Genomic DNA, 56,880 nt, shown 5'->3' on the forward strand with positions numbered 1-56,880 from the left:
ACTCAACCCGTTCCTCGACGACCGCGGCAAGAGCGCCCGCATCCTGGTGGAACTGACCGCAAGCCTCTTCGGCCGCCGCATCCTTGACCGACCGACCCGGAGCGCCTGAGAATGATCGATCCGGACCTCCGCCGATCGAAGCGGCGGCCGGAAGGAGATAGCGGAGGGGAATGATGAAGACCACGGCAGCCCTGATCGAGACCGAACACCTGCTCGGCGCCCACAACTACAAGCCGCTCGACGTCGTCCTGACGCGGGGCGAAGGGGTCTATGTCTGGGACATCGAGGGCAACCGCTACCTCGACTGCCTATCCGCCTATTCAGCCGTCAACCAGGGCCATTGCCACCCGAAGATCTTCAGGGCGATGGTCGAGCAGGCGCAGAAGCTGACGCTCACCTCGCGCGCCTTCCGCAACGACCAACTAGCTCTCTTTTATGAGGAGGTCGCCGCCCTCACCGGCTCGCACAAGGTGCTGCCGATGAATTCCGGCGCCGAGGCGGTGGAGACGGCGCTCAAGGCGGTCCGAAAATGGGGCTACGAGGTCAAGGGCGTTGCCGACGATCGCGCCGAGATCATCGTCTGCTCCAACAATTTCCACGGCCGCACGATCGGCATCGTCGGCTTTTCAACCGATCCGGAATCGCATGACGGCTTCGGCCCTTTCGCACCCGGCTTCAAGATCGTCCCCTTTGGCGACATCGGCGCCTTCCGAGCGGCGATCAGCGAAAACACCGTCGCCTTTCTGGTCGAGCCGATCCAGGGCGAGGCCGGCGTCATCGTGCCGCCCACCGGCTATTTCCAGGCGGTGCGCGAACTCTGCACCAAGCACGGCATCACGCTCGTACTCGACGAGATCCAGACCGGCCTCGGCCGCACCGGCAAGCTGTTTGCGGAAGAGCACGAGGGCATCGAGGCGGATGTGACGCTGATCGGCAAGGCGCTCTCCGGCGGCTTCTACCCTGTCTCTGCCGTGCTCTCCAATTCGGAGGTTCTCGGCGTCCTGAAACCTGGCCAGCACGGATCCACTTTCGGCGGCAACCCGCTCGCCTGCGCGATCGCCAGGGCGGCACTGAGCGTGCTCACCGAAGAGGGCATGATCGAGAATTCGGCGCTGATGGGCGAGCGCCTCATGACCGGGCTGACGGACATTCGCTCCAACATCATCAGGCAAGTCCGCGGCCGCGGCCTGATGCTCGCCGTGGAACTCGTGCCCGAGGCCGGCGGCGCCCGTAAATATTGCGAGGCGCTGAAGGAGCGCGGCATTCTCGCCAAAGACACCCATGGCGACACGATCCGCATCGCCCCGCCTCTCGTCATCACTGCGGGCGAGGTCGACTGGGCGCTCGACCACTTTGCGGCGGTGCTCGCTTCCGTCTGAGTCGGCATCGGCGGGGAGGGCCGGCCTTGCAGGGCCTCGCAAAAAGCAACTCTTAACGAATCCCGGACTAGGATGTCCGCCAAAGCGCAAGGCGGGCTCCCCGCGCATGATGCGGCTTGCGCGTCGCCGGATGTCGTCGGCGGACCCCATCACCAAGTCGCGCCTTGCGGGCGCCGACGGCAAGGAGCTTTAAATGACAGGCACGTTGAAAACGGCTGGATTTGACGGCGAGACGCTGGAGATCATCGCGTTCCGCCTCCACGATCAGGAATTCTGCGTCAAGACGACGACGATCCGCGAAATCCGCGGCTGGGCGCCGTCGACGCCGATCCCGCATTCGCCGCCGGAAGTGATCGGCGTCATGAACCTGCGCGGCACGGTGATCCCGATCATTGACCTCGCCCACAAGCTCGGCATGAAATCGACCGTTGCCAACGAGCGCAGCGCCATCGTTGTCGCCGAAGTCCACAACATGGTGATCGGCCTTGTCGTCGACCGCGTCTCCGACATCCTGACGGTGCAGGGCAACCAGGTGCAGCCGGTGCCGGAAGTCACCGCTTCCTTCGACAAGAGCTTCGCGGAAGGCATCATCGCCAACGAGAGCGGCATGATCTGCTTCCTCAACCTCGCCCGCATGTTCAAGGAGCGTGAGGTGGAAGACCTCGCCGCCTGACGCGAGCCGAACTATGCCCGGACTGCCGAGTACAGCGAGTTCTGGAGGCGGCTTGCCCAAGGCGAGTTCATCGCCGGCGAATTCGTCCGCCATGGCAAGGGCGGCAAGGAGATATGGATCCAGGCCGCCTACAACCCGATCCGCGATCCGAACGGCAAGGTCTACAAGGTCGTCAAGTTCGCGACCGATGTCAGCGAACGCAGGGCGGCGATCAACACGCTCGGCGCCGGCCTGCGGTCGCTGGCGGAGGGCGACCTGACCCGGTCACTGGACACGCCATTCGTGCCGAGCATGGAGGCCGTGCCGCAGCGACTTCAACGATGCGGTCGTCCGCCTCTGTCGCGCCATGCAAACGGTCGGCGAAAACGCCGGTGCGATTGCCGGGGGCGCACGCGAGATCCGATCCGCCGCCGACGACCTGTCGAAGCGGACCGAGCAGCAGGCCGCATCTGTCGAGGAAACGGCCGCGGCACTCGACGAGTCACTACCACCGTCGCCGATTCGAGCCGCCGAGCCGAGGAAGGCGGCCTGCTCGTTGCAAAGGCGAAGGATGGAGCCGAACACTCGAAACTGGTCGTCCAGAACGCCATCGGCGCGATGGACCAGATCGCGCAATCGTCGCGAAATCAGCAACATCATCGGCGTCATCGAGGATATTGCCTTCCAGACCAACCTCCTGGCGCTCAATGCCGGCGTGGAGGCGGCGCGCGCCGGCGAGGCCGGCAAGGGCTTCGCGGTGGTGGCGACCGAAGTACGGGAACTGGCCCAGCGATCGACAAGCGCCGCGAAGGATATCAAGGCGCTGATCACCACCTCCGGCGAGCATGTCCGCAACGCGTCTCGCTGGTCGGACAGACGGGCACGGCAGGTCCAGGAGATCAACCTTAACGTCTCGGCGATCGTCGAAGCGGCGCGGGAACAGGCGACGGGCCTCAGGGAACTCAACCAGGCGGTCAACGCGATGGATCAGGCAACGCAGCAGAACGCAGCCATGGTGGAGGAAAGCACCGCCGCAAGCCACGCCATGTCGCGCGAGGCAGAGGCTCTCTACGACCTTCTTCGGCAATTCCGCATCGGCCAGGCTATGGCCGGTCGTCCGGCCGAAGTGCACGCCGAGACTTCCGCCTCACCGGCTCGGCTACGCGCGCCGAGGGCGGCAAGAGGCGTCCAAAAGGGAAACCTCGCGGTCGTTTCGGCTGCCGAAGGCTGGCAGAATTTCTGAGCGCACCCCCGAACTTCGCGCTCGAACAAGGGAAGGCGGCACCTGTGCCGCCTTCCCTTGCCGGTTAAATGCCTGATATTGCTGTTGGCCTACGCCGCTTCCGGCTTCCGGATCTTCGGTGCTGCTTCCAGCACCAGCGGGTTCAATCCCTCGCCGCCGTGCTCGATGTGCTCGAACAGCTTGCGACGCATCCGCGACTCCCAGTATTTGTTGATATGCGTCGCCACGCCCTGCGCCGCCTCATGCGCCGGTTGGCTCTGAAAGAAGGTGGCAATCTGGTTCGCCATGTAGATGAGCTTGGCGTTGGTACTTGCAGACATCGGCGACAGCTCCGCTTCTCTCAAAATGGTTCAGAGCGAGAGGCGCGCGGGGAGAACGGCGCCCGCTCCTCCTCGTCCCGCTCCAAGCGCTCGGGGTGGGTGAAAATTTCGAACTCGTCGCCGCGCACCAGCGCGATCAGCGTCATGCCGGCCTGCTCCGCCGTGCGGATGGCAAGCGCCGTCGGCGCCGAAATGGCAATGATCACCGGGCTTCCGGTGATCGCCGTCTTCTGCACCATCTCGACGGAGACCCGCGAGGTGACGACGACGGCGCCTTGGTCGCCCCTGAAGCCGGCCAGCGCGGCGGCCCCCGTCAGCTTGTCGAGCGCATTGTGGCGGCCGACATCCTCGCGAACCGCTATCAGCCCCCGGCCCGGCACGTAAAAGGCAGCACCATGAACGGCGCGCGTTTCTAGGTGCAGGGGCTGCTGACCGTTGAGCATCCCGACGGCGCGGACGACATCCTCATCGGAAAGCCGCAGCGACGAACCGGAAACATCCGGCGTCGTCCGAACCGCCTGCTCGATCGATTCGATACCGCAAAGGCCGCAGCCGACAGGCCCCGCCATATGGCGGCGGCGCAGGCGCAACGCCTCGTTCTGCTCGTCCCGGAGGCGAATCTGCAGGTCGATGCCCTTGTCCTCGGCGATGACCTCGACGTCGTCGATCTGGTCCGGGTCGGTGATGATGCCTTCGGTCAGGCTGAAGCCGACGGCGAAATCCTCGAGATCGGCGGGCGTTGCCATCATCACCGCATGCGTCGAGCCGCCATAGGTGAGCGCGATCGCCGTCTCCTCCGGCACGAGGCGCGATTGCGAGACGAGCACGCCCGCCCGCCGCGCCACTTCCGGAACCTTCGCCGTCGTCGTGAAGCGGCTCCTTTCGGCCGCGCCGACGGTGGCAGCTATGGGAGGCGGGCGTCGTTTTCCTGCCATCGCGCTTCCTACTCCGCTGCCTCCAGCTTGCCGGCAATCCGCCGCGATTGGCGGGCCTGCTCGTCATAGTCGAGCTGCCAGTCGGTCGGACCGTTCGAGGGCGAGACCTGCACCGCCGTCACCTTGTATTCCGGGCAGTTGGTCGCCCAGTCGGAGAAGTCGGTCGTGATGACGTTCGCCTGCGTCGTCGGGTGATGGAAGGTGGTGTAGACGACGCCCGGCGCGACGCGGTCGGTGATCAGCGCCCGGAGCGTCGTGTCGCCCGAGCGGCTGGCAAGCCGGACCCAGTCGCCGTCGCGGATGCCGCGCTGCTCCGCATCGTGCGGGTGGATCTCCAGCCGGTCCTCCGGGTGCCAGACGACATTGTCGGTACGCCGCGTCTGGGCGCCGACATTGTAGTGGCTGAGAATACGGCCGGTGGTGAGCAGCAGTGGGAAGCGCGGGCCGGTCTTCTCGTCGGTCGCCACATATTCGGTACGGATGAACTTGCCCTTGCCGCGCACGAAGCCGTCGACATGCATGATCGGCGAGCCGAGCGGCGCCTTTTCGTTGCAGGGCCACTGCACCGAGCCCATCTTGTCGAGATAGTCATAGGAGACGAGCGCGAATGTCGGCGTCGTTGCGGCGATCTCGTCCATGATCTCGGACGGATGACCATAGTTCCAGTCCAATCCCATCGCCTGGGCGAGCTTCTGCGTCACCTCCCAGTCGGCATAGCCGTTCTTCGGCCGCATCACCTTGCGCACGCGGTTGATACGGCGCTCGGCATTGGTGAAGGTGCCGTCCTTTTCGAGGAAGGTCGAGCCCGGCAGGAAGACATGCGCGTAGTTGGCCGTCTCGTTGAGGAAGAGGTCCTGCACCACGACGCATTCCATTGCCGCGAGGCCGGCGGCCACATGCTTGGTGTCCGGATCCGACTGCAGGATGTCCTCGCCCTGGATGTAGATGCCCTTGAAGGTGCCGTCGACCGCCGCGTCGAGCATGTTCGGGATGCGCAGACCCGGCTCGTTGTTGAGTGTCACGCCCCAGAGCTTCTCGAAGGTTTCGCGCGTGGCGTCGTCGGATATGTGCCGGTAACCTGGCAGTTCGTGCGGGAAGGAGCCCATGTCGCAGGAGCCCTGCACGTTGTTCTGGCCGCGCAGCGGGTTGACGCCGACACCCGGCCGGCCGATGTTGCCGGTCACCATGGCGAGGTTGGCGATCGCCATCACCGTGGTCGAGCCCTGGCTATGCTCGGTGACGCCGAGACCGTAATAGATGGCGCCATTGCCGCCGGTGGCGTAAAGGCGCGCTGCACCGCGCACCAGTTCAGCCGGGACGCCGGTATGGGCTTCGGTCGCTTCCGGGCTGTGATAGGGCTCGGCCACGAAGGCGGCCCAGTCCTCGAATTCCGACCAGTCGCAGCGCTCGCGAATGAAGGCTTCATTGGCAAGGCCCTCGGTGACGATGACATGGGCGAGTGCCGTCAGGATGGCGACGTTTGTGCCCGGCTTGATCGGCAAGTGGTACGAGGCTTCGACATGGGCCGAACGGACGAGGTCGATCCGGCGCGGGTCGATGACGATCAGCTTGGCGCCCTCGCGCAGCCGCTTCTTCAGCCGCGAGGCAAAGACCGGGTGACCGTCGGTCGGGTTGGCGCCGATGATGATCGCGACGTCGGTGTGCTCGACGCTGTCGAAATTCTGCGTGCCGGCGGAGGTGCCGAAGGTCTGGTTGAGGCCGTAGCCGGTCGGCGAATGGCAGACGCGGGCGCAGGTATCGACATTGTTGTTGCCGAAACCGGCGCGCACCAGCTTCTGCACCAGATAGGTCTCCTCGTTGGTGCAGCGCGACGAGGTGATGCCGCCGACCGAATCGCGGCCGTACTGGTACTGGATGCGGCGGAACTCGGAAGCCACATGGGCATAGGCCTCCTCCCAGGTCACCTCGCGCCAGGGATCGCTGATCTTGTCGCGGATCATCGGATTGAGGATGCGGTCCTTGTGGCTGGAATAGCCATAGGCGAAGCGGCCCTTGACGCAGGAATGGCCGCGGTTCGCCTGGCCGTCCTTCCACGGCACCATGCGCACCAGCTCCTCGCCGCGCATCTCCGCCTTGAAGGAGCAGCCGACGCCGCAGTAGGCGCAGGTGGTCACGACCGAATGCTCCGGCTGGCCGATCTCGATCACCGACTTTTCCGTCAGCGTCGCCGTCGGGCAGGCCTGCACGCAGGCGCCGCAGGAGACGCATTCCGAGGAGACGAAATCCTCGCTCATGCCGGCGGAAACGCGCGAATCGAAACCGCGGCCGCTGATCGTCAGCGCGAAGGTGCCCTGCACTTCCTCGCAGGCGCGCACGCACCGCGAGCAGACGATGCATTTCGCCGGATCGAAGGTGAAATAGGGGTTGGATTCGTCCTTCGGCGCCCATTGGCGATTGATCTCGCCGTTGTTGCGCGCCTTGACGTGGTTGGACCCGTCATAGCCATAGCGCACGTCGCGCAGGCCGACGGCGCCGGCCATGTCCTGCAGCTCGCAATCGCCATTGGCCGCACAGGTGAGGCAGTCGAGGGGGTGGTCGGAAATATAGAGTTCCATAACGCCGCGACGAACGTCCTTGAGGCGCTGCGTCTGGGTCGAGACGCTGATGCCCTGTGCGACTGGCGTCGTGCAGGAAGCCGGCATGCCGGCCCGGCCCTCGATCTCGACTAGACAGAGGCGGCAGGAGCCGAAGGCATCCATCATGTCCGAAGCGCAGAGCTTCGGCACCTCGATGCCCGCTTCCATCGCCGCCCGCATGATCGACGTGCCTTCTGGCACGGTGATCTCCTGCCCGTCGATCGACAGCGTCACCAGCTTTTCGGACTTGGAAGCAGGAGTGCCGTAATTGATTTCATGAACGAGAGACATTCTGGGCCTCCTGAGAAATTGCGTTCAGCGAGGGCTCGCCCCCCTCTGCTTTCCCGGGCATCTCCCCCATAAGGGGGGAGAATGGATGTGGCACGTTCTGCATCCACACCGGAGAATTCCACCCGCAGAATCGTTTTGGCGGGAGCGGGCGGCCAGCCGCGAGTCGATGTCCCCCCTTGTGGGGGAGATGCCCGGCAGGCCAGAGGGGGGTGTTCGCCGCGTTCATCATTCCGCAGCCTCCACCACCGGCGCGGGCTCGAAATCCTCCGGGAAATGTGTCATGGCGCTCATCACCGGATAGGGCGTGAAGCCGCCGAGGGCGCAGAGCGAGCCGAACTTCATCGTGTTGCAGAGATCGGCGAGCAGTTCGCGGTTCTTCTCCGGTTCGATGCCGGCAGCGATCTTGTCCGCCACCTCGACACCGCGGGTTGAGCCGATGCGGCAGGGCGTGCACTTACCGCAGCTCTCGACGGCGCAGAACTCCATGGCGAAGCGCGCCTGCTTCAGCATGTCGGCCGTGTCGTCGAAAACCACGATGCCGGCATGGCCGATCAGCCCATCTTTCGCCGCGAAGGCCTCGTAATCGAACGGCGTATCGAACAGCGCCCGCGGGAAATAGGCGCCGAGCGGACCGCCGACCTGCACCGCTTTAACCGGTCGGCCGCTTGCCGTGCCGCCTCCGATCGCGTCAACGATCTCACCGAGAGTCAGGCCGAACGCCGTCTCGTAGAGACCGGCATGCTTGACGTTGCCGGCGATCTGGATCGGGATCGTACCGCGCGAGCGGCCCATGCCGAAATCGCGGTAGTAGGCGGCGCCCTTCTCGAGAATCACCGGCACCGAAGCGAGCGAGATGACGTTGTTGATGACCGTCGGGCAATCGAACAGACCCTTGTGGGCCGGCAGCGGCGGCTTGGCGCGCACCAGCCCGCGCTTGCCCTCGAGACTGTTCAACAGCGACGTCTCCTCGCCGCAGACATAGGCGCCGGCGCCGGTCCTGACTTCCATGTCGAAGGCATGCGCCGAACCGAGAACGGAGGTGCCGAGCACGCCGGCGGCGCGCGCGACCTCGATCGCAGCGCTCATCGCCGCGATCGCATGCGGATATTCTGAGCGGGTGTAGACGTAACCCTTGGTGGCGCCTGTTGCGATGCCGGCGATTGCCATGCCCTCGATAAGCACGAAGGGGTCGCCCTCCATAATCATCCGGTCGGCGAAGGTACCGCTGTCGCCCTCGTCGGCATTGCAGACGATGTATTTTTGCGGCCCCGCCGTTTCGAGGACGGTCTTCCATTTGATGCCGGTCGGGAAGCCGGCACCACCGCGACCGCGCAGGCCGCTTTCGGTAACTTCGGCGACGATCGCCGCCGGCGCCAGCGAGACGGACTTCTGAAGACCGCACAGGCCCCCATGGGCGCGATAGTCGTCGAGCGACAGGGGATCGATGACTCCGCAGCGCGCGAAGGTCAGCCGCGTCTGGTTCTTGAGGAAGGGGATCTCTTCCGTCTTGCCGAGGCAGAGCGGATGCGCGTCGCCCGAGCTGAACCCGGCATCGAGGAGCGAGGCGACGTCGCGGGCCCTCACCGGACCGTAGCCAATGCGCCCCTCGGCGGTTTCGACCTCGACTAGCGGTTCAAGCCAGTGCATGCCGCGCGAGCCGTTGCGGATGATCGTTGCGTCGAGGCCGCGCGCCGCGACCGCCTCGGCCATTGCTGCCGCCACCTTTTCGGCGCCAAGGGCAATCGCTGCGGCATCGCGTGGAATGTAGATCTTCACGGTCATCGGCGTGCCTCCGCGACCAGCGCCTCGAGCTCCGCATCGTCAAGCCGCGCATACACCTCGCCATCGAGCATCGCCGACGGCGAGCAGGAACAGAGCCCGAGACAGTAGACCGGTTCGAGCGTCACGGCGCCGTCCGGCGTCGTCTCGTGGAAATCGATGCCGAGCAGCGCCTTGGCGCGCTCGGCAAGCCGATCGCCGCCCATCGACTGACAGGCCTCGGCACGACAGAGTTTCAACACATGCCGTCCGGCCGGGTGCTCGCGGAAATCGTGGTAGAAGGTGACGACGCCGTAGACTTCGGCACGCGACAGGTTGAGTTCGCGGGCGATCACCGGCAGGCATTCCTGCGGCACATAGCCGAACTCGTCCTGGATCTCGTGCAGGATCGGCAGAAGCGGGCCTTCCAGCCCCTTGAGTTCGCCGACGATCGCCAGCGTGCGCTCGGTCACGTCTGCGCGCGGCAGATGAATATTCACCCGAAGAGCCCTCCCGGCTCGCGGCGCATCGAGGTCTTGCTTGGACCGCCACGCCAGATTTCATAGGCTGTTGCAGAGATCGGAGCCTCTTCGCCTCTGCGACAGGCAATAAGCTTCGCGCTTAAGGGCAGAAGGGTCAATAATGCTGTTCCGTCGATCGATAGAAAAAATCTATTAAACGGCATTGCGCTCGCTGAGCATGCGTGCCTCGTGCAGCAAGGCCGAGACCAATGGCGTAAACGGCTCACGATAGGTCGCCACCAGGCCGACCGTGTGGCGCACGTCGGGCTCGACGATCGGAATCAACCGGATATCCTGAGGAAACCCGAAGGATTTCGCGACGTTATGAGGCATGATGCTCGCCCAGCGTCCTGTCCTTACGTGGGAAAAGAGGACGATCATCGAGTTCGATTCGAGCGTTGGGCTCGCCACCGCGCCGGCTTCGGCAAAATGCTGATTGATGATGCGCCGGTTCTGCATGTCGGCCGTCAATAGACAAAGCCGAATATTGCTAACTTCCTTCCAGGTCACGCTTTCGCGATCGGAAAGCGGGCTCTCGGCGGCGGTAACCAGATGATATTGCTCGATCTGAAGCGGCACGCTAGTGACGCGGCCGAGCGGTTCGTTCTCCAGATAGGTCAGTCCCGCGTCGATCTCGAGATTTTCGAGCAGCGCCAGGATCTGCAGCGACGTGGTCGAAAGTACCGAAAAGGTGACGTCGGGATGCTTCTCCTGAAAGGGAGCGGTGATGAGCGGCACCATGGAAAGCGTCGTCGGGATGGCGGCGAGGCGGATGTGGCCGGAAAGGCCCTTGCGCGCCGCGCGCATCTCCTCGCGCATGGTGCGCGTATCGCCGACGATCCGCCGCGCCCATTCCAGCACCCGCTGGCCCTCCGGCGTCAGCCCCTGAAAGCGCGAGCCGCGATTGACGAGAATGACGCCGAGCTGGTCCTCGAGCTGGCGGATCGCCGCCGACAGCGTCGGCTGCGTCACGCCGCACTCTTCCGCCGCGCGACCAAAATGCCGTTCGCGGGCAAGGACGAGGAAGAATTCCAGTTTGTCGATCATTTCTCGCCCTTAGAAATCGCTGCTGGCGACAGCCCCTCACCCTAGCCCTCTCCCCGCACGCGGGGAGAGGGGACCGGAATCGCCCGGCTTGTCCCTTCTGCCACGCGCCGAAGCCGCTTGCTCCTTCTCCCTGAGTGCGGGAAAGAGGGACCTCAACGGCGCGGCATATCCCTTCTCTCCGCATGCGGGAAGAAGGTGCCGGCAGGCGGATGAGGGGCGGAACCGCGCACGACTCGCGCAACTCCTAGCAGATCAACTGCCCACCATTCACCTCCAGCACCTGGCCGGTGATATAGCCGGAAAGCGCATGCGAGGCGAGGAAGAGATAGGCAGGGGCGCAATCCTCGGCGGTTCCGAGCCGTCCGAGCGGAATCGACCTGCGCGTCGCCTCCAGCTTGTCGGGCGTCGAATAGCGCTCGTGGAAATCGGTGGTGATCGTGCCGGGCGAGACGCAATTGACGCGGATGCCTTCCGGTGCCAGTTCGCGCGCCAACGCCTTGGAATAGGTGGCGATGAAGGCCTTTGTAGCGGAATAGATCGACGAACCGGCGCTGCCGCCGGAGCGCGCCGAGATCGACACCGTATTGACGATCGCCGGATGCGCGCCCTTGCGTAGGAGCGGCAGCATCGCCCGGGTCATCTCCACGACCGAGGTCTGATTGAGCTGGACGATCGTCCGGTATTCGTCGTCGGTCAAATCAGCAGCCGGAAAGCGGCCGACCATCGTGCCGGCATTGTTGACGAGAACGTCGAGGCTGTCGAAACGGCTCCTCACCTCGTCGGCAAGGGACTTGACGCCCCGGGGGACGAGAAAATCCGCCGCCGCGAGAAACGCCCTGCCCTCCCCCGCCGCCAGGTCGAGAAAATCGGGGCGGACATCGGAAAGCGTCCGGCCGACATGGACCAGCACGCGCGCACCGCAATCGAGGAACTCCCGCGCAACCTCGAGACCAATGCCCCGGCCGGCGCCGGTCACCACCACATTCATGCCCTTGAACAAGGCCGGATGATACATGGGCTTGCCTACCTCCCTCTCGGAAAACCACGCTGGCGCATCGCATGACGGATTGCAATGGTTGGCCGCTGCGATTGCTGCAGTCGAACTGCCAAACCGCAACCAGCGCTGATTCTGAAATTGCTCTGCTTTCGTTTTTGCATATTATGAAAGCAAACGAAAGCAGAGGGAGCGAAGCATGTATCTCAGCGGACGGCAAGCGGAGATCCTGGAACTGGCCAAGGCCGAGGGCCGGGTGCTCGTCGAGGAACTCGCGCAGCGTTTCTCGGTGACGCCGCAGACGATCCGCAAGGACCTGAACGACCTCTGCGATGCCCGGGTCCTGAACCGCATCCATGGCGGCGCGATCTTTCCGAGCGGCAAGGAGAACGTGAAATACGACGCGCGCCGCCAGATCGCCGCGTCGGAGAAACAGGCGATCGGCCGAGCCGCCGCCGCCCTCATCCCCGACAACGCCTCGCTCTTCATCAATATCGGCACCACCACCGAAGCGGTCGGAGAAGCGCTTCTCGACCACAAGGAACTGATGGTCATCACCAACAATATCAATGTCGCCAATCGGTTGCGGGTCTTCCCCTCGATCGAGGTGGTGATCGCCGGCGGCGTCGTGCGCGGTTCGGACGGCGGCATCGTCGGCGAGGCGGCGGTCGATTTCATCAGGCAGTTTAAGGTCGATTTCGCGGTCATCGGCGCCTCCGCGATCGACCACGACGGCGCGCTTCTCGATTTCGACTATCGCGAGGTGAAAGTCGCACAGGCGATCATCGCCAACGCCCGGCACGTCATCCTCGTGTCCGATTCCACGAAGTTCGAACGCACCGCGCCTGTGCGGATCGGCCATATCTCCCAGGTCCAGACCTTCATCACCGACCGGTGCATCATTGAAAACGTTCGCAAGATCTGTTCCGAGCAAGGGGTCAAGCTGGTCGAAACCGAGGCTTGAGCGCGCCGGCGGGCTGCGGCGAGATTCGGGAAACATTCGTTTGACATTCGAAATGTTTTCATTTTAACTGCCTTCACTTTCGCGATGACATAAATTTGTGCATTGCGAAAAGTGGAGGGGCAATCGCGGTGACAGAGCAGGCAATCTTCGACGTCTTTGTCATAGGCGGCGGCATCAACGGATGCGGCATTGCGCGTGATGCGGTCGGCCGGGGATATTCGGTCGCCCTTGCCGAAATGGACGACTTCGCCTCCGGCACCTCGTCCGGCTCCACCAAGCTCATTCATGGCGGCCTGCGCTATCTCGAGCATTACGAGTTCCGGCTGGTGCGCGAGGCGCTGATGGAGCGCGAGGTGCTCTGGGCAATGGCGCCGCATGTCATCTGGCCGATGCGCTTCGTTCTACCCTATCACAAGGGCGGCCTGCGGCCGGCCTGGCTGATCCGCCTCGGCCTCTTTCTTTACGACCATATCGGCGGCCGCAAGCTGCTGCCGGCGACGAGCACGCTGGACATGACCCGCGATCCGGCCGCCGCGCCGCTGAAGCGCCTCTTCGTCAAGGCCTTCGAATATTCCGACGGCTGGGTCGACGATGCCCGGCTGGTGGTGCTGAACGCCCGCGATGCCGCCGACCGCGGCGCAAGGATCATGGCCCGCACCCGCGTCGTCTCGGCCCGCCGCGGCGACGGCCGCTGGGTGGTCGAAACCGAGGACGCGCTTACCGGCAAGCGCGAAACGGTGCGCGCCCGTCTGCTCGTCAATGCCACCGGCCCCTGGGTCGACCGAGTGCTCGCCGATGCGATCGGCAAGAACGACGTCCACAATGTCCGCCTGGTCCAGGGCAGCCACATCGTCCTGAGAAAGAAGTTCGACGATCCGCGCGCCTATTTCTTCCAGAACCCGGACGGACGGATCATGTTCGCCATTCCCTACCAAGACGATTTCACCCTGATCGGCACCACCGACCGGGATTTCACCGGCAATCCGGCCGAGGTGCGCATCAGCGACGCCGAGATCGATTATCTCTGCAGATCGGCGAGTGAGTATTTCAGCGATCCGGTGACTAAGGACGACATTGTCTGGACCTATTCGGCGGTCCGCCCGCTCTATGACGACGGGGCAAGCAAGGCGCAGGAGGCGACGCGCGACTATGTGCTGCGTCTCGAAGGCCAGACCGGCCAGGCGCCGCTCCTCAATATCTTCGGCGGCAAGCTCACGACCTACCGGCGGCTGGCCGAAGCGGCACTCGATAAGATCGGTGAAGCGATCGGGGCCAAGGGCGGCAAGTGGACGGCCGGATCGCATCTGCCGGGCGGCGATTTTCCGGCTGCGGGTTACGATGCCGAGGTCTCCAAATTGAAAGCGCACTATCCCTTTCTGGCGGCTTCGCATGCCCGCCGACTGGTGCGCCTGTATGGCACGCGCGCGAAGCAGCTTCTCGACAATGCCGCAAGCGAGGCCGATCTCGGAAGGCGCTTCGGAGCCGATCTCTATGCGGCCGAGGTCGATTGGCTCATCGCACAGGAATGGGCATTGCGTGCGGAGGACGTGCTTTGGCGCCGGACAAAGCTGGGACTGAAGCTGTCGCGGGCGGAAGTAGCGGAGCTGGAGGAATACATGCGGGACGCGGCCAGCGCCGCCGCCTGATGTCCTGCAACTGAAATGCCGATGGCTGGGTGGAGAATTCGATGCTTGCAATGAAGAACATATCCAAGGTCGTGGGCGGGGAAACGCATATCCACCCGACCGACCTTGTGCTGGAGCGCGGGTCGCTCAACGTGCTGCTCGGCCCGACGCTGTCCGGCAAGACGTCGCTGATGCGGCTGATGGCTGGCCTCGACAAACCCGCCTCCGGTTCGATCCATTTCGACGGCGCCGACGTCACCGGCGTGCGGGTCCAGCAGCGCTCCGTCGCCATGGTTTACCAGCAGTTCATCAACTATCCGGCGATGACGGTCTACGACAACATTGCCTCGCCGATGCGGATCAAGGGTGTCGACAACGCCACAATCGACCGGGAGGTCCGCAAGGCCGCCGAGCTCCTGAAGCTCACCCCCTATCTCGACCGCACGCCGCTCAATCTCTCCGGCGGCCAGCAGCAGCGCACCGCGCTTGCCCGCGCCATCGTCAAGAATGCCGACCTGGTGCTGCTTGACGAGCCGCTCGCCAATCTCGACTACAAGCTGCGCGAGGAACTGCGCGAGGAACTGCCGAAGATCTTCGCGGCTTCCGGCGCGATCTTCGTCTATGCGACGACGGAACCTTCGGAAGCGCTGCTGCTCGGTGGCAATACCGCCGCCTTGAGCGAGGGCCGCATCACCCAGTTCGGCAGCACCATCGACGTCTACCGCCGCCCGGTGGACATCGTCACCGCCCGCACCTTCGCCGATCCGCCGCTCAACACGATCGCGCTGGTGAAAGCCGGTTCCCATTTCACGCTCGAAGGTAAGCCGGTGCTTTCCGTTCCCGCGCATCTCGCGGCTGTTGCCGACGGGCCGTGCACGGTCGCCTTCCAGCCGCACCACATCTCTCTCGACCACCCCGACGGCAGTGGCAATCCGCTCACCGTCAAGACGGCGATTTCCGAGATCGCCGGGTCGGAAAGCTTTATTCACGTCGGCTTCGCCGATGCGCGCTGGGTCATGCTGGCGCCCGGCATTCACGACATCGAACCGGACGCGACCCTCGAGGTCTTCGTCGACACCCGCCACCTGATGGCCTTCGGGCCGGACGGCCGGGCGACCGGCGGGACCGCGTAAAGGGAGGCGCTGGGAGGAGACCATGGCACGCATCAATCTCGAACATATCCGCCACGCCTATGGCGCCAAGCCCAAGTCGGAAGCCGACTACGCGCTGAAGGAAGTCCATCACGAATGGAACGACGGCGGCGCCTATGCGCTGCTCGGTCCTTCCGGCTGCGGCAAGACCACGCTGCTCAACATCATTTCGGGGCTGATCAACCCGTCGGAAGGCCGCATCCTGTTCGACGGCACCGACGTGACGCAGCTGACGACGCAGCATCGCAACATCGCCCAGGTGTTCCAGTTTCCGGTCATCTACGACACCATGACCGTCTACGACAATCTCGCCTTCCCCTTGCGCAACCGCCATGTGCCGGAGGCCGAGGTCGACCACCGCGTCAAGGAGATCATCGAAATGACCGGCCTCGGCGGCTGGGCGAACAAGACCGCGCGGGGGCTGACCGCCGACCAGAAGCAGAAGATCTCGCTCGGCCGCGGCCTGGTGCGCTCCGACGTCAGCGCCATCCTGTTCGACGAGCCGCTGACCGTCATCGATCCCGAGATGAAATGGGTACTGCGCTCGCAGATCAAGCGCCTGCACAAGCAGTTCGGCTTCACCATGGTCTATGTCACCCACGACCAGACCGAGGCGCTCACCTTCGCCGACAAGGTCGTCGTCATGTATGACGGCCAGATCGTCCAGATCGGCACGCCGGCCGAGCTCTTCGAGTGTCCGCGCCACACCTTCGTCGGCTATTTCATTGGCTCGCCGGGCATGAACGTCCTGCCGGCCGAGATCGCCGGCAACAGGGCAGCGGTCGGCGGCGAGAGCATCGCCCTTAATTTCAAGCCGCAGGTGGCGCCCGGCGCCAAGACCGAGCTCGGCATTCGGCCGGAATTCATCTCGCTGGGCCGCGAGGGCATGCCGGTGGCGATCACCAAGGTCGAGGATATCGGCCGCCACAAGATCGTCCGCGCCCGCTTCGCCGACCGGCCTATCTCGATCATCGTCGACGAGGACGGCGAGATCCCCGCCGAACCGCGCGTCACCTTCGACCCGAAGGCAATCAATATCTACGCCGATTCCTGGCGCATCGGCGAGGAGGCCTGACATGGAAAAGACCTCGAACAACAAGGCCTGGTTCATGGTCCTGCCGGTTCTGGTGCTCGTCGCCTTCTCGGCGGTGATCCCGCTGATGACCGTCGTCAACTATTCGGTACAGGACACCTTCGGCAACAACGAATTCTTCTGGGCCGGCACCGACTGGTTCATGGACGTGCTCGAATCCGATCGCTTCTGGGATGCGCTGACCCGCAACCTGGTCTTCTCGGCGATCATCCTGGCGATCGAGATCCCGCTCGGCATCGTGATCGCCCTCAACATGCCGAAGAAGGGGATCGGCGTGCCGATCTGCCTGGTGCTGATGGCGCTGCCGCTGTTGATCCCGTGGAACGTCGTCGGCACCATCTGGCAGGTCTTCGGCCGGGTCGACATCGGCCTGCTCGGCCGCACGCTCGCCACGCTCGGCATCAACTACAACTACGTGCAAAACCCGCTCGACGCCTGGGTGACGCTGATCATCATGGACGTCTGGCACTGGACGAGCCTCGTCGTGCTGCTCTGCTATGCCGGCCTCGTGTCGATCCCGGATGCCTATTACCAGGCCGCCAAGATCGACGGCGCCTCGCGCTGGTCCGTGTTCCGCTACATACAGCTGCCGAAGATGAAGCGGGTGCTCTTGATTGCCTTCCTGCTGCGCTTCATGGACAGCTTCATGATCTATACGGAACCCTTCGTCGTCACCGGCGGCGGTCCGGGCAACTCGACGACCTTCCTGTCGATCGATCTCGTCAAGATGGCGATCGGCCAGTTCGATCTCGGCCCCGCCGCAGCCCTCTCGATCATCTACTTCCTCATCATCCTGCTCTTGTCGTGGATCTTCTACACCGTGATGACCACCAGCGACGCGCAGGGCTGAGAAAGAAGGGAGGAGACATCATGATGACCAACAAGCAACCGCTTTCGCAGCGCCTCTCCTGGCTGGTGCCGACGATCTACATCGTCTTCCTGCTCCTGCCGATCTACTGGCTCGTCAACATGAGCTTCAAGGAGACGAGCGAGATCCTCAGCACCTTTTCGCTCTGGCCGCAGAACCCGACGCTCCGCAATTACGCGGTGATCTTCACCGACCCCTCGTGGTACAACGGCTACATCAACTCGATCACCTACGTGGTGATGAACACACTGATCTCGGTCAGCGTGGCGCTGCCGGCGGCCTATGCCTTCTCGCGCTACCGCTTCCTCGGCGACAAGCACCTATTCTTCTGGCTCCTGACCAACCGGATGGCGCCCCCGGCGGTGTTCGCGCTGCCGTTCTTCCAGCTCTATTCCGCCTTCGGCCTGATCGACACACATATCGCCGTGGCGATCGCCCACTGCCTGTTCAACGTGCCGCTCGCCGTCTGGATCCTCGAGGGCTTCATGTCCGGCGTGCCGAAGGAGATCGACGAGACCGCCTATATCGACGGCTATTCCTTCCCGCGCTTCTTCGTGAAGATCTTCGTGCCGTTGATCGCCTCGGGCATCGGCGTCGCCGCGTTCTTCTGCTTCATGTTCTCCTGGGTCGAACTTCTGATCGCCCGCACGCTGACGACCACCGACGCCAAGCCGATCGCCGCGACGATGACGCGGACGGTTTCGGCCTCCGGTCTCGACTGGGGCGTGCTTGCCGCCGCCGGCGTGCTGACGATCATCCCGGGCGCGCTCGTCATCTACTTCGTCCGCAATTACATCGCCAAGGGCTTCGCGCTCGGCCGCGTCTAGAGCTGAAACTATTCAAGGGAGATTTCGCCAATGGACTTTTCATGGATGGCATGGACGCTGCCGACAGCGCTGTTTTTCCTGGCGATCGCGCTGATGCTCGTCGGCATGGGCGTCTGGGAATATGTCTCGCCAGGCGGAAACCCACGCGTCGGGGTCCTGCGCTTCGAGACGACCCGCGGTGACCGGCTCTTCGTCTCGCTGCTCGGAAGCGCATTCATTCACCTCGGTTGGCTCGGGCTGGTCGGCGCAAATCTCTGGTGGGCGGTTGCCCTCTCGGTGATCTACGCCGTCGCCGTGTTCCGCTACGTCTGAGGCATCGGAATGAAGGGCGCCGGTTGCGCCCTTCGAAACTGCAAGGAAACGCAATCGCAAAACCCAAAGGGAGGAAATTTATGCGACGGCATCTTTTGACTACGACGGCGGCGATGCTGCTGGCACTTACCGGGACGGCCTTCGCCGGCATGGACGAGGCGAAGCAGTTCCTCGACAAGGAAATCGGCGATCTCTCCTCGCTCGACCGCGCGTCCCAGGAAGCGGAAATGCAATGGTTCGTCGATGCGGCGAAGCCCTTTGCCGGCATGGAGATCAAGGTCGTTTCCGAAACGATTACCACGCACGAGTATGAAGCGAAGACCCTGGCCAAGGCCTTCTCCGACATCACTGGAATCAAGGTCACCCACGACCTGATCGGCGAAGGCGACGTCGTCGAAAAGCTGCAGACGCAGATGCAGTCGGGCGAGAACGTCTACGACGCCTATATCAACGACTCCGACCTCATCGGCACCCATTGGCGCTACCAGCAGGCCCGCAACCTGACCGACTGGATGGCCAACGAGGGCAAGGACGTCACCAACCCGAACCTCGACATCGACGACTTCATCGGCAAGTCCTTCACCACCGCACCGGACGGCAAGCTCTACCAGCTTCCCGACCAGCAGTTCGCCAACCTCTATTGGTTCCGCTACGACTGGTTCAACGATCCTAAGATTCAGGAAGAGTTCAAGGCCAAGTACGGCTACGACCTCGGCGTTCCGGTCAACTGGTCGGCCTATGAGGACATTGCCGAGTTCTTCAACGGCCGAGAGATCGACGGTAAGAAGGTCTATGGCCACATGGACTACGGCAAGAAGGACCCGTCGCTCGGCTGGCGCTTCACCGACGCCTGGCTGTCGATGGCCGGCAACGGCGACAAGGGCATCCCGAACGGCCGCCCGGTCGACGAGTGGGGCATCAAGGTCGACGAGAACTCGCGTCCGGTCGGCTCCTGCGTCGCACGCGGCGGCGACACCAACGGCCCGGCTGCAGTCTATTCGATCGAGAAATACCTGACCTGGCTGAAGAACTACGCTCCGCCGGAAGCTCAAGGGATGACCTTCTCCGAATCCGGTCCGGTTCCGGCCCAGGGTGCGATCGCCCAGCAGATGTTCTGGTACACGGCCTTCACCGCCGACATGGTCAAGGACGGCCTGCCGGTCGTCAACGCCGACGGCACGCCGAAATGGCGCATGGCCCCGTCGCCGCACGGCGTTTACTGGAAGGACGGCATGAAGCTCGGCTATCAGGACGCCGGCTCCTGGACGCTTCTGAAGTCGACCCCGGACGACCGCGCCAAGGCCGCCTGGCTCTACGCACAGTTCGTCACCTCGAAGACCATCGACGTGAAAAAGAGCCATGTCGGCCTCACCTTCATCCGCCAGTCGACCCTCGACCATCCGAGCTTCACCGAGCGCGCTCCGAAGCTTGGCGGGCTGATCGAGTTCTACCGTTCGCCGGCCCGCCTGCAATGGTCGCCGACCGGCACGAACGTGCCTGATTATCCGAAGCTGGCCCAGCTGTGGTGGCAGGCGATCGGCGATGCGTCTTCCGGCGCCAAGACGGCGCAGGAAGCCATGGACTCGCTTTGCGCCGAGCAGGAGAAGGTGCTGCAGCGCCTCGAGCGCGCCGGCATCCAGGGCGATATCGGTCCGAAGCTCGCCGAAGAGCACGATCTCGAATACTGGAACGCCGAAGCGGTGAAGGCCGGCAACCTCGCTCCGCAGCTCAAGGTCGAGAACGAGAAGGAAAAGCCGATCACCGTTAATTACGACGAACTGGTCAAGAGCTGGCAGACCAACTAAGTCCAGCGAACGAAAGCGCCGCCCGGATGTCCGGGCGGCGCCATACGAACGGAGATGCGGCGCCGGGGCTGACAACAGCTCCGGCTTTCGCTTTCCTTGCGGCTGGGAGCCGCACCATTGTTCGGGGCATAGGACCTGACCGAACGCATTACCGCAGTACAACCGCAAACTGTTTCCCCTTTTTCGATAAAGTCAGACTCCGCAGCCGATGCCATAGTTTGCCACCCATCTCGTGGAGGAGGTGTGGGGAATGCACGCAAAGGTATTGGAGGAGATTACCTTGGCAAACAGCGCAGAGGAAACTGCGGCGCAGACGCGCCCGGAGGATGAAAAGCTCGGCATCGGCGCCAACCTGGCCTATGGCCTGCAGCACGTGCTTACAATGTATGGCGGCATCGTTGCCGTGCCGCTGATCCTCGGTCAGGCCGCCGGCCTCAGTCCCGCCGAGATCGGCCTGCTCGTCACGGCTTCCCTTTTTGCCGGGGGCCTCGCCACGATCCTGCAGACTCTCGGCCTGCCTTTCTTCGGAAGCCGGTTGCCCCTGGTCCAGGGGGTATCTTTTTCCGGCGTCGCGACGATGATCGCCATTTCCGGCAATGGCGGCATGCAGTCGGTGCTGGGGGCGGTCATGGCCGCATCGCTGATCGGTCTTCTGATCACGCCGATCTTCTCGCGGGTCACCCGATTCTTCCCGCCGCTCGTCACAGGCATCGTGATCACCACGATCGGCTTGACGCTGATGCCGGTCGCGGCACGCTGGGCAATGGGCGGCAACAGCGCCGCACCCGACTTCGGCAGCCCGGCCAATATCCAGCTTGCGGCGGTAACACTCGTCATCGTGCTCTTGCTCAGCAAGCTCGGAAGCGCCGCGATCTCGCGGCTCTCGATCCTGCTGGCGCTGATCATCGGCACCGGCATCGCCTACTTCGCCGGCATGGCCGATTTCTCCAAAGTGGCCGAAGGACCCTTCTTCGCCCTTCCAACCGTCTTCTACTTCGGCTATCCGACCTTCGAGATTGCCGCGATCGTGTCGATGTTCATCGTCATCATGGTGACGCTGGTCGAGACCTCGGCGGACATCCTTGCCGTCGGCGAAATCATCGAGACGAAAGTGGATTCGCGCCGGCTTGGCGATGGCTTGAGGGCCGACATGCTGTCGAGCCTCGTGGCGCCGGTCTTCGGCTCCTTCACCCAGAGCGCCTTTGCTCAGAATGTCGGGCTGGTGGCGGTCACCGGCGTCAAGAGCCGCTACGTGGTGGCGACGGGCGGCCTATTTCTCGTGATGCTCGGGCTGCTGCCGGTCATGGGCCGCATCGTGGCGGCGGTTCCGAGCGCCGTGCTCGGTGGCGCCGGCATCGTGCTCTTCGGCACGGTTGCGGCGAGCGGCATCCGCACCCTCTCGAAGGTCGACTACAACAACAATATGAACCTCGTTATCGTCGCCACCTCGATCGGCTTCGGCATGATCCCGATCGCCTCCCCCAGCTTCTACGAGCACTTCCCGGCCTGGTTTGCGACGATCTTCCATTCCGGCATCAGTTCTGCCGCCTTGATGGCAATCAGCCTCAATCTGATCTTCAACCACCTGACCACCGGCAACTCCGACCAGCAATCGGTGTTCGTCGCGGGGACGGAGCGGACGCTTCGATACCAGGATATCGCGCGGCTGCACGATGGCGACTATTTTCTCAATGGCAAGCTCTACGACGCGAAAGGCACCGAGGTGCCGGTGATCGCGTCGGAAGCGCACTAGACGCGCGACGCTGTAATCCCGAACCGCCACATCGAATTGTGGCCTCGCCCGAGGGACGCGAACACAACAAAGGAACGGTCATGCAACCAGAACACGAAATGCTCGGACTGCTCGAAACCCTCCTGACCACCATGGAACACGGCATCATCCCGGCGACGGAAGCCGGGGTCGCTGCCGGCAACAAGATATTCGGCGCCGCACTGCTGAGGAAATCCGATCTCTCGATCGTCCTCGTCGAGACCAACAACGAAATCGAGAATCCGCTCTGGCACGGCGAAGTGCATACCTTGAAACGGTTCTACGAACTGGCGGGCACCGAGCGCCCGGGTTCGCGCGACCTCATCTTCCTGTCGACGCACGAACCCTGCTCCATGTGCCTGTCGGCGATCACCTGGGCGGGCTTCGACAATTTCTACTATTTCTTCAGCCACGAGGATTCGCGCGACTCCTTCTCGATCCCGCACGACCTGAAGATCCTCAAGGAAGTCTTCACACTGGAGCCGGGCGGTTACAATCGGACGAACGCCTTCTGGAAGGGCCAATCGATTACCGATCTGATCGCCGAGCTTCCGGAGATCGATCGCGCTCGTCTTCAGCGGCGCGCCGAGGCGATCAGCCGGAAATATGCCGAACTCTCCTCCGCCTACCAAGCTGGCAAGGAGAACAATGCCATTCCGCTGAACTAAGCCCGCCTTCGCGGCTTGGTCTCCGTCGAAGACTGAGCCTTCCCCCTCAATCCTTGCGCTTCCGGCAGTAGAGCTCCAGCCGGTGGCGCACCAGGTCGTAGCCGAGCTCGGCAGCGATTTCCGCCTGCAGTTGCTCGATCTTGTCGGAGCGGAACTCGATCACCGCTCCGGTCTCGATGTCAATCAGATGGTCGTGATGCGGCGCGTCGGCCGTCTCGAAGCGGGCCGTAGCATTCTCGAAAGCGTGCCGCTGCACAACCCCCTGCTGCTCCAGCGCCGACAGGGTGCGGTAGACGGTCGAGAGCGACACGGTCGCGTCGATTTCCTTGGCGCGCCGATGCAGTTCGCTCGCATCCGGATGGTCTTCGGCTTCGGCCAGGATCTTCAGAATCGCCGCCCGTTGGCGGGTGACGCGCACCCCTCCTTCACGAAGAATTCCCTCCAGTTCAGCGATCCGATGCTTGGCTTGTCTCATCCGGCGACACTAGCCAAGGGCAATGGCTTTGAAAATAGCTAGTTGCAAATGGTTCTCATTTGCATTGACTTATGCAGGCCATTCGCCTACCCATAGCGCAGGTTCAAGATTGAGGAGTGATGGATGATCGATCGGACGCGGCGCATGATTCTGACGGCAGCAGCGGCAATGGCTGCCTTTTCCCTCCTGCCCGGCGCGGCAGCGGCGGCGGACAAGTTCAAGGCGGTGACCACCTTCACGGTCATTGCCGACATGGCGCAAAACGTTGCGGGCGACGCGGCGATCGTCGAATCGATCACCAAGCCCGGCGCCGAGATCCACAATTATCAGCCGACACCGCGCGACATCCTGAAGGCGCATGACGCACAATTGATCCTCTGGAACGGCCTCAATCTGGAGCTCTGGTTCGAAAAGTTCTTCCAGAACTTCGACGACATCCCGGGCGTCGTTGTCTCGGAGGGCGTCGAGCCAATGGGCATTGCCGAAGGCCCCTATACGGGCAAGCCGAATCCGCATGCCTGGATGTCGCCTTCGGCGGCGCTGATCTATGTCGACAACATACGCGACGCCCTCGTGAAGTTCGACCCGGCCAATGCCGAGATCTACAAGGCCAATGCCGACGCCTATAAGAAGAGGATCGAGGCCACCATCGCCCCGATCAAGGCAGAGCTCGACAAGATCCCGGCGGAAAAGCGCTGGCTGGTTTCGAGCGAAGGCGCCTTCAGCTACCTCGCCCGCGATTTCGGCCTGAAGGAGCTCTACCTATGGCCGATCAATGCCGACCAGCAGGGCACGCCGCAGCAGGTGCGCAAGGTGATCGACGCAGTCAGGGCCAACCGCATTCCGGTGGTCTTCTCCGAAAGCACCATTTCGCCCGATCCGGCCCAGCAGGTGGCGCGCGAGACGGGTGCCAAATACGGCGGCGTGCTCTATGTGGATTCCTTGAGCGAGGCCGACGGACCGGTCCCGACCTATATCGATCTCCTGCGTGTTACGTCCGAAACGATCGCGAAAGGTCTTTCGCAATGAACCTTCAGGTAAAGGCCCGACCTACTCCGCGGACGGGTCCTCAGGATGAGGGCGGCGGCATTCGCGTCCGCAATGCCACCGTCACCTACCGCAACGGCCACCGCGCCCTGCAGGACGCCTCCTTCGAAATTCCGACCGGCACGATCGCCGCGCTGGTCGGGGTCAACGGCAGCGGCAAGTCGACGCTGTTCAAGGCCATCATGGGCTTCGTCCGGCTCGCCAAGGGCGACATCTCGATCCTCGGGCTCGGCGTCCCGCAGGCGCTGAAGAAGAATCTCGTCGCCTATGTGCCGCAGGCCGAGGAGGTCGACTGGAATTTCCCGGTGCTCGTCGAGGACGTGGTGATGATGGGCCGCTACGGCCACATGAACATGCTGCGCATGCCGAAGCGGGCCGACCATGAAGCGGTCGAGGCGGCACTCGCCAGGGTCGGCATGAGCGATTTCCGCAAGCGCCAGATCGGCGAGCTTTCCGGCGGCCAGAAAAAGCGCGTCTTCCTTGCCCGTGCGCTTGCCCAGGACGGTCGCGTCATCCTGCTGGACGAGCCCTTCACCGGCGTCGACGTCAAGACCGAGGACGCAATCATCCGTCTGCTCGTGGCGCTTCGCGACGAGGGGCGGGTGATGCTGGTCTCCACCCACAACCTTGGCAGCGTGCCGGAATTCTGCGACCGCACCATCCTTCTGAAAAACACGATTCTCGCCTACGGGCCCACCGAGACCACCTTCACCCGCGACAATCTCGAACTCGCCTTCGGCGGCGTGCTGCGCCATTTCGTGCTCGGCGGCGACAGCCTGCACGACGATGCCGATCCCCGCCAGCTTTCCGTCATCACCGACGATGAACGGCCGCTCGTCATGTATGGCGCGAAGGGCCAGATGGTGACCCAACCGGCCAAGCCCGAAACCGAGGCGGACAAGGAATGATCGCAACGCTTCTGGAGCCGTTCACGTATAGCTACATGCTGAACGCCATGTGGGTCAGCGCGCTCGTCGGCGCCGTCTGCGCCTTCCTCTCCGCCTATCTGATGCTGAAGGGCTGGTCGCTGATCGGCGACGCGCTCTCCCACGCGATCGTGCCGGGCGTCGCCGGCGCCTATATGCTCGGCCTCCCCTTCTCCCTCGGCGCCTTCTTTTCCGGCACGCTTGCCGCCGCCGCCATGCTGTTCCTCAACCAGCGCACCCGGCTGAAGGAGGATACGATCATCGGGCTGATCTTCACCTCCTTCTTCGGCCTCGGCCTCTTCATGGTGTCGCTGTCGCCGACGTCCGTGAACATCCAGACGATCGTGCTCGGCAACATCCTCGCCATCACCCCAGCCGACACGTTGCAGCTCGCCATCATCGGCATCGCCTCGCTCCTGATCCTCTCGGCGAAATGGAAGGACCTGATGGTGACCTTCTTCGACGAAAGCCACGCCCGTTCGATCGGCATCAACACAACGCTCATCAAGGTGCTGTTCTTCACGCTGCTCTCGGCTTGCACCGTGGCGGCGCTGCAGACCGTCGGCGCCTTTCTCGTCATCGCCATGGTCGTCACCCCCGGGGCCACCGCCTATCTGATCACCGACCGCTTTCCGCGGCTGATCCTGATCAGCATCGCCATCGGCGCCGCAACAAGCTTCGTCGGCGCCTATGCCAGCTACTTCCTCGACGGCGCGACCGGCGGCATCATCATCGTGCTTCAGACGCTGATCTTCCTCTCCGCCTTCGTTCTTGCCCCCAAGCACGGCCTCATCGCCGCCCGCCGCCGCGCCTCCGAAGCGTTGGAGGTCACCCAATGATGTCGCTCGACATGCTCCTTGTCGTCTTCGAATTCGGGTTCATGCGCAACGCGCTGATGATCTCGGTGCTGGTGGCGATCCCAACGGCGATGCTCTCCTGTTTCCTGGTGCTGAAAGGCTGGTCGCTGATGGGCGACGCCATCTCGCACGCGGTCTTCCCTGGCGTCGTGATCTCCTACATCGTCGGCCTGCCGCTTGCCGTCGGCGCCTTTGCCGCCGGCATGTGCTGCGCGTTGCTCACCGGCTACCTCAAGGACAACAGCCGCATCAAGCAGGACACGGTGATGGGCGTCGTCTTTTCCGGCATGTTCGGCCTTGGCCTCGTGCTCTATGTGAACATCCAGAGCGACGTGCATCTCGACCACATCCTGTTCGGCGACATGCTCGGCATCGGCTGGGGCGACATCCTCGAGACGGGCCTGATCGCACTCCTCGCCGCCGGCATTCTCTCGCTGAAATGGCGCGACCTGCTGCTGCACGCCTTCGATCCGGCCCAGGCGCGTGCCGTCGGCCTGCCGGTCGGCTGGCTGCATTACGGACTGCTCGCCATCCTGTCACTGACGATCGTCGGCGCCTTGAAGGCCGTCGGATTGATCCTTGCCATCGCCATGCTGATCGCCCCCGGCGCAATCGCTTATCTGGTAACGCGGACGTTTCGCGGCATGCTGATCGCTGCGGTCGCCGTCGCCGTCGTCGCCTCCTTCTCGGGCGTCTACCTTTCCTTCTTCATCGACAGCGCCCCGGCCCCGACCATCGTCCTCCTGATGACGGCGATCTTCCTCGTTGCCTTCGCATTTTCCACCTGGCGGACGGCTCGGATGGAAGCGAAGCGGACGAGCGTCGAATAATTCACCAAAGCCCCCTCCCCACCTATGGCCCCACAAGCGGAAGGGTTCTTGGGCTGGTCCTGACTTCGTTCTTCCGAACAGGATGCCCCTTGGACGGCGGCGCCATCATCCCCTATTGTGCGCCGTCTTTCAGGGGTAGAGCGGGCGCGCGGACATCGCCCTCTCCGAGGCGGAGCGACGGTGGCATGGAGAAGAAGCAGAAAGGCCGTTCCGGCGTCGCTTTCTTCCTGTCCGCCGTGGCGCTGGTCTTCACGGCGATCCTGGCGACTGTGCTGCTCGCCAACGAGCAACGCAATCTGAAACAGGTGCTGACGGCGATGGGGTTTCAGGACGTGCTCCGTGAAGCCGCGCCGACGCCGGCGCCCGAAGCGGCCCGCCCGCGTCCCAAGGAAACCGAGCCGTTGCGGGCGCTGCTGCCGGTCCGGACGTTCGCGGACCTCCGCACGCCCGAACAGCAATTCATCCGGCAGATCCGCAGCGACCCGCGCGCTTTGTGCGAGCGCCTGCGCGAGGCCGGTTTTCGCGAACTTGCATGGAAGTCGGCCGAGAGCGGCCGCTGGGAATGTTCCTCGCTCGTGTCCTTTGTCCGCCCCGGCGCGGCGACAAGCTCTTCCATCTTCATCTTCGTCAAAGGCAGCGACGAGGATGAAATCACCTCGTTTCGGGTGAAGCTCAACATCGAGCATTCCGAAGACACCCAGGCGGTTACCAGTGCCGCGGCGACGGCCGCTTCGGTCTTCCTGAAGCAGGTGCACTGGGCCGATAGCGAAAGCGTCACGTTGAAGATACAGGCGCTCAGCGAATTCGATCTCAAGCGCTTCGGCAGCCGCATCCAGTTCAAACGCGAATCCGGCGACACGCCACGCTACAACTTCCTCGCCAACCAGGCGGCGCCCAGGCGGGCGAAAAGCGCCGCCGAGCTTTACTTCGATCGCGAGAAATGGCTGGCGCCATGGGATGGCTCGATTGTTTCCACCATCCGCGGCCCGGAAACTTGGAACAGGACTCCCGCACCACGCCAGCCGAGAACCGAAACCTTGCCTGACGGCGGCGACCCGACCGACAGCACCACGGTCCGCTGACGAAGCGTCAGCGATCGATGCGGGTCGACAGAATGATCGACGACAGCGTCTTTTCGACGCCCTCGATCTCGCCGATCCGATCGATCAGCAGGTCCAGCTCGCTGATCGATGCCGCGGCGACGATGGCGATCAAGTCGAAGCTGCCGCTGACCGAATGCAGGGTGCGGATCTCGCGGATCGCGCTCAACTCCGGCGTCACGCGGCTCAGCGCCCGCGGCGCGATCGTGATCAGCACATGTGCCTTCACCAGTCCCTTTTCGTAGCTTTCCGCCAGCCGCACGCCATACCCGGCGATCACCCCCTCGCGCTCCAGCCGCTCTATGCGCGCCTGCACGGTGGTGCGCGAAAGGCCGAGCCGCCGGGCGATCGTCGCCGTCGGCATGCGCGCATTGTCGCTGAGGATGGCAAGAAGTTCGCGGTCCTTGTCGGTGACCTGCATATCGTCGATCTCTTTCGGCGATATGCCGATTGTCGCCCTCCGATTTACTCGTTTCGATACTTCAAATCAACACTCCTCCGCAGGAAAATAGCCGCTGAAGAGGCTCATACCCTGGGGGAAAAGAATGAAAGACATCGTTATCATCGGCGCCGGCAAGATCGGCTCGACGATTGCCTGGATGCTCGCCCATACCGGCGATTACCGCGTCTGCATCGCCGACCGCAGCGCCGAGCAATTGCAGCAGGTCGAGAGCCACGACGCGATTTCGACCGTCGCCATCGACATCGCCGACAGGAAGGCCCTCGTCGGCTTGCTGACCGGCAAGTTCGCGGTCTTGAGCGCCGCTCCCTTCCACCTGACGGTCGCGATCGCCGAGGCTGCAGCGGAAGCGGAGATCCACTATCTCGACCTCACCGAAGACGTCGAATCGACCCGACAGGTCAAGGCGATCGCGACGGAGGCGAAGACCGCCTTCATCCCGCAATGCGGTCTGGCCCCCGGCTTCATCTCGATCGTCGCCAATGATCTGACCCGGCATTTCGACACGCTCGAAAGCGTGCGCATGCGCGTCGGCGCCCTGCCGCAATATCCGTCGAATGCGCTCAACTACAATCTCACCTGGAGCACCGACGGCGTCATCAACGAATATATCGAACCCTGCGAGGCGATCGTCGAAGGGTCGCTGATCGAGGTTCCGGCAATGGAGGAGCGCGAGGAGTTTTCGCTCGACGGCGTCACCTACGAAGCCTTCAACACCTCCGGCGGCCTCGGCACGCTGTGCGAGACGCTGAAGGGCAAGGTTCGGACGCTCAACTACAAGACGATCCGCTACCCAGGCCACGCGGCGATCTTCAAGGCGCTGCTGAACGATCTCGGCCTGCGCCACCGCCGCGAGGTGCTGAAGGATATCCTCGAGAACGCCCTGCCGACCACAACCCAGGACGTCGTCGTCATCTTCGTCACCGTCTCCGGCTTCCGCCAGGGCCGTCTCATCCAGGAGACCTATGCCAACAAGGTCTATAGCGGCGTCGTTGCCGGACGCATGCACAGCGGCATCCAGATCACCACGGCCGGCAGCATCTGCGCTGTTCTCGACTTGCTAGCCGAAGAAAAGATCCCGACCAGGGGCTTCGTCCGCCAGGAGGACATTTCCCTCGACACCTTCCTCGCCAACCGCTTCGGCCACTACTACGCCCAGAGGCACGAAACGGAACGCGCGGCGGGCTAGATTGCCACGCCTCTTACGAGGCGGATGGAGCGAGAATGCCCGGGCCAAGTCCGGGCATTCTGTGTCTACAGCGGAACTTGGAGTGTCGCATCTCCCCCTCATCCGGCCTGCCGGCCACCTTCTTCCCGCAAGCGGGGCGAAGGGGTATGCCGCGCCCGCTCAAGTCCCCTCTCGCCGCGAGCGGGGTTAAACCCGAGGAGAGGGGCAATTCGGGCTCCAGACGTCCAGCGCGAGCAAACAGTCACAAAAAACCCCGCTCGAGGCGGGGTCCAATGCACTTATTGGTCGTTTCCCTTATCGGGATGTCCCTTTCAGGCGGGGATGACGATCTCCCCGAGCCTCGTCAGTTCGGCGATGAACTGCTCGACGCGGGTCTTCTTCTCGTCGATCGCGCCTTCCAACTCAGCGCGCGCCTCGTCGATGCGGTTTTCGAGGACCGTGCGGTCGAGTTCGTCGACATGCACCGCCGATTCGGCAAGCAGCGTGCAGCCGGTCGGCAGGATGTCGGCGAAGCCACCGAAGACGGCGAAACGCTCTGTCTTGCCGTCGGCCGTCTTGACCGTAACGACGCCCGGCTTGACGGTCGTCATGGTCGGAGCGTGGTTGGCCATCACGGTCATCTCACCCTCGGTTGCCGGGATGACGACTTCGGTCACCTGCGCGGAAAGCAGCAGGCGCTCCGGGGAAACAAGCTCGAAATTGAAACTGTCGGCCATGACCATTCACTTCTGGTAAGCGCGCCGCGGAACGGCGGCTGTGCACGTCTCAGCCGCGTCCATGCGGCCGGAATGAAAACCGCGGCGCGAGAGGCCCGCGCCACGGTTTACGATGCCTGTCAGGCGGCTTCGGCAGCCAGCTTCTTGGCCTTCTCGATGGCTTCCTCAATGGAGCCCACCATGTAGAAGGCGGCTTCCGGCAGGTGGTCGTACTCGCCGTTGACGAGACCCTTGAAGCCCTTGATCGTGTCTTCGAGAGCGACCAGCTTGCCCGGCGAACCGGTGAAGACTTCGGCGACGAAGAACGGCTGCGACAGGAAGCGCTCGATCTTGCGGGCGCGGGCAACGGCGAGCTTGTCCTCTTCGGAAAGCTCGTCCATGCCGAGGATGGCGATGATGTCCTGGAGCGCCTTGTAGCGCTGCAGGGTCGACTGGACCTTGCGCGACACTTCGTAGTGTTCTTCGCCGACGATCATCGGGTCGAGCATGCGCGACGTGGAGTCGAGCGGGTCCACGGCCGGGTAGATGCCCTTTTCGGCGATCGAGCGCGACAGAACGGTCGTCGCGTCGAGGTGGGCGAACGAGGTCGCCGGCGCCGGATCGGTCAAGTCGTCGGCCGGAACATAGATCGCCTGCACCGAGGTGATCGAGCCCTTGGTCGTCGTGGTGATGCGCTCCTGCATCGCGCCCATGTCGGTGGCGAGCGTCGGCTGATAGCCCACGGCCGACGGAATACGGCCGAGCAGAGCCGACACTTCCGAGCCTGCCTGGGTGAAGCGGAAGATGTTGTCGACGAAGAACAGAACGTCCTGGCCTTCGTCGCGGAAGTGCTCGGCGATCGTCAGACCGGTGAGCGCGACGCGGGCGCGGGCGCCCGGCGGCTCGTTCATCTGGCCGTAAACCAGCGCAGCCTTCGAGCCTTCGCCACCGCCGTGCTTGTTCACGCCGGATTCGATCATTTCGTGGTAGAGGTCGTTGCCTTCGCGGGTGCGTTCGCCGACGCCTGCAAACACCGAATAGCCGCCGTGTGCCTTGGCGACGTTGTTGATCAGTTCCATGATCAGAACGGTCTTGCCGACGCCTGCACCGCCGAAGAGGCCGATCTTGCCGCCCTTGGCGTAGGGTGCGAGCAGGTCGACGACCTTGATGCCGGTGACCAGGATCTGCGCTTCCGTAGACTGTTCGACATAGGCCGGCGCGTCCTGGTGGATGGCGCGGCGGGCCGAGGTCTCGACCGGGCCGGCTTCGTCGACCGGCTCGCCGATGACGTTCATGATGCGGCCGAGCGTTTCCTTGCCGACCGGAACCGAGATCGGGCCGCCGGTGTCGGTGACCGACTGGCCGCGAACCAGACCTTCGGTCGAGTCCATGGCGATCGTGCGGACGGAGTTTTCGCCGAGATGCTGGGCGACTTCGAGAACCAGGCGGTTGCCCTTGTTGTCGGTTTCCAGCGCGTTCAGGATCTGCGGGAGCTGGCCCTCTTCGAAGGCGACGTCGACGACGGCGCCGATGACCTGCGTCACGCGGCCGACAGCACCCGTAGCCACAACAGCGGCTGTCTTGGCGGTAGCTGCCTTCTTCGGAGCAGCGGGCTTCTTCGCCGCTGCGGTTTCTTTCGGGGTAGCTGCCTTAGCCATAATTCTTACCCTCTTCTCGTAACCTTAGAGCGCTTCCGCGCCCGAGATGATTTCAATGAGTTCCTTGGTGATCTGCGCCTGCCGCTGACGGTTGTAGTTGAGCGTCAGCTTGTTGATCATCTCACCGGCATTGCGCGTCGCATTGTCCATGGCACTCATCTTGGCGCCCATTTCGCCGGCGACGTTCTCGAGCAGGGCCCGGAAGATCTGGACGGAAATGTTGCGCGGAATGAGATCGGTGAGGATGGCGCCAGCGTCCGGTTCGTATTCGTAGATCGCCGATGCACTGTCTGCCTCGGCAGCAACCGGGCCGGCCGAGGCCGGAACGAGCTGCTGGGCGGTCGGAACCTGCGAAATGACGGACTTGAACTCGGAATAGAACAAGGTGCAGACGTCGAACTCGCCCTTTTCGAAGAGTTCGATGACCTTGTGGCCGATCCGGTCGGCATTCTCGAAACCGATCTTCTTGACCTCGCGCAAGTCGACGCGATCGATGATCAGCGACGCGAATTCGCGCCGCAGGATATCGAAACCCTTCTTGCCGACGCAGATGATCTTGACCGTCTTGCCCTGGGCGAGCAGCTTGCGCACGTGATCGCGGGCAAAGCGGGCGATCTGCGAGTTGAAGCCGCCGCAAAGGCCGCGCTCGGCCGTGCAGACGACCAAGAGGTGCGTGTCGTCGCGGCCGGTGCCCGTCATCAACGCCGGCGCGCTGTCGTCCCCGCCGACCGCCTGGGCGATGTTGGCGAGAACGGCAGCCATGCGCTGCGAATAGGGCCGAGCGGCCTCGGCCGCCTCCTGGGCACGCCGAAGCTTCGCCGCGGCGACCATCTTCATCGCCTTGGTGATCTTCTGCGTCGCCTTGACGGAGGCGATCCGGTTCTTCAGATCCTTAAGTGAAGGCATCCGTTGTCCGTCCTAGTTGAAGTCCGCTCAGGCGAAAGACTTGGAGAAGCTGTCGATGGCAGCCTTCAGCTTGGCCTTGGTGTCGTCCGAGATCGCCTTTTCCGTGCGGATGGTATCCAGAACGGCCTTGCCTTCCGAACGCAGGTAGGAAAGCAGCCCGTGCTCGAACTTGCCGACCTGGTTGACCGGCAGCTTGTCGAGGTAGCCGTTGACGCCGGCGAAGATCACCGCGACCTGCTCTTCCGTCTTCAGCGGCGAGAACTGCGGCTGCTTCAGGAGTTCGGTCAGGCGGGCGCCGCGGTTGAGCAGACGCTGCGTAGCGGCATCGAGGTCCGAGCCGAACTGCGCAAAGGCGGCCATTTCGCGGTACTGGGCGAGCTCGCCCTTGATCGAGCCTGCGACCTGCTTCATCGCCTTGATCTGGGCCGAGGAGCCGACGCGCGAAACCGACAGACCGACGTTTACGGCCGGACGGATGCCCTGGTAGAACAGGTCCGTTTCAAGGAAGATCTGGCCGTCGGTGATTGAGATCACGTTGGTCGGGATGAACGCGGACACGTCGTTGCCCTGCGTTTCGATGACCGGAAGAGCGGTCAGCGAGCCAGCGCCCTTTTCGTCGGAGAGCTTTGCGGCGCGCTCCAGCAGGCGGGAATGCAGGTAGAAGACGTCGCCCGGATAGGCTTCGCGGCCCGGCGGGCGGCGCAAGAGCAGCGACATCTGGCGGTAGGCGACGGCCTGCTTGGAAAGGTCGTCATAGCCGATCAGCGCATGCTTGCCGTTGTCGCGGAAGTATTCGCCCATTGCGCAGCCGGCGAACGGTGCGAGGTACTGCATCGGCGCCGGGTCGGAAGCCGTGGCGGCAACGATGATCGAGTACTGCAGGGCGCCGCGCTCTTCGAGCACCTTCACGAACTGCGCAACCGTCGAGCGCTTCTGGCCGATGGCGACGTAGACGCAATAGAGCTTGTCACCTTCAGGACCATTGTCGTGAATGGCCTTCTGGTTGAGGATCGTGTCGAGGATGATCGCGGTCTTGCCGGTCTGGCGGTCGCCGATAACCAGCTCGCGCTGGCCGCGGCCGACCGGGATGAGCGCGTCGATGGCCTTGAGGCCGGTCGACATCGGCTCGTGCACCGACTTGCGCGGAATGATGCCGGGCGCCTTGACGTCGACGCGGGCGCGCTGCTTGGCGTTGATCGGGCCCTTGCCGTCGATCGGGTTGCCGAGCGCGTCGACGACGCGGCCGAGCAGTTCCGGACCGACCGGAACGTCGACGATGGCGCCGGTCCGCTTGACGGTGTCGCCTTCCTTGATGTCACGGTCGGAGCCGAAGATAACCACACCGACATTGTCGGCTTCGAGGTTCAGCGCCATGCCACGAATTCCACCCGGGAATTCGACCATCTCGCCTGCCTGGACATTGTCGAGGCCGTAGACGCGGGCAATACCGTCACCGACGGAGAGCACCTGGCCGACTTCGGAGACTTCTGCTTCCTGGCCGAAATTTTTGATCTGATCTTTGAGAATTGCGGAAATTTCCGCGGCGCGGATATCCATCAGCCGACCTCTTTCAGTGCAAGCTTAAGGGTAGAGAGTTTGGTGCGAAGGGAGGTGTCAATCTGGCGGGAACCGACCTTGACGATCAGACCTCCAAGAATAGACGGGTCGACGGTGACGTTGACCGCCACGTCTTTGCCGGTGACGCCCTTGAGCGTCGCCTTCAATTCGTTTTGCTGCGCCTCGGTGAGCGCATGTGCCGACGTGACGTCGGCAGTGATTTCGCCGCGGTGGCGTGCGGCAATCAGGCGGAACGCCCTGATGCTGCCCGGCAGCGCGAACAGGCGGCGGTTGCGCGCCACGACCTTGAGGAAGTTGCCGACCAGACCGGAGAAGCCGAACTGTGCGACGAGCGCCGAAACGGCCTTGAACTGGTCCTCGGCGGAAAAGACCGGGCTTACGATCAGCCGCTTCAGATCGTCGCTGCCATCGATCAGCGCCTGGACGCGATCGAGTTCGGCACCGACCGCCTCGACGGAACCAGCCTCCAGGGCGAGCTCGAAAAGCGAGGACGCATATCTTTCTGCAACACCGGAAATAAGCTGGGATGTGTCGGCCACGGGCACAAGCTTCTCTCAAATTCATCCAAGAGCGTCAGCAGCGGCGAACCGCCGGCGTAACATCTTGAATTTGCTGCAATAATTCGCAGGATATCGAGGCCTTTTCGACCCACTTCCCCCGCAATTCGCGGTTCGTCTAGCATAGGACGTTTGGACTCGCAACACGCCAACGGCACGAATGCGGCATAACACCGCCCCCTTCGACGGAATTTTGCCGTAAATTGCTGGAGCCCGGATTTGCGCCTGTCCCGAGTTCGTCAGATGAACCCGAAAACATAGGCGAGCGGCAGGATGGCGAGCGCCGCCTGGACGACAAGTGCGGCCCAGTTGAAAAGCGTCGCGCCGTTGTCGCTCATCATCGACAATATGCGGCCGAACGCTGCGAGCGCAAAGGCCGAGCCAACGGCGAGATAGACCATCGGCTGGGCGAGCAGGATGGCGCCGAGGCCGAGACCGACATGCATGCCGCCCATGGTGGAGCGCACCTCCGCCAATCCGCCGCGCCGGCCCTCGGCGATGCCGATGCCGGCGGCACGAAAGGCGAGACGCGGAGCAAAGAGCATGACGAGGCCGATCAGCATCGCCGCCCCCGCCGCGCAAAAGGCCAGGAATTCCCCGGTTTCCGTCGGAATATAGAACTCCATCTCCATCCCCGCGGCAGATCATCACAGCCTCCGCCGAGAAGCGATTCTCGGCAGTGCCACTTTGGTCTAGCGCATGTTCGCGGCGATGGGAATCGGCTGCATGGCAGGTCTGGCTGCAATCACAGAAAACTCTGCGGATCGACGTCGAGCTGGACGCTGATCGAGCCGCGCTCCTTCGGTCCGCCGGCAATCATCGCCTTCAGGAAGGATTGCATGTCGCTGTTGCGCCTTCCGTGGACGAGCAGCCGGAACCGATGGCGGCCGCGGATGAGAGCGAGCGGCGCCTCCGCCGGCCCGAGGATGGAGATGCCATCGACGCGCGGCGCGGCGTTGCGCAGGCCCCGCGCATGCCCCTCGGCATCGCTGCGCGTTTCCGCCGAGACGATGATCGAGGCGAGCCGGCCGAAGGGCGGCAGCGCCGCGCGCTCGCGCTCATGGATCTCGCGGTCGTAGAAGGCGTCCGAATCGCCCGAGACGATCGCCTGCATCACCGGGTGCTGCGGCTGATAGGTCTGCAGGAGCCCGAGGCTCTTCAGGCCGGTACGCCCGGCGCGGCCCGTCACCTGCGACAGCAATTGAAAGGTCCGCTCGGCCGCGCGCGGATCGCCATTGGCAAGGCCGAGATCGGCATCGACGATGCCGACCAGCGTCATCATCGGGAAATTGTGCCCCTTCGCGACGAGCTGCGTGCCGATGACGATATCCGCCTCGCCGCGGGCAATCGCCTCGAGCTCCAGCCTCAGCCGCTTCACGCCCATCAGGTCGGAGGAGAGCACGATGGTGCGGGCATCGGGGAAATGCCGCTCGACCTCCTCGGCGATGCGCTCCACCCCCGGGCCGCAGGCGACCAGGTGGTCGAGCGTGCCGCATTCCGGGCAAGCCTCGGGCGTCCGCTCCGAATAGCCGCAATGGTGGCACTGGATCTGGCCGCGGAAGCGGTGCTCGACCAGCCAACTCGAGCAGTCCGGGCACTGGAAGCGGTGGCCGCAGACACGGCAGAGGGTCAGCGGCGCATAGCCGCGGCGGTTCAGGAACAGGAGCGCCTGCTCGCCGCGGCCGATCGCCTTGCCGATCTGGTTGACGAGTACAGGCGAGAGGAAGCCGCCGCGTTCGGGCGGATGACGACGCATGTCGACGACCCCAAGATGCGGCAGCGCCGCATCGCCGAAACGGGTCGGCAGGTGGATCGGCCGGTAGCGTCCGACCTCGCCATTGACCCGGCTCTCGACGGAGGGGGTCGCGGAAACCAGCACCACCGGAAAGCCGCTGATCCGCCCGCGCACCACCGCCATGTCGCGGGCATTGTAGAACACCCGGTCCTCCTGCTTGTAGGCCGGGTCGTGCTCCTCGTCGACGATGATCAGACCGAGATCCTCGAAGGGCAGGAACAGCGCCGAGCGGGCGCCTGCGACGACGCGCACCTGGCCGGTCGTGACCTGCCGCCACACCTTCTCCCGCATGCGGGGGGCGAGGTCGGAATGCCATTCCGCCGGCTTGGCGCCGAAACGCTCCTGGAAACGCTCCAGGAAGCTTGCGGTGAGCGCGATTTCCGGCAGCAGGATCAGCACCTGCTTGCCGGCCCTCAGCGTCGCGGCGACCGCCTCGAAATAGACCTCGGTCTTGCCGGAGCCGGTGACGCCGTCGATCAGCGACACCGAGAACTTTCTTTCCTCGACGGCCGTGAGCAGATCGGCAGCGGCTTGCCTCTGCGGTCCCTCGAGCCGCGGCGCGGCGAAATCCGGATCGGGCGCGGCGACCACCGGCGGCGGCGGCATGAACACCGTTTCGAAGACGCCCTGCGCAGCAAGACCGTCGATCACACCGGAAGAGACGCCGGCCGCGTGGGCAAGTCCCGAGCGGGTCCAGGAGAAGCCGTCGGTCGCCGTCGCAAGGACGCGCTCGCGAGCGGCGGTCATCCGTTCGGGCCGCCGCTCGGTCAGGCGCAAGGCCTCGACCATCGGCTCGGGATCGAAGGCGGTCGGCACCCGCAGCGCCATGCGGGCGACAAGCCCGGGAGGCGTGACCGTATAGGTCGCCACCCAGTCGAGAAAGCTGCGCATGTCGCGCGTCAGAGGCGGGCAGTCGAAGACCTTCTCGATCTCCTTGAGCTTCTTCGGATCGACCGAACCATCGTCCGTACCGTCCCAGACGACACCGACGACCAGCCGCGGTCCGAGCGGCACCTGCACGATCGAGCCCGGCTCGACCGCCATGCCCTCCGGCACCGCGTAGGAATAGGCCCTCGGCGCCGGCATCGGCACCAGGACGGGCACCACGCGGCGGTCGAAAAGAGCGCGGAATAAATCGGTTGAATCAAGCGTCATTTTGCCGTGACCTTGCCACCGCTTTCAGTTAAAGAAAACTGCACAGCGAACCGCCTCCCTGCAGGAGCAGGGTTTGTCACGGTTCCACCCGAGTTTCAACGCGCGCGATTTCCGCCGTGGTTTTCCCCGTAAGCGGAAAGGCGCCCGAACGGCTGAATGCCAAAGGAACGGTCCCATGAAATTTTTCGTTGATACCGCCGACGTAAAGGAAATCCGGGAACTGAACGATCTCGGCCTGCTGGACGGCGTGACCACCAACCCGTCGCTGATCCTGAAATCCGGGCGCGACATCGTCGAGGTCACCAAGGAAATCTGCTCGATCGTCGAGGGCCCGGTTTCGGCCGAAGTGACGGCCACCGAATATAGCGACATGATGAAGGAAGCGGGCGCTCTCGCGAAGATCGCCGACAATATCTGCATCAAGCTGCCGCTGACGCTCGACGGCCTGAAGGCCTGCAAGGCACTGACTTCGGACGGTCATCACACCAACGTCACCCTCTGCTTCTCGGCCAACCAGGCGCTGCTCGCCGCCAAGGCCGGCGCCACCTTCGTCTCGCCGTTCATCGGCCGCCTCGACGACATCGCGTTCGACGGCATGGACCTGATTCGCGAGATCCGCCACATCTTCGACAATTACGGCTACGAGACGGAAATCCTCGCCGCCTCGATCCGCACGGTCAACCACGTCAAGGAAGCCGCCCTGATCGGCGCCGACGTCGTCACCGCCCCGCCGGCGACGCTGAAGGCGCTGGTCAAGCATCCGCTGACAGACAAGGGCCTGGAAATGTTCCTCGCCGACTGGGCCAAGACCGGCCAGAGGATCGCCTGATCCTTCGATCCCGATAGGACGAATACGAGGCCTCGCAGCGATGCGGGGCCTCCGTGCTTTCGGCCTCCCAGGATTGCCCCTCATTCCTCTTCGTCATCATCCATCAGGCCGGTGAGCCGCATGCCGTCGATCCAGGTGGCGCTGTCCTTGCGGATCACGCGGCGCGGCCGAGCGCCACAGCGCTCCTGAACCGCCTCGGCCAGCCTTTCGGAATGGGTGACGATCCAGATCTGGCTGTCGCGCGCAGCGCTGGCGATCATCTCGGCGAGCGCCGGCAGCATGTCCGGATGGAGGCTCGTCTCCGGCTCGTTGAGCGCGATCAGCGGCGGCCGGCGATAGGATAACAGCGCCGCCGCCAGCGCCAGGAAGCGTATCTGCCCATCAGAGAGCTCGCGCGCCGAGAAGGGGCGATGCGGGAACTCCGGAAAGACAAGCGAGAACTCGGCGAACTGGCCCGGATCGGGGACGTCGAGGAAGGCTCCGCCGAACGCATCGGCGACGGCGCGGTCGAGGTCGACCGTCTCCTGTCGAATATGCCGGAGCGTGGCGAAAACGCCAGCCATGTTGGCACCGTCCTCGTCAAGCATCGGCGCGGTCACGGCCAGGCACGGCGATCGCAACGGCGAATCGCGATCGGTGCGAAAGCCGTGAAAGAAGCGCCATTGATCGACCGCCCGTCGGAACGTGCCGATCTCCGGGTAATGGCCGGCGTCGCCGAGAAGGGCGATCGCCGTCTCCGACTGCAACGCCTGTTCCGGATAGTCCTCCATCCGCCCGCGCTCGCCGCGCACGAAGATGCCGGGACCGGAGCGCTTCATCATCATCGCCGGGCGGCTGCCGGTCTCGACGCTGAGCTCTTCCTCCTTGACCTGCGGCTCGAAGGCAAAACCGGCCGCCGCGCTCGGCGGCCTCAGCCCTGCCTCGACCCTGTAGCGAAAGGTAATCGCCCGCTCCTCATCCAGAAGCTCCGTATCGAAGCGGATCCGCACCGGCCTGCCGGCCCGGCGCGGCCCGCTCCAGAGCGCCGAGGACATGCCGCCCTCCTTGGCGATCTCGTAGGCGAGCTTGCCGCGAACCGCCGATTGGACGAGCTGGAGTGCGCGGTAGAGATTGGACTTGCCGACGCCGTTCTCGCCGATGAACAGGTTGACACCGGTCAGATCCATGCGGATCGACCGAAGCGAGCGATAGTTCTCGGCAAACATCGAGCGCAGCAGCATGGGCGTTTATTTAACCCGCCTCGCGCCTCAGCAAAACCGCCAAACTTCGGCCCTATCGCCACGCGCTGCGGTTGAACATCGCGTCCCTGTCCCTGGCGAGGTCAAAAACCGTGTGGCGTTCGAGCGCGCGGGTGACCTCTGCCGGATCGCCGTCGAGCGCCTCCGGAGGGATAAGATTGCCGACACGAAAATCGAAAATGTCGCCCTTCTTGTTCAGGAGCTCATGGAAGACCGTCATGTCCCGCAGTTCCGTCGACCATTTGGCGAACCAGTAGAACAGGCCGGAATTGCGCGCGCTCATATGCACCGGCAGGATCGGCAGGTCGTATTTCCGGGCGAAGCCAACGGCGGAACTTTTCCAGGGGCGTTCGTTGAGGCGCCCCTCGGCCCAGTAAGCGATGCGGCCGGAGGGAAAGAGCACCGTCGCCTTCCCCTCTTCGATGGCCCGGTTGGTGACCTGCAGCGTCTCGCGCGCCTTGAGCTTGGACTTGTACTCTTCGCGCCACTCCACCGGAATGACCATCTCGACGAAACGCGGGTTGACGCGAATGGCGTCGCGATTGGCGAAGAACATCATGTCCGGGCGACGGCTCTTCAGGAGATCGAAAACGGCGATGCCGTCGGCGATGCCCGTCGGATGGTTGCTGACGAGGAGGAACCCGCCTTTTGCTGGAATCCGCTCGGCCTTGTCGACGCGGATGTCGAGCGCGAGCAAGGAACTGAGGTGCTCAAAAGCCTGAAAGCCCGGCATGTTGGCGACGGCATTGGCGAACTCGATCGCCTTGCGGTAGTTGAGCAATGTGTAGAGAAAGGGCCGCATCACTGGCCACAACGGATGGCGAACGATCTTCTGGCCGCGCTCGGCGATCAGCGTGTCGACGATGTGGCCGGGGCGCCCCTGCGAGACCAGCGCAACTGCCTCTGCAAAATGCGCCAGCGCGCTCGCCGAATCACGTCTCGCCATGGTCCCATCCGCTGTTGCTGCCCAAACATCGCAATTCAATATGATCCAAGAATGACAAATTCCAAGAGAACGTTAGCAAAAACATAAGGGCCCGGGGGCATGCTCTGCACCGGGAATTAGCAGAGTTTGATCGCAGGACCGAAATGAACGAACTTCTCGTGATCGGCCATCCGGAGGTGATGGCGGAGCGTCGGCGCTGGCTCGCAAGCCTTGCCGAAGAACGCCGCCTGTCCGACAAGACCATCGAAGCCTATGAGCGCGACACACGGCAGTTCCTGACCTTCCTGACCGGACATCTCGCCGGGCCGCCGCGGCTCGCAGACATCCGGACGCTCAGGCCGGCCGATCTGCGCGGCTTTCTCGCGCAGCGCCGCAAGGCCGGAGCCGGAGCGCGCACGCTGGGCCGCGGCCTCGCCGGGCTGCGGTCATTCCTGCGCTACCTCGAGAAAAACGGTCTTGCCAACGCCGCCGGCGCCGGCGCCGTGCGCTCGCCGAAACAGCCGAAGTCGCTGCCGAAGCCTTTGACCGATCGGGATGCCGTGAAAGTCGTGACGGCGGAGGCGCAGCTCGCCGAGGAACCGTGGATCGCCGCCCGCAACGCTGCGGTTCTGACGCTCCTCTACGGCTGCGGCCTGCGCATCTCGGAAGCGCTGGACCTGACGCCGGACGATTTTTCCGGCGCTCTATCGCTGCGCATCACCGGCAAGGGCGGCAAGACCCGGATCGTCCCACTGATCGACGCGGCGATGGAGGCGGTCGCGACCTATCGGAAACTCTGCCCCTATCACATCGGCCCCGAAGAGCCGCTCTTTCGCGGCGCCCGGGGGGCCAGGCTGCAGCCGGCGATCATCCAGCGCGAGATGCAGAAGCTGCGCTCGGCCCTCGGCCTGCCCGATTCGGCGACGCCGCATGCGCTGCGCCATTCCTTCGCGACTCATCTGCTCGCCGGCGGCGGCGACCTGCGCACCATCCAGGAACTGCTCGGCCATGCCAGCCTGTCGACCACGCAGGTCTATACCGGCGTCGATTCCGCACGGCTGCTGGAAATCTACGATCGCGCCCATCCGCGCGCCTAGCGCTTCGGCCCGAAAATCGGACCCGATTCTCGGAGAAGTACGATGCGCTCAAAGACTTACAGTGTCCTTTGTGCGTCCTGGAGGACGCACGGCACTATAGCCAAAAATTGCGATCGCTTTCTCCTCAGCCTAGGATTCGACGCGCTCGCCGATTAACCATGCGCGTTAAGGAACCCGTGACCGAGGCGGCGTAGGGTTTGAAGCACATCCCCGGGGGACCCGATACTCATGACGACGCTCACAGAACCGGTTCGCACTTTGGCCGCCAAGGCGAGCGATGCCCTGCTGTGGCTGATCGCGCTTCTGCATGTGCTGATGGCCGCAAGCCTCCTCGTCGCCCTGCTCTCCATCTCGGAAGCCGAAGCCGCGGAACATGCCGACTGCGGCGGCAGCAACATCCTTGCCGGTCTCGAACAATCCGATCCGGCCCGCCTCGCCGCGATACGCCGCGAGGCCGATGCGGTGCCGAACGGCAAGGGCCTGCTGTGGAAGATCGAAGGACAAGGACTGGCGCCGTCCTTCCTGCTCGGCACCATGCACGTCACCGATCCGCGTGTGCTCGCCATGCCCGCCGGCGGCGCCGAAGCCTATGCCGCGGCGCAAACCGTCGTCGTCGAATCCGACGAGATCATCGACGAGAAAAAGGCGAGCGCCGCCATCCTGATGCATCCCGACCTCACCATGTTTGCCGGCAACAGGACGATCAACGATTTCCTGGAGCCGAAGGACCGGGCACTTCTCGAAAACGGCCTCAAGGCGCGCGGCATTCCCCTGCCCCTCGTCGCCAAGATGAAGCCCTGGATGATCGCCAGCTTCGTCGCCCTGCCGGCCTGCGAATTCACCCGCAAGGCCGCCGGCGCGTCCTTCCTCGACAAGAAGCTCGCCGAGGATGCCGTGAGCCAGGGCAAGAGCCTGAAGGGACTGGAAAGCCTGGTTGAGCAGCTCGCCGCGATGGACTCGCTTCCCGTCGAGTGGCATCTGCGGGCGCTGATCGAAACGCTCGCGCTCGGCAAGACGATCGACGACGTATTGACGACGATGACCGACCTCTACCTTGCCGGCGACACCGGCATGATCCTGCCGATGATGCGCTCGGTGGCCGAAAAACTCTCGCCCGGCGATCTCGGCTATGCCGACTTCGAGCAGCGGATCATCATCGACCGCAACAGGGTCATGGCGGTGCGCGCCAAGCCTATCCTGAAAGGCGGCAACGTCTTCATGGCCGTCGGCGCGCTGCATCTGCCCGGCAAGGAAGGGCTGGTCGAGCTCCTGCGCCGGCAGGGCTTCACCGTCACGCCGGTCAATTGAGGATCGATTGCGCCGGTTCGTTCAGCTGCGCGAGCAATGCCGGAACGATCGCCTTGTGAAAGGGCGTGACGGCGGCGAGATAAAAGTAACCGAACAGGTTCTTGCGGCGCACCAGCGTCGTGATGCCGATCACTTGGCTGTCGGCCGGACCGTCGCGCACCTCCACGGCGATGCGGAAATCCAGATGCCGGTCATCGAGGCCGAGGACGATTTCGCGATCGCTGCCGGTGGGGATCGGGAAGGCGCCGATCAGGCTGGCATCTGCGAAAGGGGCGCCGGCCTTGAGACCAAGCGGCGCAACGATGCGGTTGCGCAGCGCCAGAAGTTTGCGAACCCAGCGCGGCGCACTGCCGAGCGCCCGCCTTGCCGCTTCGTGTGCGGTGATGCGTTCCCCGAGATGGAGAAGCTCATAGCAGTCCGCCCAGTCGGCGCCGGGCAGGCAGACATTGGGCAAGCGGGCGGCAACGCTGCGTGGTTTCATGAACACGTCCTTTCCGGCTAACCGGTGAGGGATTCATGATTGCTTCGGACGGCGTCCGAAGGGAGGGGGCCGCTTGTCGCAGCCCCGGGCCAATTGTCACAGAGGTGCCGATCACATGTGGATCGGCTTGAAGAAGGTCGAAAGCGCCGCTTCCTTCACCGCCTCCGACATGGTCGGATGGGCATGGCAGATGCGGCCGAGGTCCTCGGACGAGCCGCCGAATTCCATCAGCACGGCGATTTCGTGGATCATCTCGCCGGCGCCGAAGCCGATGATATGGCCGCCGAGGACGCGGTCCGTCTCCTTGTCCGCGAGGATCTTCACGAAACCGTCCGTCTGAAGCATGGCGCGGGCGCGGCCATTGGCGGTGAAGGGGAACTTGCCGACCTTGTAGGCGACGCCGGCGGCCTTCAGTTCCTCCTCGGTCTTGCCGACGGAGGCGACCTCCGGCTGGGTGTAGACGACGCCCGGAATGACGTCGTAGTTCACGTGACCCGCCTGACCGGCGATGATCTCCGCCACGGCGACGCCTTCGTCCTCCGCCTTGTGGGCGAGCATCGGCCCGCGCACCACGTCGCCGATGGCGTAGACGCCGGCGATGCTCGTCTGGAAGTGATTGTCGATTTCCACCCGGCCGCGCGAGTCGAGGACGACGCCCGCCTTGGCGAGACCCATGTTCTCGGTGCAGGGCTTGCGGCCGGTCGCGACCAGCACCACCTCCGCGTCGAGCGTCGTCGCCTCGCCGCCCTTGACCGGTTCGAAGGTCACCTTCGCGCCGTTTTCCGACTTCACCACGCCGGTCACCTTGGCGCCGAGCTTGATGTCGAGACCCTGCTTCGCCAGCATCCGCTGGAGCTGCTTGGCGACCTCGCCGTCCATGCCGCCGAGGATCGTATCGAGGAACTCGACAACGGTCACCTTGGCGCCGAGGCGCGCCCAGACCGAACCGAGCTCGAGACCGATGACGCCGCCGCCGACGACGATCATGCTCGTCGGCACCTTCTCCAGTTCGAGAGCGCCGGTCGAGGAGATGATCACCTTCTCGTCGAAAGCGACATCGACGCCGGGAATGCCGGCAACGTCCGAACCGGTGGCGATGACGATGTTCTTGGCTTCGAGGACCTGCTCCTCGCCCTTGTCGTTGGTGACGGACACCTTGCCCTGGCCGAGTACCTTCCCGGTGCCCTGGAAGCCGTCGATCTTGTTCTTCTTGAAGAGGAAGGAGACGCCGTCGACATTCGCCTTAACGGTCGCGTCCTTGTGGGCGAGCATCTTCTGCAGATTGAGCTTCGGGCTTGCGACCTCGACGCCGAGCGCATCGAGGCCATGCGCGGCGTGGTGGAACATCTCGGAAGCATGCAGCAGCGCCTTGGAAGGAATGCAGCCGACATTGAGGCAGGTGCCGCCATAGGTGCTGCGCTTCTCGACCACGGCCACCTTCATGCCCAGTTGCGCCGCCTTGATGGCGCAGACATAGCCGCCGGGACCGCTACCGATAACGATGAGATCATAAGCCATTTGATAATCCTTCTGGGAGGGTCGTCGTTGAAAGGACGGTCATCGCCCGCCGCTGACATTGAGAATGGCTCCGGTCACATAAGTCGCCTTATCCGACAGGAGATAGAGAATCGCGTCGGCCACCTCGCCGGCCGTGCCGGAACGCTGCATCGGGATCGACGGCGCCATGTCGCGGGCGCGATCGGGCAGGCCGCCGGACGCATGGATATCCGTATCGATGATGCCGGGGCGGACCGCGTTCACGCGAACACCCTCGGACGCCACTTCGCGCGCGAGGCCGATAGTGAAGCTGTCGACCGCGCCTTTCGCGGCGGCATAGTCGACATATTGACCCGGCGCGCCCAGCACGGCCGCGGCGGAGGAAAGGTTGACGATCGCGCCGCCCTTGCCGCTATGACGCGTCGACATCCGGAGCACGGCCTCCGCCGCGCAGCGAATGGTGCCGGTCACATTGACACGGAACATCCGCTCCAGCCGTTCGGGCGAGACCTCGTCGATCCGCTGCGGCGGGCCGATGATGCCGGCATTGTTGACGAGCCCGTCGAGCCGGCCGAAGGCCGCGTCGACCGCCGCAAAGATCGCCTTTATGCCGTCCTCGGAACCGACATCGCCGTGGACGGCGACCGCCGAGCCGCCGGCAGCGGCAATTTTTGCCACGACATTCTCGGCGGCCAGCCGGTTTGAGGCATAGTTGACGGCCACCCGCCAGCCTTCAGACGCCGCGGCGAGGCAGACGGCGGCGCCGATGCCGCGGCTGCCGCCGGTGACGAGAAGGACGCGGCCGCCACTCACGCGGCGCATCCCTTGAAGTCGAAGATATCGGAACTGTCCGACGAGGCCTTGCCTTCGCCCCAGGCGCTCGATTGGCGCAGCGACGGGCCGAAATTCGGAAGCAGTATCTGCCGCGCCGCCGGCGCGTCTTCGGCTTGAAGCAATCCGATCGAGCCGGCGCTGTCGACGGCATAGATCGGACCCTGCCAGACGGTGCAGGCCGCAAGGTCGGCGCCGGTCACGTCCCCGGTAGGGCAATTGTTCATGACGATGCCGTTCGGGCGTTCCGGTTCGCCCGAGGGCAAGACGACGCCGTCGAGCGTCAGCCCGGTGCCCTCGACGCGGATCTTGAAGTGATTGCTGGTGACCGCTGCTTCCGATCCGACCGGCTCGAAACGCAGTTCATAGCCACCGGCCGGGTCGGCGTAGATCGCCCGGGCCTGCTTGCAATCCGCGGCAAGCACAGGAAGGGCGGCCAGCGCCAGCGCGACGAAAGCGAAGATGGCTGGCCCGCCGGGCATCTCAGGCAGCCTTTTCGGTCGCGAGCTTCAGGCCGAGCGCAATGAAGACCATGCCGCTTGCCCGGTCGATCCACTTGCTTACCCGTGTGAAGGCGGCGCGCATCCTTGGCGTTGTCATGAACAGGCTGACGCCGACGAACCAGAGGATGAGAGCGCTCGCCATGACAAGGCCGTAGCCGAATTTCACGACCATCGGCGTATCCGCGCCGACGACCGTCGAGAAGATAGACAGGAAGAAGAAAACAGCCTTGGGGTTGAGCGCATTGGCGGCAAAGCCGAGGCCGAAGGCCTTCAGCGCCGACTGGCCCCTGCGCGCTCCGGCATCCTCGCCCGGCTCCGCGTCGATCTCGGTCTGCCCGGCCCGAAGCGCCTTGACGCCGATATAGATCAGGTAAGCGACGCCGCACCATTTGACGATATTGAAGAGATAGATCGATTGCGAAATGATCAGCCCCAGGCCGAGTACGGTGTAGCTGATATGAAACATCAGCGACGCGCCGATCCCGAAGGAGGTGATGATCGCTGCCCGGCGTCCGTTGACCAGTGACTGGCGGATCACCATGGCAAGATCGGCGCCGGGCGATACGATGGCAAAGACAAAGATCGCCATCAGCGAAGCAAGTTCGATCAGGTAAGCGCTCATGATTGTCACCGGTCGTTGGAGTTCAGGATGGAGCCGGGCGAGCCTGAATGCGCGCATAGCGTGCTTTGCTGGAGCCTAGCCCCCTGCCTCATCGCTGTCGAGCGGCCGCGTCGATGGCTGCGCGCGGCGAGAAGGAAACGGGGGCTCGCGCCCCCGCTTTCATTAGAGGTCGAGCACCAGGCGCTCCGGATCCTCAAGGCTTTCCTTGACGCGCACCAGGAAGGTCACGGCTTCCTTGCCGTCGACGATGCGGTGGTCGTAGGAGAGCGCCAGATACATCATCGGGCGGATGACGACCTGGCCGCCGATCGCCACCGGCCGGTCCTGGATCTTGTGCATGCCCAGGATTCCCGACTGCGGCGCGTTGAGGATCGGCGAGGACATCAGCGAACCGTAGACGCCGCCATTGGAGATGGTGAAGGTACCACCCTGCATGTCGGCCATCGACAGCGTTCCGTCGCGTGCCGCCTTGCCGAGACGGCCGATGTCCTTCTCGATCTCGGCGATCGACATCTGGTCGGCATCGCGCACGATCGGGACCACCAGGCCCTTGTCGGTGCCGACGGCAACGCCGATATGGCAGTAGTTCTTGTAGATGATGTCGGTGCCGTCGATCTCCGCGTTGACAGCCGGCAGCTCCTTGAGCGCATGGGTGACGGCCTTGGTGAAGAAGCCCATGAAGCCGAGCTTCACGCCGTGCTTCTTCTCGAAGATGTCCTTGTACTTGTTGCGCAGGCTCATGACGGCGCTCATGTCCACCTCGTTATAGGTGGTGAGCATAGCTGCCGTGTTCTGCGCGTCCTTCAAACGTCGGGCGATCGTCTGGCGCAGGCGGGTCATCTTGACGCGCTCTTCGCGGACGGCGTCTTCGGCGGGCGCCGGCGCACGCGCCTGGACCTTGGGCGGTTCGGCGGCGGGTGCCGAAATTCCTTTTGCGACGGCAGCGAGCACATCACCTTTCAGCACCTGGCCGCGCTTTCCCGAACCGTCGATCTGGTCGGCGGAAAGGTTGTTCTCCGCGATGAGCTTGGCGGCCGACGGAGCAGCCGGCATCGAGGACTGGGCCTGCGGCGCCGCAGCGGCAGACTGTGCAGCCGGAGCAGCAGCGGCGGCTGCAGGTTCCGGCTTCTTCTCGGCGGCGGCGGGGGCGGCAGCGGCGGCACCGGCGCCTTCGGCGATCTGGCCGAGCAACGCGCCGAGGCCGACGGTCTCACCCGCCTGGGCGACGATCTCGCTGAGCGTGCCGGCGGCCGGCGCCGGCACTTCGATCGTCACCTTGTCGGTCTCGAGCTCAAGGATCGGCTCGTCGGCCTTGATCGCATCGCCGACCTTCTTGAACCAGGTACCGACGGTCGCTTCGCTGACGGATTCGCCGAGGGTAGGAACGCGGATTTCTGTTGCCATGATTTTTGTTCCGTTGATCAGATATCTGTTTCTGTCGATTGGCAGACCGTGGAGGGCTTAATCAGCCCCCCAGCGCGTCCTCAAGGAAGGCGGCCAGCTGCGCCAGGTGCTTGGACATCAAGCCGGTTGCCGGCGAAGCGGCGGCCGGACGGCCGGTGTAGCGCACCCGCTGATACTTGGCGTCGATATGGGCAAGGACCCATTCGAGATAGGGGTCGATGAACGACCAGGCGCCCATATTCTTCGGCTCTTCCTGGCACCAGACCATCTCCGCATGGCGGAAGCGGCTGAGTTCGTTGATGAGCGCTTTCGCCGGGAACGGATAGAGCTGCTCGACGCGCAGCAGATAGATGTCGTCGATGCCGCGCTTTTCGCGTTCCTCCAGAAGGTCGTAATAGACCTTGCCCGTGCACAGAACGACGCGGCGGATCTTCGAGTCCTTCTGCAGCTTGATAGGGCCGTCCTTGATGACTTCCGCATCGTCCCATAGCAGGCGGTGGAAGGAGCTCTCGCCGGCCATCTCGGACAGGCTGGAGATTGCCCGCTTGTGGCGCAGCAGCGACTTCGGCGTCATCAGGACCAGCGGCTTGCGGAAATCGCGCTTCACCTGGCGGCGCAGGATGTGGAAGTAGTTCGCCGGGGTGGTCACGTTGGCGACCTGCATGTTGTCTTCCGCGCAGAGCTGCAGGAAGCGCTCGAGGCGGGCCGAGGAGTGTTCCGGCCCCTGGCCTTCATAGCCGTGCGGCAGCAGGCAGACGAGGCCCGACATGCGCAGCCATTTGCGTTCGCCGGACGAGACGAACTGGTCGAAGACCACCTGCGCGCCGTTGGCGAAATCGCCGAACTGGGCTTCCCAGAGCGTCAGCGCGTTGGGACGGGCGAGCGAATAGCCGTATTCGAAGCCGAGCACCGCCTCTTCGGAGAGCATCGAGTTGATGACCTCGTAGCGCGCCTGGCTCGGCGACAGATTGGCGAGCGGAATGTAGCGCTCTTCGGTCTCCTGGTCGTAGAGGACCGAATGGCGCTGCGAGAAGGTGCCGCGCTCGCAGTCCTGGCCCGATAGGCGGATCTTCGTACCCTCGGTGACGAGCGTCCCGAAGGCGAGCGCCTCGGCCATCGCCCAGTCGACACCCTCGCCGGTCTGGATCATGTTGGCGCGGTTTTCCATGAAACGCTGGATGGTGCGATGCGCGTTGAACCCGGCCGGGATCTCGGAGAGCTTGCGGCCGATTTCCTTGAGCTGCTTCATCGGCACCGAGGTCCGGCCACGGCGCTGCTCATCCTGGTTGTCGGCGGTGCGCAGGCCCGACCATAAACCGTCGAGCCAGTCGGCCTTGTTCGGCTTGTAGGACTGGCCGGCCTCGAACTCCTGCTCGAGATGGGCGCGCCAGTCGGCCTTCATCTTCTCGACTTCGCCCTCGGTGATGATGCCCTGGGCGATCAGTCGCTCCGAATAGAGCTGGACGACAGTCTTGTGGGCGCGGATCGCCTTGTACATCCTCGGCTGCGTGAACGCCGGCTCGTCGCCCTCGTTGTGGCCGAAGCGGCGGTAGCAGAACATGTCGACCACCACCGGCTTGTGGAACTTCATCCGGAACTCGGTCGCCACCTTGGCGCCGTAGACGACGGCTTCCGGATCGTCGCCGTTGACGTGGAAGATCGGCGCCTCGATCATCTTCGCGACGTCCGATGGATAGGGCGAGGACCGCGAGAAGGCCGGGTTGGTGGTGAAGCCGATCTGGTTGTTGATGATGAAGTGGACGGTGCCGGCGACGCGATGGCCGCGCAGGCCGGAGAGCCCGAGGATTTCGGCAACCACGCCCTGTCCGGCGAAGGCTGCATCGCCGTGGAGCAGCAGCGGCATCACCTTGACGCGCTCGCGCAGCGGAATGATATCGCCCTCGAAGACGGTTGCCATCTGGTCCTGCTTGGCGCGCGCCTTGCCCATGACCACCGGGTTGACGATTTCGAGATGCGACGGGTTCGCCGTCAGAGACAGGTGCACCTTGTTGCCGTCGAACTCGCGGTCGGACGAAGCGCCGAGGTGATACTTGACGTCACCGGAGCCTTCCACGTCGTCGGGCGCATAGGAGCCGCCCTTGAACTCGTGGAAGATGGCGCGATGCGGCTTGGCCATGACCTGCGAGAGGACGTTCAGGCGGCCCCGATGGGCCATGCCGAGAACGATTTCCTTGAGGCCGAGCTGCCCGCCGCGCTTGATGATCTGTTCGAGCGCCGGGATCAGCGATTCACCGCCGTCGACGCCGAAGCGCTTGGTGCCCTTATACTTGACGTCGATGAACTGCTCGAAGCCTTCCGCTTCGATGAGCTTCTGCAGGATCGCCCGCTTGCCCTCGGGCGTAAACTCGACGCCCTTGTCCGGTCCCTCGATCCGCTCCTGGATCCAGGCCTTCTCCTCGGGGTTGGACATGTGCATGAATTCGACGCCGATCGTCGAGCAATAGGTCCGCTCGAGGATCTCGACCATTTCGCGGATGGACGCGTATTCGAGGCCGAGCACGTTGTCGATGAAGATCTTGCGGTCGAGGTCCTTCTCGTCGAAACCATAGTTCGACGGCGAAAGCTCGTTGTAGTCCTCGACCGGGGCGGCAAGGCCGAGCGGGTCGAGCTTGGCATGCAGGTGGCCGCGGGCGCGATAGGCGCGGATCATCATGATGGCGCGAACGGAATCGCGCGTCGCCTGATGGATGTCGGCAGCGCTGGCGAGGGTACCGGTCGCTGCGGCGGCTTCTTCAGCCTTCGCCTTGACCTTCTTCTCGATAGCCTTCTCGACCGTGCCCCAGTCGCCGTCGAGCGCCGAGACGAGTTCGCCATTCGCGGTGATCGGCCAGTTCTTCTTCTTCCAGGAGGCGCCCTTGGCTGCCTTCACGACGTCTTCGGGCCGGTCGGCGAGCGCCTTGAAGAAGGCCTGCCATTCGGCCGACACGGACGCGGGGTCCGCTTCGTAGCGCGCATGGAGCTGCTCGATATAGGCGGCATTGGCGCCGTCCAGAAACGAAGTGAGCTGGAATTGCTCGTTGGCCTCTTGCCTTGTCATGGTCTCACGCGGACTGTTCTGTCCGCCTCCTGACTGAGTTGGGTTGCCGGGTATCCCGGTCATTCATGTTCGTTCGGCGAGCCTGGCGCCCTTTCCTACGGCGCCGCACATCGGAAGGACGCGCCCGAACCACCGTGGCATTTCGTTACCGCATGTCCTGATCTTCAATCAGCCAAGGAAACACGCGGGCCGCAGGCTGCCCGGGCCGAATCGCCCCGACCCGGGCAGAAGTCTTCCGATCAGCCCTTGAGGACTTCGACCAGCGTCTTGCCGAGACGGGCCGGCGACGGCGACACGCGGATGCCTGCCTGCTCCATCGCAGCGATCTTGGATTCCGCATCGCCCTTGCCGCCGGAAACGACGGCGCCGGCGTGGCCCATGGTACGGCCCTTCGGCGCGGTACGGCCCGCGATGAAGCCGGCCATCGGCTTCTTGCGGCCCTTTTTGGCCTCGTCGATGAGGAACTGCGCGGCATCCTCTTCGGCCGAGCCGCCGATTTCGCCGATCATGATGATCGAGGTCGTGGCTTCGTCCGCCAGGAACATCTCGAGCACGTCGATGAACTCCGTGCCCTTGACCGGGTCGCCGCCGATGCCCACGGCCGTCGTCTGGCCGAGGCTCTCGTTGGAGGTCTGGAACACGGCTTCATAGGTCAGCGTGCCGGAGCGCGAGACGATGCCGACCGAGCCCTTGCGGAAGATCGAGCCCGGCATGATGCCGATCTTGCATTCTTCCGGCGTCAGGATGCCGGGGCAGTTCGGGCCGAGCAGGCGCGACTTGGAGCGGTCGAGGCGAGCCTTGACGCGCACCATGTCGGCAACCGGGATGCCCTCGGTAATGCAGGTGATGAACGGGATTTCCGCATCAATCGCCTCGATGATCGCGTCCGCGGCGCCTGCCGGCGGAACATAGATCACGGATGCGTCCGCACCGGTCTTTTCACGGCCTTCGGCAACCGAGGTGAAGATCGGCAGGGTTTCGCCCTTGGAGCCGGTCCAGGTTTCGCCGCCCTTCTTCGGGTGAATGCCGCCGACCATCTGCGTGCCGTAATAGGCAAGCGCCTGTTCGGTATGGAAGGTGCCGGTCTTGCCGGTCAGGCCCTGAACGAGGACCTTGGTGTTCTTATTGACGAGAATCGACATGAGGTCTGGTCCTTCAGTTAGCCGTTGATCGCAGCGACGATCTTCTTGGCAGCGTCATCCAGATCGTCGGCGGCGGTGATCGCCAGGCCGGATTCGTTCAGGATCTTCTTGCCAAGCTCGACATTCGTGCCTTCGAGACGAACGACCAGCGGAACCTTGAGGCCGACTTCCTGCACGGCCGCAACGACACCTTCAGCGATGACATCGCACTTCATGATGCCGCCGAAGATGTTGACGAGGATGCCCTCGACCTTCGGGTCGGCCGTGATGATCTTGAAGGCTGCCGCGACCTTCTCCTTGCCGGCGCCACCGCCGACGTCGCAGAAGTTCGCCGGCTCCTTGCCGTAAAGCTTGATGATGTCCATCGTCGCCATGGCGAGACCCGCGCCGTTGACCATGCAGCCGATGTTGCCGTCGAGCGCGACATAGGCGAGATCCCACTTGGAAGCCTCGATTTCCTTGGCGTCTTCTTCGGTTTCGTCGCGCAGCGCCTTGATGTCGTCGTGGCGGAACAGGGCGTTGCCGTCGAAAGAGACCTTGGCATCGAGAACGCGCATGCGGCCGTTCTTCATGACGATCAGCGGGTTGATCTCGAGCAGGCTCATGTCCTTCTCGACAAAGGCCTTGTAAAGGATCGGGAAGAGCTTTTCGGCGTCAGCCTTGGCTTCGCCTTCGAGCTTCAGGGCCGAGGTGAGCTTGGCGAGATCGGCGGCGGTGACGCCAGCTTCCGGGTTGATCGCGACGTTGACGATCTTTTCCGGCGTGTCGTGCGCAACAGCCTCGATGTCTATGCCGCCTTCCGTCGAAACGACGAAGGCGATCTGGCCGACCGAGCGGTCGACGAGCAGCGAAAGATAGAGTTCGCGATCGATGTCGGCGCCGTCCTCGATGTAGAGGCGGTTCACCTGCTTGCCGGCAGCACCGGTCTGCGCAGTGACGAGCGTGTTGCCGATCATTTCCTTGGCATGAGCCTTGGCTTCATCGACCGAGAAGGCGAGACGCACGCCGCCCTTGGCGTCGGCGGAAAGTTCCTTGAACTTGCCCTTGCCGCGACCGCCGGCATGGATCTGGCTCTTGACCACGTAAAGCGGGCCCGGGAGCGACTTGGCAGCGGCCTCAGCCTCGTCGGCGGAGAAGATCGCGACACCTTCCGCGACCGGCGCGCCATAGCTCTTCAGGAGAGCCTTGGCCTGATACTCATGAATGTTCATGGTTGTTTTCCTGTCTGGGAGCATTGTGCGGGCAGGTGGGGCACCTACGCACCAATGCGGCAAAAACAAAGAGGAGGCCGAGCGGATCTGGATGTCCGCCCGACGTGAGGCGATTACTGCTTCAGGCTGGGCGCGATGCCGATGCAGGCTTCGCAAAGCCCGGCGACGGCGGCGACCGACTTGTCGAAGGCTTCCTTCTCGCCCTTGTTGAGGTCGATCTCGATGATGCGCTCGACGCCGCCGGCGCCGATGACCGTCGGCACGCCGACATACATGTCCTTGACGCCGTACTGGCCGGATAGATGCGCCGCGCAGGGGAGCACGCGCTTCTTGTCCTTGAGGTAGGCTTCGGCCATTTCGATCGCGGAAGCGGCCGGAGCGTAATAGGCCGAGCCGGTCTTCAGAAGGCCGACGATCTCAGCGCCGCCGTCACGGGTGCGCTGGATGATTTCTTCCAGACGGTCCTTGGTGACCCAGCCCATCTGCACGAGGTCGGTCAGCGGAATGCCGGCAACGGTCGAATAGCGGGCGAGCGGCACCATCGTGTCGCCATGGCCGCCGAGAACGAAGGCGGTGATATCCTGAACCGAAACGTTGAATTCCTGGGCAAGGAAGAGCCGGAAGCGCGAGGAGTCGAGCACGCCGGCCATGCCGACGACCTTGTTCTTCGGCAGCTCGGAGAACTTTTGCAGCGCCCAGACCATGGCGTCGAGCGGGTTGGTGATGCAGATGACGAAGGCGTTCGGAGCATATTTCTTGATGCCGGCGCCGACCTGTTCCATGACCTTCAGGTTGATGCCGAGCAGGTCGTCGCGGCTCATGCCGGGCTTGCGCGGAACGCCGGCGGTGACGATGCAGACGTCGGCACCTTCGATCGCCGCATAGTCGCTTGCGCCCGTCAGGGATGCGTCGAAACCTTCGACCGGCGAGGACTGGGCGATGTCGAGGCCCTTACCCTGGGGGATGCCGTCGGCGATATCGAACAGAACGATGTCACCCAATTCTTTCAGGCCGGCGAGATGCGCCAGCGTGCCACCAATCATCCCTGAACCAATAAGTGCGATCTTGTTGCGCGCCATGAAAGTGCTTCCTTTGTGATCCATGATCGAGGCCTGAAACGCGGCAAACGCCAAACCCTCGCGGAAAGCCCTTAAACGGCAAATGGCAAAATATCAATCCATAGTTTCTGATAGAGCAAATTCAATCGGTTAGATCAAAAAATTCTTACGTAAAGGTAAGATTATCAGTCATCGTTACGTCATGGAAAGGCCGTGTTTTCAGTATGTTGCGCGGCATATTCCTCGCTTTGCATCTCGATCAGACGGGAAACCGTCCGGTCGAATTCGAAGCCTTCAATGCCCTTCTTGGCGATCAGCAGCCGTTCCGGTTCGGCAGCGGCGGAGGCGAAGAGACGGGCGCCTTGGTCGTAGAGCGCGTCGACGAGCATGATGAAGCGCTTCGTCTCGTTGCGCATATGCGGCCCGAGATGCGGAACGTGGTCGAGGAAGATCGTCCTGTAGTGCGAGAGGATGGCAAGATAGTCGGCCGCGCCGAGCGGCTGGGCGCAGAGATCGGCAAAGGTGAAGCGGGCACAGTCGCCGACCGCATCCGGCACGCGGATCATCCGCCCCTTCCGGCCGATCTCCGCCGGCCCGGCGGGCGCGCCGTTGGTCGCGACATACCAGGCGCGATCCATCGCGGCTTCCGCTTCCGGTCCGAGCGGCGACAGCCAGACGGGATTTCCGTCCGTCTTGCGCAGGCGATAGTCGGTGTCCGTGTCGAGCGAAATGAGTTCCGCATGGGCCTTCAGGAGATCGATGAAAGGCAGAAACAGCCCGCGGTTGAGCCCGTCGCGATAAAGCTCGGAAGGCTCCACGTTCGAGGTCGCGACGAGCACGCAGCCCTTTGCGAAGAGTTCGCCGAAGAGGCGTCCGAGGATCATCGCATCGGCAATGTCGGTCACCGAGAATTCGTCGAAACACAGGAGCCGCGCCTCGGCAAAGAGCTCGGAAGCGACCGGCGGGATCGGATCGGCCTGCTTGGTCTCGCCGTTCTTCAGCCTCTGCCGGTGCTTGTAGATGCGCTCGTGCACATCCGCCATGAACTCGTGGAAATGGGCGCGCCGCTTGCGCTGTATCGGCACCGCGTCGAAGAACATGTCCATCAGCATGGTCTTGCCGCGGCCGACGCCGCCATGGATGTAGAGACCCTTGACCGGCGCCTGGTCCTTCTTGCGGGCCGCGAACAGCCAGCCGAGCGCGTTCGCCTTGCGCGACGGCCGGCTGGCCATGAGCTCCGCGGTCAGATGGTCGAGCCGTCTTGCGATTGCAAATTGCGCCGGGTCACGCTGCCGCTCTCCGCCCGCAACGAGCGCTTCGAGTCTGTGGAGAATACTGTCGTCAGGATTGAGCACGGTGCACCTGGAAGACCAGGGGCTGTTTTGGGAGGTGAGACTTAAGGCTGCAGGCGGAAGCCCCACCCCGACGACAGGCCGTCTCGAGGTCCGGAAAGCCGGACCGAGAATAGGTCAGCGGCTGAGGCTGACCGGCTGGCCGCCATTGGTCGAGCCGTCGAAGCGCGAATCGGCGGTCTTGTAGAGGCGGGCGATCGGATTGCCGCTGCGATCCTTGAGCACGACCTGCTTACCGGCCACTTCCCACGATCCCATCGCCGTCAGTTCGCCGG

At 63.8% G+C, this 56,880-nt stretch carries 52 protein-coding genes and 1 pseudogene (2 of these 53 cut by a window edge); 23 read left to right on the forward strand and 30 right to left on the reverse strand.

What is annotated here, in order from left to right; all coding sequences use genetic code 11:
• The 4 genes and pseudogenes from rocF to CO664_RS18120 all read left to right on the forward strand — a co-directional run.
• On the forward strand, positions 1–109 hold the end of the coding sequence (gene rocF, locus CO664_RS18105) for an arginase (RefSeq protein WP_037417618.1). Its footprint begins 815 nt before the window's first position; the window shows 109 of its 924 coding nt (coding positions 816–924); its start codon lies off the left edge, out of view; its stop codon occupies positions 107–109.
• A gap of 64 nt (positions 110–173) precedes the next feature.
• Positions 174–1,379 carry an ornithine--oxo-acid transaminase gene (rocD, locus tag CO664_RS18110; protein WP_097539680.1) on the forward strand — a complete coding sequence of 402 codons (1,206 nt, stop codon included), beginning with the start codon at positions 174–176 and terminating at the stop codon, positions 1,377–1,379.
• 193 nt (positions 1,380–1,572) lie between these two features.
• Complete coding sequence (locus tag CO664_RS18115) at positions 1,573–2,052, forward strand: chemotaxis protein CheW (protein ID WP_037417621.1); 480 nt, start codon at positions 1,573–1,575, stop codon at positions 2,050–2,052.
• A gap of 39 nt (positions 2,053–2,091) precedes the next feature.
• A pseudogene (locus CO664_RS18120) lies at positions 2,092–3,274 on the forward strand (PAS domain-containing methyl-accepting chemotaxis protein); the annotation flags it as partial.
• A gap of 89 nt (positions 3,275–3,363) precedes the next feature.
• Here CO664_RS18120 and CO664_RS18125 read toward each other — a convergent pair.
• From CO664_RS18125 to CO664_RS18160, 7 genes are all read right to left on the reverse strand, one after another.
• A complete protein-coding gene (locus tag CO664_RS18125) occupies positions 3,364–3,594 on the reverse strand; it encodes a formate dehydrogenase subunit delta (protein ID WP_037417624.1) in 231 nt (76 codons plus the stop codon).
• A gap of 20 nt (positions 3,595–3,614) precedes the next feature.
• A complete protein-coding gene (gene fdhD / locus CO664_RS18130; protein ID WP_095678014.1) occupies positions 3,615–4,529 on the reverse strand; it encodes a formate dehydrogenase accessory sulfurtransferase FdhD in 915 nt (304 codons plus the stop codon).
• 8 nt (positions 4,530–4,537) lie between these two features.
• A complete protein-coding gene (fdhF, locus tag CO664_RS18135) occupies positions 4,538–7,417 on the reverse strand; it encodes a formate dehydrogenase subunit alpha (RefSeq protein ID WP_097539525.1) in 2,880 nt (959 codons plus the stop codon).
• 225 nt (positions 7,418–7,642) lie between these two features.
• Positions 7,643–9,199: an NADH-quinone oxidoreductase subunit NuoF gene (locus tag CO664_RS18145; RefSeq protein ID WP_097539526.1), complete on the reverse strand. Its 1,557-nt coding sequence runs from the start codon at positions 9,197–9,199 to the stop codon at positions 7,643–7,645.
• Positions 9,196–9,675, reverse strand: a complete 480-nt coding sequence (locus tag CO664_RS18150) for a formate dehydrogenase subunit gamma (RefSeq protein ID WP_037417677.1) — start codon at positions 9,673–9,675, stop codon at positions 9,196–9,198. The genes CO664_RS18145 and CO664_RS18150 overlap by 4 nt, the downstream gene beginning before the upstream one ends.
• A gap of 174 nt (positions 9,676–9,849) precedes the next feature.
• Positions 9,850–10,743, reverse strand: coding sequence for a LysR family transcriptional regulator (locus tag CO664_RS18155; protein ID WP_095678015.1), 894 nt, complete (start codon positions 10,741–10,743; stop codon positions 9,850–9,852).
• Between the two features lie 244 nt (positions 10,744–10,987).
• A complete protein-coding gene (locus tag CO664_RS18160) occupies positions 10,988–11,758 on the reverse strand; it encodes an SDR family oxidoreductase (RefSeq protein WP_097526177.1) in 771 nt (256 codons plus the stop codon).
• 178 nt (positions 11,759–11,936) lie between these two features.
• On the opposite strand from CO664_RS18160, the gene CO664_RS18165 reads away from it, so the two are divergent.
• The 10 genes from CO664_RS18165 (at position 11,937) to CO664_RS18210 (ending at position 22,821) form a co-directional block, all read left to right on the forward strand.
• On the forward strand, positions 11,937–12,701 hold the full coding sequence (locus CO664_RS18165) for a DeoR/GlpR family DNA-binding transcription regulator (protein WP_037417687.1): 765 nt from the start codon (positions 11,937–11,939) through the stop codon (positions 12,699–12,701).
• A gap of 128 nt (positions 12,702–12,829) precedes the next feature.
• On the forward strand, positions 12,830–14,347 hold the full coding sequence (gene glpD, locus CO664_RS18170) for a glycerol-3-phosphate dehydrogenase (protein WP_097539527.1): 1,518 nt from the start codon (positions 12,830–12,832) through the stop codon (positions 14,345–14,347).
• 41 nt (positions 14,348–14,388) lie between these two features.
• Positions 14,389–15,459 (forward strand): ABC transporter ATP-binding protein, encoded by a 1,071-nt coding sequence (locus tag CO664_RS18175; RefSeq protein WP_037417693.1) that lies wholly within the window; start codon positions 14,389–14,391, stop codon positions 15,457–15,459.
• A gap of 22 nt (positions 15,460–15,481) precedes the next feature.
• Positions 15,482–16,552 carry an ABC transporter ATP-binding protein gene (locus tag CO664_RS18180; RefSeq protein ID WP_097539528.1) on the forward strand — a complete coding sequence of 357 codons (1,071 nt, stop codon included), beginning with the start codon at positions 15,482–15,484 and terminating at the stop codon, positions 16,550–16,552.
• A 1-nt stretch (position 16,553) separates the two neighbouring features.
• Positions 16,554–17,420, forward strand: coding sequence for a sugar ABC transporter permease (locus tag CO664_RS18185; protein WP_097539529.1), 867 nt, complete (start codon positions 16,554–16,556; stop codon positions 17,418–17,420).
• Between the two features lie 20 nt (positions 17,421–17,440).
• Entirely contained in the window at positions 17,441–18,265 is an 825-nt protein-coding gene (locus CO664_RS18190; RefSeq protein ID WP_018235192.1) for a carbohydrate ABC transporter permease, read from the forward strand.
• Positions 18,266–18,295: 30 nt separating this feature from the next.
• On the forward strand, positions 18,296–18,577 hold the full coding sequence (locus tag CO664_RS18195) for a DUF2160 domain-containing protein (RefSeq protein WP_037417702.1): 282 nt from the start codon (positions 18,296–18,298) through the stop codon (positions 18,575–18,577).
• 80 nt (positions 18,578–18,657) lie between these two features.
• The gene (locus CO664_RS18200) at positions 18,658–20,382 is read left to right on the forward strand and encodes an ABC transporter substrate-binding protein (protein ID WP_037417705.1); all 1,725 of its coding nucleotides are present in this window, start codon (positions 18,658–18,660) and stop codon (positions 20,380–20,382) included.
• A gap of 280 nt (positions 20,383–20,662) precedes the next feature.
• The gene (locus CO664_RS18205; RefSeq protein WP_037418134.1) at positions 20,663–22,135 is read left to right on the forward strand and encodes a nucleobase:cation symporter-2 family protein; all 1,473 of its coding nucleotides are present in this window, start codon (positions 20,663–20,665) and stop codon (positions 22,133–22,135) included.
• Positions 22,136–22,215: 80 nt separating this feature from the next.
• Positions 22,216–22,821, forward strand: a complete 606-nt coding sequence (locus CO664_RS18210; protein ID WP_097539531.1) for a nucleoside deaminase — start codon at positions 22,216–22,218, stop codon at positions 22,819–22,821.
• Between the two features lie 46 nt (positions 22,822–22,867).
• Here the strand turns inward: CO664_RS18210 and CO664_RS18215 are convergent, their stop codons facing one another.
• Complete coding sequence (locus tag CO664_RS18215) at positions 22,868–23,296, reverse strand: Fur family transcriptional regulator (RefSeq protein ID WP_037417711.1); 429 nt, start codon at positions 23,294–23,296, stop codon at positions 22,868–22,870.
• A gap of 123 nt (positions 23,297–23,419) precedes the next feature.
• On the opposite strand from CO664_RS18215, the gene CO664_RS18220 reads away from it, so the two are divergent.
• From CO664_RS18220 to CO664_RS18240, 5 genes are all read left to right on the forward strand, one after another.
• Positions 23,420–24,325: a metal ABC transporter substrate-binding protein gene (locus CO664_RS18220; protein ID WP_097539532.1), complete on the forward strand. Its 906-nt coding sequence runs from the start codon at positions 23,420–23,422 to the stop codon at positions 24,323–24,325.
• Positions 24,322–25,251: a manganese/iron ABC transporter ATP-binding protein gene (locus CO664_RS18225; RefSeq protein ID WP_037417717.1), complete on the forward strand. Its 930-nt coding sequence runs from the start codon at positions 24,322–24,324 to the stop codon at positions 25,249–25,251. Before CO664_RS18220 ends, CO664_RS18225 begins: the two co-directional genes overlap by 4 nt.
• Complete coding sequence (locus tag CO664_RS18230) at positions 25,248–26,108, forward strand: metal ABC transporter permease (protein WP_097539533.1); 861 nt, start codon at positions 25,248–25,250, stop codon at positions 26,106–26,108. Before CO664_RS18225 ends, CO664_RS18230 begins: the two co-directional genes overlap by 4 nt.
• On the forward strand, positions 26,105–26,956 hold the full coding sequence (locus CO664_RS18235) for a metal ABC transporter permease (protein WP_037417723.1): 852 nt from the start codon (positions 26,105–26,107) through the stop codon (positions 26,954–26,956). The genes CO664_RS18230 and CO664_RS18235 overlap by 4 nt, the downstream gene beginning before the upstream one ends.
• 185 nt (positions 26,957–27,141) lie before the next feature.
• Positions 27,142–28,038, forward strand: a complete 897-nt coding sequence (locus tag CO664_RS18240) for a DUF6030 family protein (protein ID WP_097526170.1) — start codon at positions 27,142–27,144, stop codon at positions 28,036–28,038.
• A 7-nt stretch (positions 28,039–28,045) separates the two neighbouring features.
• On the opposite strand, the gene CO664_RS18245 is transcribed toward CO664_RS18240, so the two are convergent.
• On the reverse strand, positions 28,046–28,477 hold the full coding sequence (locus tag CO664_RS18245) for an Lrp/AsnC family transcriptional regulator (protein ID WP_037389775.1): 432 nt from the start codon (positions 28,475–28,477) through the stop codon (positions 28,046–28,048).
• Between the two features lie 124 nt (positions 28,478–28,601).
• On the opposite strand from CO664_RS18245, the gene CO664_RS18250 reads away from it, so the two are divergent.
• A complete protein-coding gene (locus CO664_RS18250; protein ID WP_037417726.1) occupies positions 28,602–29,705 on the forward strand; it encodes a saccharopine dehydrogenase family protein in 1,104 nt (367 codons plus the stop codon).
• Between the two features lie 311 nt (positions 29,706–30,016).
• On the opposite strand, the gene CO664_RS18255 is transcribed toward CO664_RS18250, so the two are convergent.
• From CO664_RS18255 to CO664_RS18285, 7 genes are all read right to left on the reverse strand, one after another.
• Positions 30,017–30,421 carry a F0F1 ATP synthase subunit epsilon gene (locus CO664_RS18255; protein ID WP_037389780.1) on the reverse strand — a complete coding sequence of 135 codons (405 nt, stop codon included), beginning with the start codon at positions 30,419–30,421 and terminating at the stop codon, positions 30,017–30,019.
• A 119-nt stretch (positions 30,422–30,540) separates the two neighbouring features.
• The gene (atpD, locus tag CO664_RS18260) at positions 30,541–32,058 is read right to left on the reverse strand and encodes a F0F1 ATP synthase subunit beta (protein ID WP_037417729.1); all 1,518 of its coding nucleotides are present in this window, start codon (positions 32,056–32,058) and stop codon (positions 30,541–30,543) included.
• Positions 32,059–32,082: 24 nt separating this feature from the next.
• Positions 32,083–32,964: a F0F1 ATP synthase subunit gamma gene (locus CO664_RS18265; RefSeq protein ID WP_097526167.1), complete on the reverse strand. Its 882-nt coding sequence runs from the start codon at positions 32,962–32,964 to the stop codon at positions 32,083–32,085.
• A gap of 27 nt (positions 32,965–32,991) precedes the next feature.
• The gene (gene atpA / locus CO664_RS18270) at positions 32,992–34,521 is read right to left on the reverse strand and encodes a F0F1 ATP synthase subunit alpha (protein ID WP_037417733.1); all 1,530 of its coding nucleotides are present in this window, start codon (positions 34,519–34,521) and stop codon (positions 32,992–32,994) included.
• Positions 34,521–35,087 (reverse strand): F0F1 ATP synthase subunit delta, encoded by a 567-nt coding sequence (locus CO664_RS18275; protein ID WP_097526166.1) that lies wholly within the window; start codon positions 35,085–35,087, stop codon positions 34,521–34,523. The genes atpA and CO664_RS18275 overlap by 1 nt, the downstream gene beginning before the upstream one ends.
• 251 nt (positions 35,088–35,338) lie before the next feature.
• Positions 35,339–35,725, reverse strand: a complete 387-nt coding sequence (locus CO664_RS18280; protein WP_037418140.1) for a hypothetical protein — start codon at positions 35,723–35,725, stop codon at positions 35,339–35,341.
• Between the two features lie 119 nt (positions 35,726–35,844).
• Positions 35,845–38,049 carry a primosomal protein N' gene (locus CO664_RS18285; RefSeq protein ID WP_037417738.1) on the reverse strand — a complete coding sequence of 735 codons (2,205 nt, stop codon included), beginning with the start codon at positions 38,047–38,049 and terminating at the stop codon, positions 35,845–35,847.
• 175 nt (positions 38,050–38,224) lie between these two features.
• Here CO664_RS18285 and fsa point away from each other — a divergent pair, with 175 nt between their 5' ends.
• Positions 38,225–38,878, forward strand: a complete 654-nt coding sequence (gene fsa, locus CO664_RS18290; RefSeq protein ID WP_037417741.1) for a fructose-6-phosphate aldolase — start codon at positions 38,225–38,227, stop codon at positions 38,876–38,878.
• Positions 38,879–38,958: 80 nt separating this feature from the next.
• Here the strand turns inward: fsa and CO664_RS18295 are convergent, their stop codons facing one another.
• Together CO664_RS18295 and CO664_RS18300 are read right to left on the reverse strand one after the other, a co-directional pair.
• On the reverse strand, positions 38,959–40,098 hold the full coding sequence (locus CO664_RS18295) for an AAA family ATPase (RefSeq protein WP_037417744.1): 1,140 nt from the start codon (positions 40,096–40,098) through the stop codon (positions 38,959–38,961).
• 52 nt (positions 40,099–40,150) lie between these two features.
• The gene (locus CO664_RS18300) at positions 40,151–41,062 is read right to left on the reverse strand and encodes a GNAT family N-acetyltransferase (protein WP_097526165.1); all 912 of its coding nucleotides are present in this window, start codon (positions 41,060–41,062) and stop codon (positions 40,151–40,153) included.
• Positions 41,063–41,205: 143 nt separating this feature from the next.
• Here CO664_RS18300 and CO664_RS18305 point away from each other — a divergent pair, with 143 nt between their 5' ends.
• Together CO664_RS18305 and CO664_RS18310 are read left to right on the forward strand one after the other, a co-directional pair.
• The gene (locus CO664_RS18305) at positions 41,206–42,138 is read left to right on the forward strand and encodes a tyrosine recombinase XerC (protein WP_097539534.1); all 933 of its coding nucleotides are present in this window, start codon (positions 41,206–41,208) and stop codon (positions 42,136–42,138) included.
• 228 nt (positions 42,139–42,366) lie between these two features.
• Positions 42,367–43,446 (forward strand): TraB/GumN family protein, encoded by a 1,080-nt coding sequence (locus tag CO664_RS18310; protein WP_037417753.1) that lies wholly within the window; start codon positions 42,367–42,369, stop codon positions 43,444–43,446.
• Here CO664_RS18310 and CO664_RS18315 read toward each other — a convergent pair.
• From CO664_RS18315 to CO664_RS18370, 12 genes are all read right to left on the reverse strand, one after another.
• Positions 43,439–43,927 (reverse strand): DUF2867 domain-containing protein, encoded by a 489-nt coding sequence (locus CO664_RS18315; protein WP_097539535.1) that lies wholly within the window; start codon positions 43,925–43,927, stop codon positions 43,439–43,441. The genes CO664_RS18310 and CO664_RS18315 overlap by 8 nt on opposite strands.
• A gap of 111 nt (positions 43,928–44,038) precedes the next feature.
• Positions 44,039–45,445: a dihydrolipoyl dehydrogenase gene (gene lpdA / locus CO664_RS18320; protein WP_095678016.1), complete on the reverse strand. Its 1,407-nt coding sequence runs from the start codon at positions 45,443–45,445 to the stop codon at positions 44,039–44,041.
• Positions 45,446–45,484: 39 nt separating this feature from the next.
• Entirely contained in the window at positions 45,485–46,237 is a 753-nt protein-coding gene (locus CO664_RS18325; protein WP_097526221.1) for an SDR family oxidoreductase, read from the reverse strand.
• Complete coding sequence (locus CO664_RS18330) at positions 46,234–46,737, reverse strand: hypothetical protein (RefSeq protein WP_037417763.1); 504 nt, start codon at positions 46,735–46,737, stop codon at positions 46,234–46,236. The genes CO664_RS18325 and CO664_RS18330 overlap by 4 nt, the downstream gene beginning before the upstream one ends.
• 1 nt (position 46,738) lies before the next feature.
• Entirely contained in the window at positions 46,739–47,380 is a 642-nt protein-coding gene (locus CO664_RS18335) for a LysE family transporter (protein ID WP_097539681.1), read from the reverse strand.
• Positions 47,381–47,542: 162 nt separating this feature from the next.
• Positions 47,543–48,784 carry a 2-oxoglutarate dehydrogenase complex dihydrolipoyllysine-residue succinyltransferase gene (gene odhB, locus CO664_RS18340; RefSeq protein WP_097539536.1) on the reverse strand — a complete coding sequence of 414 codons (1,242 nt, stop codon included), beginning with the start codon at positions 48,782–48,784 and terminating at the stop codon, positions 47,543–47,545.
• Between the two features lie 61 nt (positions 48,785–48,845).
• Positions 48,846–51,842: a 2-oxoglutarate dehydrogenase E1 component gene (locus CO664_RS18345; RefSeq protein ID WP_037417768.1), complete on the reverse strand. Its 2,997-nt coding sequence runs from the start codon at positions 51,840–51,842 to the stop codon at positions 48,846–48,848.
• Positions 51,843–52,081: 239 nt separating this feature from the next.
• Positions 52,082–52,984 (reverse strand): succinate--CoA ligase subunit alpha, encoded by a 903-nt coding sequence (gene sucD, locus CO664_RS18350; protein WP_097526160.1) that lies wholly within the window; start codon positions 52,982–52,984, stop codon positions 52,082–52,084.
• Between the two features lie 17 nt (positions 52,985–53,001).
• Positions 53,002–54,195, reverse strand: coding sequence for an ADP-forming succinate--CoA ligase subunit beta (gene sucC / locus CO664_RS18355; RefSeq protein WP_097539537.1), 1,194 nt, complete (start codon positions 54,193–54,195; stop codon positions 53,002–53,004).
• A 113-nt stretch (positions 54,196–54,308) separates the two neighbouring features.
• Positions 54,309–55,274, reverse strand: coding sequence for a malate dehydrogenase (gene mdh / locus CO664_RS18360; RefSeq protein WP_037417774.1), 966 nt, complete (start codon positions 55,272–55,274; stop codon positions 54,309–54,311).
• A gap of 179 nt (positions 55,275–55,453) precedes the next feature.
• Positions 55,454–56,608, reverse strand: a complete 1,155-nt coding sequence (gene zapE, locus CO664_RS18365) for a cell division protein ZapE (RefSeq protein WP_037417776.1) — start codon at positions 56,606–56,608, stop codon at positions 55,454–55,456.
• Between the two features lie 114 nt (positions 56,609–56,722).
• Positions 56,723–56,880: the final stretch of a protease inhibitor Inh/omp19 family protein gene (locus CO664_RS18370; protein ID WP_097539538.1), read on the reverse strand. 379 nt of this gene lie beyond the right edge of the window; 158 of the gene's 537 nt are visible here — the last part of the coding sequence; the start codon falls outside the window, past its right edge; it ends in the stop codon at positions 56,723–56,725.

It is taken from the genome of Sinorhizobium sp. NG07B (assembly GCF_002532005.1).
GTDB lineage: Bacteria > Pseudomonadota > Alphaproteobacteria > Rhizobiales > Rhizobiaceae > Sinorhizobium > Sinorhizobium fredii_C.

What these genes read in the sequence shown, in the direction of transcription:
- CO664_RS18310 (WP_037417753.1), top strand. Translation starts at nt 42,367, where the DNA reads ATGACGACGCTCACAGAACCGGTTCGCACTTTGGCCGCCAAGGCGAGC.
- CO664_RS18345 (WP_037417768.1), bottom strand. Translation starts at nt 51,842, where the DNA reads ATGACAAGGCAAGAGGCCAACGAGCAATTCCAGCTCACTTCGTTTCTG.
- CO664_RS18160 (WP_097526177.1), bottom strand. Translation starts at nt 11,758, where the DNA reads ATGTATCATCCGGCCTTGTTCAAGGGCATGAATGTGGTGGTGACCGGC.
- CO664_RS18125 (WP_037417624.1), bottom strand. Translation starts at nt 3,594, where the DNA reads ATGTCTGCAAGTACCAACGCCAAGCTCATCTACATGGCGAACCAGATT.
- CO664_RS18265 (WP_097526167.1), bottom strand. Translation starts at nt 32,964, where the DNA reads ATGCCTTCACTTAAGGATCTGAAGAACCGGATCGCCTCCGTCAAGGCG.
- odhB (WP_097539536.1), bottom strand. Translation starts at nt 48,784, where the DNA reads ATGGCAACAGAAATCCGCGTTCCTACCCTCGGCGAATCCGTCAGCGAA.
- rocD (WP_097539680.1), top strand. Translation starts at nt 174, where the DNA reads ATGAAGACCACGGCAGCCCTGATCGAGACCGAACACCTGCTCGGCGCC.
- CO664_RS18155 (WP_095678015.1), bottom strand. Translation starts at nt 10,743, where the DNA reads ATGATCGACAAACTGGAATTCTTCCTCGTCCTTGCCCGCGAACGGCAT.
- CO664_RS18145 (WP_097539526.1), bottom strand. Translation starts at nt 9,199, where the DNA reads ATGACCGTGAAGATCTACATTCCACGCGATGCCGCAGCGATTGCCCTT.
- sucC (WP_097539537.1), bottom strand. Translation starts at nt 54,195, where the DNA reads ATGAACATTCATGAGTATCAGGCCAAGGCTCTCCTGAAGAGCTATGGC.
- CO664_RS18335 (WP_097539681.1), bottom strand. Translation starts at nt 47,380, where the DNA reads ATGAGCGCTTACCTGATCGAACTTGCTTCGCTGATGGCGATCTTTGTC.
- fdhF (WP_097539525.1), bottom strand. Translation starts at nt 7,417, where the DNA reads ATGTCTCTCGTTCATGAAATCAATTACGGCACTCCTGCTTCCAAGTCC.
- CO664_RS18295 (WP_037417744.1), bottom strand. Translation starts at nt 40,098, where the DNA reads ATGCTGCTGCGCTCGATGTTTGCCGAGAACTATCGCTCGCTTCGGTCG.
- CO664_RS18190 (WP_018235192.1), top strand. Translation starts at nt 17,441, where the DNA reads ATGATGACCAACAAGCAACCGCTTTCGCAGCGCCTCTCCTGGCTGGTG.
- CO664_RS18200 (WP_037417705.1), top strand. Translation starts at nt 18,658, where the DNA reads ATGCGACGGCATCTTTTGACTACGACGGCGGCGATGCTGCTGGCACTT.
- sucD (WP_097526160.1), bottom strand. Translation starts at nt 52,984, where the DNA reads ATGTCGATTCTCGTCAATAAGAACACCAAGGTCCTCGTTCAGGGCCTG.
- atpD (WP_037417729.1), bottom strand. Translation starts at nt 32,058, where the DNA reads ATGGCTAAGGCAGCTACCCCGAAAGAAACCGCAGCGGCGAAGAAGCCC.
- CO664_RS18195 (WP_037417702.1), top strand. Translation starts at nt 18,296, where the DNA reads ATGGACTTTTCATGGATGGCATGGACGCTGCCGACAGCGCTGTTTTTC.
- CO664_RS18305 (WP_097539534.1), top strand. Translation starts at nt 41,206, where the DNA reads ATGAACGAACTTCTCGTGATCGGCCATCCGGAGGTGATGGCGGAGCGT.
- CO664_RS18115 (WP_037417621.1), top strand. Translation starts at nt 1,573, where the DNA reads ATGACAGGCACGTTGAAAACGGCTGGATTTGACGGCGAGACGCTGGAG.
- CO664_RS18225 (WP_037417717.1), top strand. Translation starts at nt 24,322, where the DNA reads ATGAACCTTCAGGTAAAGGCCCGACCTACTCCGCGGACGGGTCCTCAG.
- CO664_RS18245 (WP_037389775.1), bottom strand. Translation starts at nt 28,477, where the DNA reads ATGCAGGTCACCGACAAGGACCGCGAACTTCTTGCCATCCTCAGCGAC.
- CO664_RS18300 (WP_097526165.1), bottom strand. Translation starts at nt 41,062, where the DNA reads ATGGCGAGACGTGATTCGGCGAGCGCGCTGGCGCATTTTGCAGAGGCA.
- CO664_RS18285 (WP_037417738.1), bottom strand. Translation starts at nt 38,049, where the DNA reads ATGACGCTTGATTCAACCGATTTATTCCGCGCTCTTTTCGACCGCCGC.
- CO664_RS18250 (WP_037417726.1), top strand. Translation starts at nt 28,602, where the DNA reads ATGAAAGACATCGTTATCATCGGCGCCGGCAAGATCGGCTCGACGATT.
- CO664_RS18240 (WP_097526170.1), top strand. Translation starts at nt 27,142, where the DNA reads ATGGAGAAGAAGCAGAAAGGCCGTTCCGGCGTCGCTTTCTTCCTGTCC.
- CO664_RS18165 (WP_037417687.1), top strand. Translation starts at nt 11,937, where the DNA reads ATGTATCTCAGCGGACGGCAAGCGGAGATCCTGGAACTGGCCAAGGCC.
- CO664_RS18230 (WP_097539533.1), top strand. Translation starts at nt 25,248, where the DNA reads ATGATCGCAACGCTTCTGGAGCCGTTCACGTATAGCTACATGCTGAAC.
- fsa (WP_037417741.1), top strand. Translation starts at nt 38,225, where the DNA reads ATGAAATTTTTCGTTGATACCGCCGACGTAAAGGAAATCCGGGAACTG.
- CO664_RS18185 (WP_097539529.1), top strand. Translation starts at nt 16,554, where the DNA reads ATGGAAAAGACCTCGAACAACAAGGCCTGGTTCATGGTCCTGCCGGTT.
- CO664_RS18180 (WP_097539528.1), top strand. Translation starts at nt 15,482, where the DNA reads ATGGCACGCATCAATCTCGAACATATCCGCCACGCCTATGGCGCCAAG.
- CO664_RS18315 (WP_097539535.1), bottom strand. Translation starts at nt 43,927, where the DNA reads ATGAAACCACGCAGCGTTGCCGCCCGCTTGCCCAATGTCTGCCTGCCC.
- CO664_RS18220 (WP_097539532.1), top strand. Translation starts at nt 23,420, where the DNA reads ATGATCGATCGGACGCGGCGCATGATTCTGACGGCAGCAGCGGCAATG.
- CO664_RS18210 (WP_097539531.1), top strand. Translation starts at nt 22,216, where the DNA reads ATGCAACCAGAACACGAAATGCTCGGACTGCTCGAAACCCTCCTGACC.
- CO664_RS18280 (WP_037418140.1), bottom strand. Translation starts at nt 35,725, where the DNA reads ATGGAGTTCTATATTCCGACGGAAACCGGGGAATTCCTGGCCTTTTGC.
- lpdA (WP_095678016.1), bottom strand. Translation starts at nt 45,445, where the DNA reads ATGGCTTATGATCTCATCGTTATCGGTAGCGGTCCCGGCGGCTATGTC.
- CO664_RS18235 (WP_037417723.1), top strand. Translation starts at nt 26,105, where the DNA reads ATGATGTCGCTCGACATGCTCCTTGTCGTCTTCGAATTCGGGTTCATG.
- CO664_RS18175 (WP_037417693.1), top strand. Translation starts at nt 14,389, where the DNA reads ATGCTTGCAATGAAGAACATATCCAAGGTCGTGGGCGGGGAAACGCAT.
- mdh (WP_037417774.1), bottom strand. Translation starts at nt 55,274, where the DNA reads ATGGCGCGCAACAAGATCGCACTTATTGGTTCAGGGATGATTGGTGGC.
- fdhD (WP_095678014.1), bottom strand. Translation starts at nt 4,529, where the DNA reads ATGGCAGGAAAACGACGCCCGCCTCCCATAGCTGCCACCGTCGGCGCG.
- atpA (WP_037417733.1), bottom strand. Translation starts at nt 34,521, where the DNA reads ATGGATATCCGCGCCGCGGAAATTTCCGCAATTCTCAAAGATCAGATC.
- CO664_RS18215 (WP_037417711.1), bottom strand. Translation starts at nt 23,296, where the DNA reads ATGAGACAAGCCAAGCATCGGATCGCTGAACTGGAGGGAATTCTTCGT.
- CO664_RS18255 (WP_037389780.1), bottom strand. Translation starts at nt 30,421, where the DNA reads ATGGCCGACAGTTTCAATTTCGAGCTTGTTTCCCCGGAGCGCCTGCTG.
- CO664_RS18330 (WP_037417763.1), bottom strand. Translation starts at nt 46,737, where the DNA reads ATGCCCGGCGGGCCAGCCATCTTCGCTTTCGTCGCGCTGGCGCTGGCC.